The following is a 57,671-nucleotide window of genomic DNA, read 5'->3' as shown; positions in this document are numbered from 1 at the left end:
TGGTTCCGCGACACCCTCAAGCGTTCGCGCTGGTTGTACATCGACGCCATCGCTGCCAGTTTTCTGATCAACATCATCGCCATGGCCGCGCCGTTGTTCGTGATGAACGTCTACGACCGCGTCGTACCGAACCAGGCCGAAGCGACGCTGTGGGTGCTGGCACTCGGCATCACTGGCGCCTACCTCTTCGACCTGATCCTGAAAAGCCTGCGTAGCTTGTGCCTGGATCTGGCCGGCAAGAAAACCGACCTGATTATCTCGGCCACGCTGTTCGAGCGCATCGTCGGCATGGCCATGAAATACCGGCCGGCGCGGGTCGGCAGCTTTGCCCAGAACATCCATGAATTCCAGAGCCTGCGCGACTTCCTCGCCTCGTTGACCCTTACCAGCCTGATCGACCTGCCGTTCACTATCCTGATTTTCATCGTCATCGCGATCCTCGGCGGGCATCTGGTGTGGATACCGGTGCTGGCATTCCCGATTGCCCTGGCCATCGGCTATGCCTTGCAGAAACCCCTGGTGGCGACCATGGAGCGGACCATGGCGCTGGGGGCCGAGCGCCAGTCGAGCCTGATCGAAACCCTGGCCGGCCTGGATGCGGTGAAGGTCAACAACGCCGAAAGCGAACGCCAGTATCAGTGGGAACAGACCATCGGCACCCTCAGTCGCCTTGAGTTGCGGGTGAAAATGCTGTCCGGCCTGGCGATGAATATCACCTTGCTGATCCAGCAACTGGCCGGGGTGATCATGATCGTCTTCGGCGTGTACCAGATCATCGACGGTCACCTGAGCATGGGCGGCCTGATTGCCTGCTACATGCTCAGTGGCCGTGCGCTCAGCCCGCTGGCGTCGCTGTCCGGGCTGCTGACCCGTTATCAGCAGGCGCGGGTGACCATGACCTCGGTCGACCAGATGATGGAGCTGCCCCAGGAACGCAATTTCGAAGAGCGTCCGCTCAGCCGCAAGGTGCTGCAGGGCGCCATTGAGTGCCGTCAGCTCAACTTCACCTACCCGCAACAGCAGAATCTGGCGCTGAAGAACATCAACCTGTCGATTCGCCCCGGCGAGAAAGTCGGCATCATTGGCCGAAGCGGCTCGGGCAAGAGCTCGCTGGCGAAACTGCTGGTGGGGCTGTATCAGCCGGATGACGGCGCGTTGTTAGTCGATGGTGTGGATATCCGCCAGATCGACGTCAGCGAGTTGCGCTACAACATTGGCTACGTACCCCAGGACATTCAGTTGCTCGCCGGCACCTTGCGCGACAACCTGGTTTCCGGCGCGCGGTATGTCGAGGACGAATTGGTGCTGCAAGCGGCAGAGCTGGCCGGCGTCCACGAATATGCGCGCCTGCATCCGCAGGGTTATGAGCTGCAAGTCGGCGAGCGCGGGCAGAACCTCTCCGGCGGTCAACGGCAAAACGTCGCCCTGGCCCGTGCACTGTTGCTCAACCCGCCGATCCTGCTGCTCGACGAGCCGACCAGTGCCATGGATAACACCGGCGAAGAGCGCCTCAAACAGCGCCTGGCGGCGGTGATCGAAAACAAGACCATGGTATTGGTGACGCACCGGGCATCGCTGTTGTCGCTGGTGGATCGGCTGATCGTGATCGACCGCGGGCAGATTCTCGCCGACGGCCCGAAAGCCGCGGTGATGGAAGCGTTGAAGAAGGGGCAGATCAGTGTTGCTTAAGTCGGGTAAGGATTCGATCCGTCGCTACTTCAAAGGCACTGCATCGCTGCAGGGCCAGCCGCTGCCGGAGGTCAACAAGGCGCTGATCGAGGATGCGCCACGCGTGGTGCGGCTGACGATCTGGGCGATCATCGCTTTCTTCGTGTTCCTGATGCTCTGGGCCAACTTCGCGATCATCGACGAAGTGACCAAAGGCGACGGCAAGGCGATTCCATCGTCGAAGATTCAGAAAATCCAGAACCTTGAAGGCGGTATCGTTGCCGAGCTGTTCGTTAAGGAAGGCCAGATTGTCGAGGCCGGCGCACCGCTGATTCGCCTGGACGACACGCGATTTGCATCGAACGTCGGTGAAACCGAGGCCGATCGGTTGTCGATGCTGCTGCGGGTCGAACGCCTGAGCGCCGAGGTCGAAGATCGTCCACTGAACTTCCCCGAGGATGTGCTCAAAGCCGTGCCGGGGCAGGCCAAGAGTGAAGAGTCGCTCTATATCAGCCGTCGCCAGCAACTGCACGACGAGATTGGCGGCTTGCAGGAACAGTTGATCCAGCGTCAGCAAGAGCTGCGCGAATTCACTTCCAAGCAGGCGCAGTATCGCCAGCAATTAGGCTTCCAGCGTCAGGAAATCAACATGTCCGAGCCGTTGGTGGCCCAGGGCGCGGTATCGCCGGTGGAAGTCCTGCGCCTCAGGCGTGCCGAAGCGGAGACCCGTGGTCAGCTCGACGCCACCACGCTGGCGATCCCACGGGCCGAATCGGCGATCAAGGAAGTGCAGCGCAAGATCGACGAAACCCGCGGCAAGTTCCGTAGCGAAGCCCTGACCCAGCTCAATGAAGCACGTACCGACCTGAACAAGGCCCAGGCCACCGGCAAGGCCCTGGAAGACCGGGTCAGCCGTACGCTGGTCACTTCGCCGGTACGGGGTATCGTCAACAAATTGCTGGTCAACACCATCGGCGGGGTTATCCAGCCGGGCAGCGACCTGGTGGAAATCGTGCCGCTGGACGACACCTTGCTGGTTGAGGCGAAGATCCGCCCGCAGGACATCGCGTTCTTGCATCCGGGACAGGAAGCGACGGTGAAATTTACCGCCTATGACTACACCATCTACGGCGGGTTGAAGGCCAGGCTGGAGCAGATCGGCGCCGATACCATCACCGATGAAGACAAGAAAACCACCTACTACATCATCAAGCTGCGCACCGACCGCAGCCACTTGGGCACCGACGAAAAACCATTGCTGATTATTCCGGGGATGGTGGCTTCCGTGGACATCATCACCGGCAAGAAGACCGTCCTCAGCTACCTGCTCAAGCCGATCATCCGGGCGCGGGCCGAGGCGCTGCACGAGCGGTAGTACTTCATCGAGGCTGATGGACTCTTCGCGGGCAAGCCCGCTCCCACACTGGATTTCTGCCGGGCACAAAATAAGTGGTCGCTGAAGATCAAATGTGGGAGCGGGCTTGCTCGCGAAGGCGTCCGCTCAATCTATGCGTCTTCCGATCCGAAAATCCCAATCCACCAAAGAGTGACAAAAATGTCACCAGCCACCCGGTATCGGGCCTAAACAATTGCCATATCGTTATTCATTAACGGTATTTAAATTTCAATTCTTATATCTATAAAGTCAATCTCCTGCGTACCTGCCGACCAATCGGCGCGCCGCACGACACGAACCAACACGGAACCTCCGTGAGTTTCTGATCGACGCGCGCGCCTTTGAGCGTGCCGTGCGTGGGAGTGATTTATGTCTGCAGCTTCAGCTTCGCCAAGCATCGCGCCACAACGCTTCGAAATCCGCCCGTTCAGCGGTGCGGTGGGCGCCGAAATCATCGGCCTCGATTTGTCCCGCCCGATCAATGATCAGGACTTCGCCCGCATTCACCGCGCGCACCTGGATCATCACGTGGTGGTGTTCCGCGAGCAGCGCATAACCCCTGAACAGCACATCGATTTCAGCCGTCGTTTTGGCGTGTTGCAGATCCACGTGCTCAAGCAGTTCCTGCTGGCGAACCACCCGGAAATTCTCATCGTTTCCAACATCGTCGAGAACGGCCAGAACATTGGCCTGGGCGATGCCGGCAAGTTCTGGCACTCCGATCTTTCCTACAAAGAACTGCCGAGCCTGGGCTCGATGCTGCATGCCCAGGAGTTGCCGTCCGAGGGCGGCGACACGCTGTTCGCCGACATGCACAAAGCCTGGGACAACCTGCCCGAGGCACTGCGCAAAGCAGTAGAGGGGCGCTCGGCAGCGCATTCCTACACGGCGCGCTACAGCGAGACCAAATTCGAAGGCAACTGGCGCCCGACCCTGACTCCCGAGCAACTCGCCCAAGTGGCCGAAGTGGTGCATCCGGTGGTGCGTACCCATCCCGAAAACGGTCGCAAGGCGTTGTTCGTCAGCGAGGGTTTCACTACCCGCATCGTTGGCCTGCCGGAAGACGAGAGCCAGCAACTGCTGGCCGAACTCTACGCCCACAGTGTGTTGCCGCAAAACATCTACCGCCATCAATGGCAGCCCCATGACCTGGTGTTCTGGGACAACCGTTCACTGATCCACCTCGCCGCCGGATGCCCCAGCCATCTGCGCCGCAAGCTGTATCGCACCACCATCCAGGGCGACGCGCCTTTCTGATTTGTCGGAGATTTGATTATGTCCAAACGTCTTCCCTTTGCACCACTGGCCGCAGCTATCGGCCTGGGTTTCAGTCTGATCGCCGGCAGTCTGGTGGCGCCAACCGTAGCCCACGCCGAAGGTGAAATCCGCATCGCCGAACAGTTCGGCATCGTTTACCTGCTGCTCAACGTGGTGCGCGATCAAAACCTGATCGAGAAATACGGCAAGCAGGAAGGTATCGACATCAAGGTCGACTGGACCCAGCTCTCCGGTGGCGCGGCGGTCAATGATGCGCTGCTTTCCGGCTCCATCGATGTTGCCGGTGCCGGCGTCGGCCCGCTGTTGACCATCTGGGACCGCACCCATGGCAAGCAGAACGTCAAAGCCGTGGCCTCTCTGGGTAACTTCCCGTACTACCTGGTGAGCAACAATCCCAAGGTCAAAACCATTGCCGATTTCACCGAGAAGGACCGCATCGCGGTGCCGGCGGTGGGCGTGTCGGTGCAGTCGCGCTTCCTGCAATACGCGGCTGCCAAGCAGTGGGGCGACAAGGAATTCAACCGCCTCGACAAATACACCATCGCCGTTCCGCATCCCGACGCCACGGCGGCGCTGGTGGCTGGCGGCACGGAGCTGAGCGGGCACTTTTCCAACCCGCCATTTCAGGATCAGGAACTGGAAAATCCGAACGTGCACGTGGTGCTCAATTCCTATGACGTGCTCGGCCCGAACTCGCCGACGGTGTTGTTCGCCACCGAGAAATTCCGCAACGAGAACCCGAAAACCTACAAAGCCTTCATCGAAGCGCTGACCGAAGCCGCACAGTTTGCGCAGAACGACAAAGGCGCGGCAGCGGACACTTATATCCGCGTCACCAAGGCGAAAATCGACCGCGCCGCGTTGCTGAAAATCATCGACAACCCGCAGTTCGAATTCAGCATTACGCCGAAAAACACGTATCCACTGGCCGAGTTTCTCTACCGGGTCGGCGCGATCAAAAACAAACCGGATTCGTGGAAGGATTACTTCTTCCAGGACGCCAAACCGCTGCAAGGGAGCTGATCGCCATGAACGCCCCTTTGCAAGGCCACACGGTCAGCAAACCGATCGCGGCAGCCCAGGCGCTGCTGTCGGTCGATAACGTCAGCCTGGAATACCGCACGCCGCAAAGGGTGGTGCGGGCAACCCATCAAGTCAGTTTCGAGATCGATCCGGCGGACCGTTTTGTCCTGCTCGGCCCGTCCGGTTGCGGCAAGTCGACCTTGCTCAAGGCCGCCGCCGGATTCATCCAGCCAGTGGAAGGCGAGATCCGTCTGCAAGGCCAGCGCGTCGATGCGCCGGGGCCGGACCGCATCGTGGTGTTCCAGGAGTTCGATCAACTGCCACCGTGGAAAAGCGTCAAGCAGAACGTGATGTTTCCGCTGCTGGCCTCGAAAACCCTCAAGCGCAAAGAGGCTGAAGAGCGGGCGTTGCACTACCTGGAAAAGGTTGGGCTGGCGGCGTTCGCCGATGCTTATCCGCACACCCTGTCGGGCGGCATGAAGGCGCGAGTCGCCATTGCCCGGGCGTTGGCCATGCAGCCGAAAATCCTCTTGATGGATGAACCCTTCGCTGCCCTCGACGCCCTGACACGGCGCAAGATGCAGGAAGAGTTGCTGCTGCTCTGGGAAGAGGTGCGCTTCACGTTACTGTTCGTCACGCACTCCATCGAGGAGGCGCTGGTGGTGGGCAACCGCATTCTGCTGCTGTCGCCGCATCCGGGGCGCGTGCGGGCGGAAGTGCACAGCCATCAATACGATTTGCACAGCCTCGGCGGCGTGGCGTTTCAGGAATCGGCGCGGCGCATTCATCGGTTGCTGTTTGATGAAGGTCAGTCGGCGGAAACCGAGCGTGAGCTGGATTTCGCCGACATCTGCATCGCTTATTGATCCCGTTGAGAGGAGGGCCCGATGAGCCATTTATCATCCCCGCGTGAAGAGTTCGAAACCGTTTTGCCGCCACTGACCAGCGTGTCGCTGGAGCGTGAGCTGCCACTCGGCCAGCGCTTGTGGCAACAGGGTTGGCTGCGCAAAAGCCTGATCCTGATATTGCTCGCGGTGCTTTGGGAAGCCGTTGCGCGCTATCAGAACAACGACCTGTTGCTACCGGGTTTTGTGCAAACCGCTCACGCGCTGTACGACGGCCTGCTCAGCGGCGAATTGCTGGGCAAGGTGTGGATTTCCCTGGTGGTGCTGCTCAAGGGCTACCTGATTGGTATCGTCCTGGCATTCGCCCTGACTACGCTGGCGGTGTCGACGCAATTCGGTCGCGACTTGCTCAGTACCCTGACTTCGATGTTCAACCCGCTGCCGGCCATCGCCCTGCTGCCGCTGGCGCTGCTGTGGTTCGGCCTGGGGCAGAACAGCCTGATTTTCGTGCTGGTGCATTCGGTGTTGTGGGCCCTGGCGTTGAACACCTACGCCGGGTTCCTCGGCGTCTCGGAAACCCTGCGCATGGCCGGGCGCAACTACGGCCTCAAGGGCATACGCTTCGTGCTGTTCATCCTGATCCCGGCAGCGCTGCCCTCGATCCTCGCCGGCCTGAAAATCGGCTGGGCGTTTGCCTGGCGCACGTTGATCGCCGCTGAGTTGGTGTTTGGCGCCACCAGCGGCAAGGGCGGGTTGGGCTGGTACATCTTTCAGAACCGTAATGAGCTGTACACCGACAAGGTGTTTGCCGGGTTGGCGGTGGTGATTCTGATTGGGCTGCTGGTGGAGAATCTGGTGTTTGATTCGTTGGAGCGGGTGACGGTGAAGCGGTGGGGGATGCAGCGATAGGGTAATCAGTCACACCTCTAGCTCGAAGTGATTTGCCTACGAAAGGCATTTAAAAATGTAGTTCATCATCATTGCCTAATTTGCCGCGCAGCCCTCGTAGCTTCGTTGTAACTGGGCGGTGGAGGCGCTAGCTGAGATTGGTAGATGGGGAGAGATGCTTCCATTTTCATGGTTTGCGATTTCGACGTGCCAGAGTTTGAAGAATGAGCGGAGTTTGCACTTGAAGCGGAGCGTGAGCCACCGGCTTGACCACCCCGTGGTTGAGCGGCTGTAGGTGAGCGGCTCAGATTTGATGCTCGGGGAGAATCTGTAAGCATCGAATTACTAAAATTGTCTTTACCCCAACCTTGGATCGGCGAGTGATATGGTCCTATATCATGGGTGATTCTGATACTCTCCGTATTATTGTTACGTACTATTACATCAGCCGCGCCCAACATAGAACTAACCATACCATCGCTTTCGGGGTGGTATATGCCCCTGTTCATGCCATTGCTTGAAAAGTTTGCAAGGAATCGCGCGGTGGGTTTCAAAATTGACTTACGATCCATTGGGCGGGTGTTAGGCCATGTCACACCTAAGTCATCCAGTTTTTTTGCAACAATAAGTATTAGGTGTGAAAAAAAACCTATATGCCCCGTAGGATCCGCCCGATTGATCGGATCCCCCACGCAATACATATACGCATTCAACCCACCCCCACCAAACGGACTCCAACTGTCCGGGCTATGAAAACGCATCAATCGCGGGTTGTAGACGCGGTAACCGTTACCCAGCAAATACCAGCCGATATTCCCTTCGCGCAATTGACCGTTAAAGCCCAGTCGCGTCTCGACCTGCTTCTGTGCGGACCGTTCGCCGTAAGCGGAATAAGCGATTGCATTGGTCTTGCCATCGACGATTTCGCCAATGATTGACTGGCTGCTGTCGGTTGCCAGCAGGACAGTGCGGCGCGAGGCAGGATTCATGTCGAGACACCTTCACGAAGGATGGATACATGCCTTAGGTTTTACTCGCTGCCATCACGGCTTGTGAACTATCAGAACTGCTAGTTTTTTCGTGGGGTGCTAGTGGTTAAACGCTGGGGGGAGCGATAACGTCCTGATTTTGCAGGGTCTGGGCTGGCCCTTTCGCGGGCAAGCCCGCTCCTACAGGGTTCTGTGGTGAATACACAATCTGTAGTCACCACGTCACTTAAAAGATGTTTGCTAGCATTGCGTCTGAATCAATGCTGATCAGTCACGAGTGCTTACGATGCAACTACCCGACATGAACCTGCTGGTCGCCCTCGACGCGTTGCTCGATGAGGGCAGTGTGGTGGGCGCGGCGCGGCGGATGAACCTGAGTCCGGCGGCCATGAGCCGGACGTTGACGCGCATCCGCGAAGCCATTGGTGATCCAATCCTGGTGCGCGCCGGCCGTGGCCTGGTGCCGACCCCCAAGGCGCTGGAATTGCGCGAGCAGGTGCGCAGTGTGGTGGAGCAGGCCGGGTTGCTGTTTCGTTCGGCCGATGCGGTGGAGCTGAGTTCGCTGCGGCGGCGTTTCAGTATTCGGGCCAACGATTTCTTTGTCGGCGTCTACGGCGGCAAGCTGTTCGACACCCTTGACCGGCAGGCGCCGCACTGCGAATTGCGTTTCGTCCCGGAAGGCGATGGCGATGACGAGGCATTGCGCGAAGGGCGGATCGACCTGAGCATCAGCAACACCCGGCCGTTGACCCCGGAAGTGAAGGTTCAGAACCTGTTTTCCACGCACTTCGTCGGCCTGGTGCGCGAGGATCATCCGCTGCTGGACGAAGAGATCACGGCGGAGCGCTATGCGGGTTATTCCCATATCAGCATGTCCCGGCGTGGCATTGCCCGGGGGCCGATCGATACCGCGCTCAATGCCCTGGGTCTGGAGCGGCGGGTGGCGGTGATCGCGCCAAGCTTTCATGCGGCGATGTTTGCCTTGCCCGATTCCGACCTGATTCTGCCGGTGCCCAAGGAAGCACTGCTGAGCGTACGGCGGTTGGGATTGAAACTGCGCTCGTTCGACCTGCCGATTCCTTTGCCGACCCTGATGCTGACCCAGGCATGGCACCCGCGCTTCGACAAGGATCCGGCGCACCGCTGGCTGCGTGAAACGCTGAAAGCCTGCTGCGATGAAACGTGGCTGGCTGCGCAACCGGACTGAAGTCGAGCGCAATTTCCCCCTGTGGGAGCGGGCTTGCTCGCGAAGGCGTTGGGTCAGCCAGTATCAATGTTGAATGATAGATCGCATTCGCGAGCAAGCCCGCTCCCACACAAGGTTTTGTATTGTTGCGTTAAATGCACTTATAACCTGCCGATAAGTTGATTTTCGTCAGGCATCACGCTTCCTAGAATGCTTCGGTATTTCCACTCCGGAGCTTGCAGCACATGACTTCCCTTACGGTCACGGCACCTGTTGCCGCGGCCAGCACGGCAGCCGCGCCGCCGGTCTTCGGCCCGCGGATCATCATCGGCCTGGTGGGCGTGCTGCTGGCAGTGCTGGTGTCGGGCCTGAACGAGATGGTGACTAAAGTCGCCCTGGCCGACATTCGCGGCGGATTAGCCATCGGCTATGACGAGGGCACCTGGCTCGTCGCCAGTTACACCGCGACATCAGTGGCGGCCATGGCTTTCGCGCCCTGGTGTGCGGTGACGTTCTCGTTGCGACGTTTCACCCTGTGCGCCATCAGCCTGTTCACCGTGCTGGGTGTGTTGTGCCCCTTCGCCCCGAATTACGAAAGCCTGTTGTTGCTGCGTACGTTGCAAGGCCTGGCCGGCGGTGCATTGCCGCCCATGCTGATGACCGTGGCCCTGCGGTTTTTGCCCGCCAATGTGAAGTTGTATGGCCTGGCTGGTTATGCCCTGACGGCGACGTTCGGCCCGGGCCTGGGCACGCCATTGGCCGGGATGTGGACCGAGTATGTCGGCTGGCAATGGACCTTCTGGCAAATCATCGCGCCGTGCCTGATTGCCATGGCCGCAGTGGCTTATGGTTTGCCCCAGGACCCGCTGCGCCTGGAACGCTTCAAATCCTTCAACTGGCGCGGATTGCTGCTGGGTTTTCCCGCGATCTGCATGCTGGTGATCGGCATCTTGCAGGGCAATCGCCTGGACTGGTTCGAGTCGAACCTGATCTGCGGATTGCTCGGTGGCGGGCTGTTGCTGCTGGTGCTGTTTTTGACCGGCGAGTGGTCGCAGCCGATGCCGTTTTTCAAGATGCAGATGCTCGGCATCCGTAACCTGTCTTTCGCTCTGCTGACCCTGGCGGGCGTGCTGGTGGTGTTGCAGGCAGTGATCATTATTCCGTCCAGCTACCTGGCGCAGGTCCAGGGTTATCGCCCGGTGCAGACCGCGCCGATCATGCTACTGGCGGCGCTGCCGCAATTGATTGCGCTGCCGTTGGTGGCGGCGTTGTGCAACCTGCGTTGGGTCGATTGCCGATGGGTGCTGGGCATCGGCCTGAGCATGCTGGCGCTGTCGTGCGTCGGTGGCTCGCAACTGACGTCGGTGTGGATTCGCGACGATTTCTATGTGCTGCAATGGCTGCAGATTTTCGGTCAGCCCATGGCGGTGCTGCCGTTGTTGATGCTGTCCACCGGCAGCATCAACCCGATGGAAGGGCCGTTCGCATCGGCCTGGTTCAACACCGTCAAAGGTCTGTCGGCGGTCATCGCCACCGGGGTGATCGAGGCGCTGACCACCGCACGTTTGCATTTTCACTCGACCATGCTGGTCGACCGCCTCGGCAACTCGCCGCTGGCCGAGCGCGACAGCACAGGTCTCGCTCATCGTCTGCATGAGCAAGCGGTGGTGCTCACTTCCTCGGATCTTTACCTGTGCATGGCCGGTATCGCCGTGAGCTTGATCCTGCTGATTTTCTGGCTGCCGACGCGGATCTATCCGCCGCGCGCACCGACCTGAATGCTCTACTGAAACAGAAGGTTTTTATGAACACTCAAGCAAAGCAAAAAGTCGCGGTTGCCGTGGCCGCCGCAGTGGCCGTCGGCGTGTTGTTGTACCTGGCGATGCCCGGCCTGTTCGGCAAGCGTACCCAGCAGAACACCAACGATGCTTATGTCTCGGCGGATTTCACTCTGGTAGTGCCGCGAGTCGCCGGGTTTATCAAGCAAGTGCTGGTTGAGGACAACCAGCAGGTCAAGGCCGGGCAGTTGCTGGCACTGATCGATGACCGGGATCTACGCGCCGCCGCCGAGGCCGCCGACGCCGAAACGCTGGTGGCCAGGGCGCAACTGCAAAACGCCCGGGCGACCCTTGAGCGACAGGCGTCGGTGATTGCCCAGGCGCAATCCTCGGTAGTCTCGGCCAAGGCGGAAATGTCGTTTGCCGAGCATGAATTGAATCGCTACAACCACCTCGCGGGCGTGGGTGCCGGCACGGTGCAAAATGCACAACAGGCGCAAACGCGCATTGACCAGGCCAGCGCACGACTGGCCAACGCCACGGCGGTGCTGGCGGCGGAACGCAAGCAAGTGGACATCCTCACGGCCCAGCGCGATGCGGCCGAAGGTGGCCTCAAACGAGCGCAAGCGAAGCTGGAAATGGCCAGCTACGAGTTGTCTTACACGAGGATCGTCGCGCCTCAGGATGGCATGGTCGGCGAGCGCGCGGTACGGGTCGGCGCCTATGTCACACCAGGCAGCAAAATCCTCGCGGTGGTGCCGCTGGCGCAGGCTTACGTGATGGCCAATTTCCAGGAAACCCAACTGACGGATGTGCAGCCGGGACAGGCTGTGCAAGTGCGCGTCGACAGCCTGGGCGGCGCAGCACTGAACGGTCGTGTCGAAAGCATTGCACCGGCCACCGGGGTGACGTTCGCCGCGGTCAAACCGGATAACGCCACCGGTAACTTCACCAAGGTGGTGCAGCGGATACCGGTGAAAATTTTGCTGGAGCCGGGACAAGCGCTGACCGAGCGCTTGCGGGTGGGGATGTCGGTGGAGGCGAGTATTGATACGGCCACCGCCAAGGCGAAAGAGGTTGTTCAGCGATGAAGATTTTCGTTGATCGCGCTGGCGCCTTCGCGAGCAAGCCCGCTCCCACATTGAAACGCATTCCCCTGTGGGAGCGGGCTTGCTCGCGAAGAGGGCATCAGTCTCGCCTGACTTTTTCTGCCTTGCTTGTGCTGAGTCTGTCAGCCTGCACCGTCGGCCCGGACTTCCAGAAGCCTGATGCACAGCAGATCGCCGAATGGGTCAAACCATCAAAGGCAGCCGCCAGCCAGGCCGTCGCCGAAACGATGGACGAGCGCTGGTGGGAAGTGTTCAACGACCCGAAACTCTCGGCCCTGAGCCAGCGCGCCCTGACCGACAACCTCGACCTGAAACTGGCCAGCAGCCGCTTGCAGCAAAGTCGTGCGGTGCGTCAGGTCATCACCGCCGAGCGTTACCCCAATACGGCCGCCAGTGGCCGTTACGGACGCAACCGCAACAGTGGTGAAGGCCTGAGCGACCCGTCGGGACACAACGGCCAGTCCGCATTCAACCTGTGGGATGCCGGCTTTTCCGCCTCCTGGGAGCTGGACTTCTGGGGGCGCGTGCGTCGGGAAACCGAAGCGGCCGACGCCACCCTGGAAGTCGCCGAGAACGACCGGCGCGGTGTGCTGCTGTCGGTGTTGGCCGAAACCGCCCAGGACTACATTCAGCTGCGCGGTGTGCAAAACACCCGGGCCGTCACGGAGCAAAACCTCGGTGTCGCCCGTCATAGCCTGAAACTTTCGCAACTGCGCCTGGCCGACGGCGTCGCGACGGATCTGGATGTCGCCGAAGCCGCCGCGCAGGTGGCGGCCATCGAGTCGCGCCTGCCCGCACTGGAGCAGCGCCAGGCGCAACTGATCAACGCCTTGAGTCTGTTGATGGGCGAACCGCCCCAGGCTTTGGCGGCGCAGTTATCCACAGACGCACCGGTGCCACAAACGCCGCGTCAGGTCGCCATTGGCTTGCCCTCGCAACTGGCTGAACGTCGACCGGACATTCGCCAGGCCGAAGCACGGCTGCATGCCGCCACGGCCAGCATTGGCGTGGCCAAGGGTGATTTCTATCCGCGAATCACCCTGTCGGGGAACATCGGTTCCCAGGCCATGCAACTGAGCGATTTCGGCTCCTGGGGTTCGCGTTCGTTCGGGATCGGCCCGCAATTCAGCTTGCCGTTGTTCGACGGTGGCCGTTTGCGGGGCGTACTCGAGTTGCGTGAAGCGCAACAACAGGAAGCCGCTATCGCCTATCAGCAAACCGTGCTGCGCGCCTGGCATGAAATCGATGACCAACTGACCGCCTACAATGCCAGCCAGTTGCGCCGCGACAGCCTGGCCGAAGCCGCGCGCCAGAACCGCATTGCCCTGGACACCGCGCAACAGCAGTACGTTGAGGGCGTGGTGGATTTCGTCACCGTACTCACTGTGCAAGGGGCGTTGCTGGCCACGCAGGAGCAGTGGGTCGAGAGCTCGACCGGCGTGTCGCTGGCGGCCGTCGGGTTGTACAAGGCGTTGGGTGGCGGGTGGCAGTCGGTCTATCCAGTGGCAGAGACGGCGCAGCGCTGACGTTGCAGCCGCCGACTATCGCTCCATTAGTGGGCCAGCATCGACGTTGCCTGGCTTGAAGCGCTAAAGTGAAGCGCAAACAATCCGGCTGGTCACTGAACGTTGCAAGGGGAAGCAATGGAGGCGCGCAGAGAAACGCCGATGGGCGACACTCAGGGACCGCACGCCAATCCTGGTTTCGCCAGGGGCGCGCAACCGCTGATCCGCTGGGCGCGGGAGCATTGGCTGGTGCCGATTCTGGTATTGGCCGCGCTGGTGCGATTTTACGATCTGACCGCCGCCGCGATCTGGGGCGACGAGGGCTCCAGCCTGCTGCTGGCCCGTTATTCATTACCTGACATCTGGGTGCACGCCGCCTACGACGTGCACCCGCCGCTGTACTTCATGCTGCTGCATGGCTGGATCGCGATGTTTGGCGACGGCATATTGTCGATCCGCTGTCTCAGTGCCCTGCCGGGGATTGCCTCGGTCGGGCTCGGGGTGTGGCTGGTCGATCGGCTCGCCACCCGCCGTGCCGCGATATTGGCCGGTTTCCTGTTGGCCTTGCTCCCGACGGCGGTGCGCTATAGCCAGGAAGTGCGAATGTATTCGCTGCTGGGCCTGTGGTTGCTGGGGGCAACCATTGCGCTGGTGTACTGGATCCGCAAACCGCAGTGCCGGCGCTACCTGGTGATGTATGTCGTGCTGATGAGCGCGGCGTTTTATACACATTACTTCACGGCCCTGTGCGTACTCTGCCATTGGTTGTACCTGGGGATCATCCGAGTGCAGCCGGGCCATCGTCTGCGGCATATCCAGCGGGGTGACTGGTGGCTGGCCAATGTGGCAATCGTTGCGCTGTATCTGCCGTGGTTGCCGGGGTTTGTCGACCTGCTACGGCACGTGGATCAGCTCAAGGCCAATGGCGACGTTGGCTGGGAACTGCCCGTCAGTCTGGATTCCTTACCGTCGATGGTCTGGTCGTTACTGACCCAGGACGACGGTGAAACCCTGCCGCCCCTGGTATTTATTGCCTTGCCGCTGACCTTGCCGGTGTTGGCGTGGGTGGCGCTGGCGCGTGATCGAAGTGTGTTTCGCGGCAGTGTGTTGCTCGCGGTCTATACCTTTGTCCCGATGCTGCTGGTGTTTGCGGTGTCGTTTTTTTCGCCGATATTCATCGAGCGTTACCTCACTGCGTTTGCCCTTGGCCTGCCGCTGCTGGCGGCATTGGCGATCGACCGCTTGTACAACGGCTCCCGGGTGCTGGCCCTGACGGTGCTGGTGCTGTTTGTCGGTGTTGAACTGGTGGGCCTGAATAACAACGCGACGGTGGACGTCCATGATCAGGTCAATGTGCTGGTGGAAGACGTCAATCTGCATTTTCAGCCGGGGGACCGGATCGTCACCAGCGACATGCTCTGGTACTTGAGTTACGTCTACTACAACCGCACCGAGACTCAGCCTCTGCTGTACACCCCGCCACGGGTCGATGGCACTTCAAGCCGACCGAACGAATATGGTTTCGGTACGTTGACGACGCCAGGCGTGTATCTGGACCACTTGAGCGATCTGCCCAAGGGCACTGGACGAATCTGGTTGATCGGCACCGCCGACATACCGGACGAGTTCGCACCTTTGCCGGCGCAATGGCATATCGGTCGTCAGATGAAGGCGGGTGGTGCCGCTGCGAGGTTGTACTTGTCCGGCAATAACGGGCAATGAGGGACGACACCGCAACCTTCAGGATTTCGACGACAAGTCCGCCATGCCCTTGAGCAATTCGATCGGCAGCGGAAAGACGATGGTCGAGCTCTTGTCCCCGGCAATCGAACTCAGGGTCTGCATGTAGCGCAGCTGCATGGCCCCCGGTTGGCGGCCAAGCATTTCGGCGGCCTGCATGAGTTTTTCCGACGCCTGCAATTCGCCTTCGGCGTGGATCACCTTGGCTCGCCGTTCCCGTTCGGCTTCGGCCTGCTTGGCGATGGCGCGGATCATCGATTCGTTGAGGTCCACGTGTTTGATCTCGACGTTGGCGACCTTGATGCCCCAGGCGTCGGTCTGGGCGTCGAGCACTTGCTGGATGTCCAGGTTCAACCGTTCGCGTTCGGCGAGCAGTTCGTCCAGTTCGTGTTTACCCAGCACCGCCCGCAGCGTGGTTTGCGCCAGTTGGCTGGTAGCGGCGAGGAAATCTTCGACCTGGATGATGGCCTTCTGCGGATCGAGTACGCGGAAATACAGCACGGCGTTGACCTTGACCGACACGTTGTCGCGGGTGATCACGTCTTGCGGCGGGACGTCCAGCACCACGGTCCGCAAATCGACCCGGACCATTTGCTGGACCGCCGGAATCAGCAGAATCAGGCCAGGGCCCTTGACCTGCCAGAAGCGCCCGAGCTGGAATACCACTCCGCGCTCGTACTCGCGCAGGATGCGAAACGTCGACCCCGCCAGTGCGATGACCAGCAACAGCAGCGCGACAAGACCCAATTGCAAACCCATGACTATTCTCCGCCCGGCGCCGCGTCAGCCGCGGCCACTTGCAGCAGCAAGCCCTTGCGCCCCACCACCCGCACCCGTTGCCCGGGTTGCAGCGGCGTCGCGCTGAGCACTTGCCATCGTTCTCCTTGCAGATGAATCCAGCCGCCATAGGCGTTGCCGGCCTGCAATGATGTCACCGCCGTGATGCTGCCGAGCAGCCCGGCATCACCACTGACAGTGTGGCGCGGTCGGGTCTTCAGGGCGTGGATCACCAGGTAGATCAGCAACAGCGCGCTGACCAGTCCCAGGCCGATCATCAACGGCACGGGCACTTCGGTATTGGACAGGATCACCGCGCCGATCACGAACATCACGATGCCGCCCAGGCCGATCACGCCGTAATTGGGCAGGGCCGCTTCGGCGATCAGGAATGCGATGCCGAAGGTGATCAGCCAGATCCCGACGGGGTTGGGCACCAGCAACACAACCGTGTCGGCAGCGAAGGCCGATCCGCTCAACGCCAACAGCAACGCGACTGCACAGTAACGCATGTTCACTTGACCCTCCGGGAGAGTCGTGGAGTGGCTCTGTACACAGTTTAGTTGAGCCTCGGCCTGTATGAATTTTGCTCAATTGCCGCCAATGTCCGATGGGCGGATTTACCCGCCGGAACGCGCCGACGGGCCTAGACTTTTACTACTGAAGCAAAGCGTTAACCATCGTCCGCCGTCGGTCATGGCGGACACCGAGGTGCATCATGCGTATGGCAAGAACCGTGCAGCGAAGCCTGGAAAAGGCTCAATGCGAATATGACATCGTCAGCCACCCACACTCGGCCAGCAGCCTTGAAACGGCGCGGGTCGCCGGTATTCCTGCCGAACGGGTGGCCAAATCGGTGATCCTCGACGATCACCATGGGCATTACCTGATGGCCGTGCTGCCCGCCAGCCGTCACCTTGACCTGAGCAAAGTCCGCAGTAGCGGTGAATGGCAGGTTTCCCGCGAAAGCAACCTGGCGCACCTGTTCGATGATTGCGAACGCGGTGCCGTACCGGCGCTGGGTGAGGCCTATGGGTTGGAGGTGGTCATCGATCCTCTGCTGACCCGGCAGAAAGACATCTATCTGGAGGCCGGCAACCACGTCAACCTGGTGCGTATGGACATGCCCGAGTTTCTGAAAATGGTGCCGCATGCCGAGGTGCGGGAGTTGAGTCATTGAGTTTTGTTTCGTCAATGCTGACGTCATTCGCGGGCAAGCCCGCTCCCACAGGGACTGCGATTAACCTGTGGGAGCGGGCTTGCCCGCGAATGACCGCGCAGCGGTCCCTTGATAAGTTCACCGGAGTTCGTCATGGAAAGCCCAACCCACAACCTCCCTTCGCTGTTCAAACAACTCGGCCTGCCGGATGACGCCGAAAGCATCGATAAATTCATCGCTACCCATTCACCGCTCAAACCGGAGCTGCAATTGGCCGATGCGTTTTTCTGGAGCAAGTGCCAGGCGGATTTCCTGCGGGACGAGATTCTCGATGACGCGGATTGGGCTGAGGTGGTGGACCAGCTGGATGTGATGTTGAGGAAGGGGCGGGGAGCGTGAAGGGGCATCAATCTGGTGGCCACTGTCGGGATGTATGGACCAAGGCAAGTATCCAGATGGCGTCCGGTCCCTGCTCATAAACAATGCGGTAACTCTGATGTGGAATCAGCTCGCGAGTGCCGGAAATGATCCCGGCGGGGCCGCTTTCCGGGTATTGGGCAAGCCGGGATAGCGCATCGCTGAACCGGTTGTCCATGTCGATGGCTGCTTTTGGGTTAACGGCATGCAGGTAATCCCAAATGTCTGCACGGTCCTGTGCTGCTTCTTTCGTCCATATTATTTTCATTCCTGTAACTCGGCCCGCCTGCGCCTGGCAGCGAACTCTGCCTCAATTTCATCATTTGTCAGCCCGTCGCCGGCGCGCATCGAAGCGCGTGCGGTGTCGACCTTGCGCTGCAGGAACTCTTCGTACTCGCGAGCTTGCTGCTGGGATTGAACGAACTGGCGCATCATTTCCCGGACTATTTGCGAGGCAGGACGATGAGCAGCTTCTGCTTCGGCCATGAACTGTTCGCGCAATTCAGATTCAAGTTTCATCGTAAAAACGGCTTGTTTCGACATGGGAGCTTTCTCGGACTACGTACTGAAAAAGTATATACATCTTCCATACATTGGCTGACCAGTTGTCGCCGCCATCGCGACGGATGGCGGTCAATGTGTTTCAAAACTTGACGGAAAATCCCCTCCAATGCGATATTGATAGTTAGCAAACTAACAGTGTGTATTTTCCCTCGTGCCGAACAACCTCGACGTTCTCCAGATGAACATCAGCAGCGCCATGGTGGTGGCCGCCAGGCATTGGCGCAAAATCTGCCAGACCACGCTGGTCAACTATGGAATCTCCGAAGCCTGCGCCGTTCCGCTGTTGATGATCGGGCGTCTGGGCGAGGGCGTGCGCCAGGTGACGGTGGCCCAGGCAGCAGGGATGGAGAGTCCGTCGCTGGTACGCTTGCTCGATCAGTTGTGCCATGGCGGTTACGTCTGCCGCACCGAAGACACACAGGACCGCCGCGCCAAATGCCTGAGCCTGACCGAAACCGGCCGGGAACTGGTGCAGGCGGTCGAAGTGGAGTTGGTGCGCTTGCGCCACGACGTGCTTGAAGGCATTGACCAGAGTGATCTGGAAGCTACGCTGCGGGTACTGAGAGCTTTTGAAGCGGCCACGCCGCCATCGGTGGCCATTTCTTGAACGGATTTTTCTCTGGCATGCCACCGGCGCGGGACTGGTTCTACGGAGTCCGCACTTTCGCTGCATCGATGATCGCGCTGTACATCGCCCTGCTCATGCAAATGCCGCGTCCGTACTGGGCGATGGCCACGGTGTACATCGTTTCCAGTCCGTTCCTCGGCCCTACCAGTTCCAAGGCGTTGTACCGGGCGGTCGGCACCTTTATCGGCGCTGCGGCGGCGGTTTTGTTCGTGCCGATGTTCGTGCAGAGCCCTTACGTGCTGGTGGTGGTGATTGCCCTGTGGACCGGCACGTTGCTGTTTCTGTCCCTGCATTTGCGCACGGCCAACAACTACGCCCTGATGCTCGCCGGTTACACCTTGCCGTTGATCGCCCTGCCGGTAGTGAATAACCCGCTGGGGGTGTGGGACGTGGCCGAGGCGCGGACCGAAGAAATCTTTCTGGGCATTGCCGTGGCGGCGGTGGTCGGTGCCATGTTCTGGCCCCGGCGCCTGGCGCCGGTGTTCAATGATTCGGTGAGCAAATGGTTTACCGATGCATCGACCTACAGCCTGCGTTTCCTCAGCCGCAACGTGCAGCCTGAAGAAGTCAGCGCGTTGCGTGCATCGATGGTCGCCACGTTCAACTCCCTGGAGTTGATGATCGGTCAGTTGCCCCACGAAGGTTCGCGTCCGCAAACGGTGCGTAACACCAAGGAATTGCGCGGACGGATGATTCACCTGCTGCCAGTGATCGATGCCCTCGACGATGCGCTCTACGCCCTGGAACGGCGCACCCCCGAGCTTGTGGACAAGTTCACGCCGTTGTTGACCGCCACCACCGAATGGCTCGGGCACAAGGATGCCGATCTCGACCGCTGGCAAGCCCTGAAGGATCAACTGGAAGCCCTGCAACCCGCTCCCGAAGCGCTCGATGACCGCAAGCAATTGCTGTTCTCCAACGCCATTTACCGCCTCGGCGAGTGGGTCGATTTGTGGCAGGACTGCCGCAGCCTGCAATACGCCATCCAGTGCGAAAGCCAGGACAGCTGGCGCGCGGTGTATCGGCACTGGCGGCTGGGACGGCTGACGCCGTTTCTGGATCGCGGCCTGATGTTTTATTCGGCTGCGTCGACGGTCACGGCAATCATTGTCGCCTCGGTATTGTGGATTCTGCTCGGCTGGACCGATGGCGGCAGCGCAGTCATTCTGGCAGCGGTCGCGTGTAGTTTCTTCGCCTCAATGGACGACCCGGCGCCACAGATTTACCGGTTCTTTTTCTGGACGGCGATGTCGGTGGTGTTCGCCAGCCTTTATCTGTTTCTGGTGCTGCCCAATCTGCATGACTTTCCGATGCTGGTGCTGGCGTTTGCCGTGCCGTTCATTTGCGTCGGCACCCTGACCGTCAAGCCGCAGTTTTACCTGGGCATGCTGCTGACCCTGGTCAACACCTCGTCCTTCATCAGTATTCAGGGTGCTTACGACGCGGACTTCCTCAGTTTCGCCAACTCCAACCTGGCTGGTCCCATGGGGCTGCTGTTTGCGTTCATCTGGACCCTGATCGCCCGGCCGTTCGGTGCCGAACTGGCGGCCAAGCGCCTGACCCGTTTCAGCTGGCGTGACATTGTCGGTCTCTCTGAACCGGCCACGCTGTCTGAGCATCGGCTTCTGGGTATACGGATGCTCGATCGGCTGATGCAGCATCTGCCGCGCCTGGCCATGACCGGCCAGGACTCCGGCGTGGCGCTGCGGGAAGTGCGGGTGGCACTGAATCTGTTGGACCTGCTCGCTTATACGCCGCGGGTCCTCGGTGTGCCGCAGGTGCTGCTGCGCCAGGTGGTGGCCGAGGTCGGCGAGTACTTCAAGGCCTGTCTCAAGGCCGGTGAACGCTTGCAGGCTCCGAGCCCGTTGCTGATGACCCTCGACCGCACGCGTCGCGCCCTCAGCGGTGCCGGCGATGATGAAACCCGTCGGCATCTGCTGCACGCCCTGAGCGGTTTGCGCCTGGCACTGTTGCCCGGTGTGGAATTCGTCGGTTCCGCCGAGCTCGAAGAACCGCTTCCCCATGGCATTGATGGAGCGCCTTTATGATCGGTGACCTGGATCTCAGCGGGGTATTCCTGCCCACGCTGCTGGTGCTGATGGGCATTACGTATGTGTTGTACCTGTTGGTGCACGGGGTGCTGACGCGCCTGCACTTTTACCGTCTGGTCTGGCACCGGGCATTGTTCAACGTGGCCCTCTACGCCTTGCTGCTTGGCGCCGTGGATTCACTCAGTCGATACCTGATGACATGAAAAAACCGTTTCTAACCCTTGGTCGCGTGGTGTTGACCCTGCTGATCGTAAGCTTCGCCGTTGTCGTGGTCTGGCGCATGGTGATGTATTACATGTTCGCGCCCTGGACCCGCGACGGGCACATCCGTGCCGACATCGTGCAAATTGCGCCGGATGTCTCCGGGTTGATCCAGCAAGTGGAGGTGCGCGACAACCAGTTGGTCCAGCGCGGCCAGGTGTTGTTCAGCATCGATCCGGACCGCTTCAAGCTGGCCCTGCGCCAAGCGAAAGCGGCAGTCGCCGACCGCGAAGAAACCCTGGCCCAGGCCCAGCGCGAGGCCAAGCGAAACAAAGGTCTCGGCAATCTGGTGCCGGGTGAACAACTGGAAGAAAGCCAGTCGAAAGTCGCCCGCACTCAGGTGGCCTTGATGGAAGCCCAAGTGGCGGTGGACAGCGCACAGTTGAACCTCGATCGCTCGGTGATTCGCAGCCCGGTGGACGGCTACGTCAACGACCGCGCGCCACGGGCCCAGGAGTTTGTCAGCGCCGGGCGTCCGGTGTTGTCGGTGGTCGACAGCAATTCGTTCCACATCGACGGCTATTTCGAAGAAACCAAACTGAACGGCATCCATATTGGCCAAAGCGTCGATATCCGGGTGATCGGCGACAATGCGCGCCTGCGCGGGCATGTGGAAAGCATCGTCGCCGGTATCGAAGACCGCGACCGCACCAGTGGCAACAACCTGCTGCCCAACGTCAACCCGGCATTCAGCTGGGTGCGGCTGGCCCAGCGGATTCCGGTGCGGATCGCCTTCGATGACGTACCGGAAGATTTCCGCATGATCGCCGGGCGCACCGCCACGGTTTCGATCATCGACGATCAGAAACGGGAGCTGGCGCAATGAGCAAGGCCTCGAGTTTGGCGGTCGCCGGATTAGGCTTGCTGCTGTCGGCCTGCCAGATGGTCGGGCCGGATTATCATTTGCCCGAGGAGGCGGCTGTCCATCGGCCCGACTTCCAGGGCGATCTGGCGGTCGACGGCAAAACGGTGGTTTCCGCACCGGTGCCGGCCGATTGGTGGCGCTTGTATCAAGACCCGCGACTCGACCAATTGGTCCGGCAGGCCATGGCTTCCAACACCGATTTGCGCGTGGCGGCGGCCAGTCTGTTGCGGTCTCGCGCTCAGGTCGACGAGGCCGAAGCGGCGGGCGGCTGGAGCGGCGGCGTGAAGATGGGCGCCCAGCGCTTGCAGGAATCCGGTGAAGCATTTCTGATCCCGGAAAAAGTGCCGGTGGCCAACATCGGCGATATCGGCATCAGTGCCTCGTACCAGTTCGACCTGTTCGGCACCTTGCAGCGCGGCATCGAAGCGGCCAAGGCCAATGCCGATGCGACACAGGCCGCCGCCGATACTGCACGCATTACCGTAGTGGCCGACGTGGTTCGGGCCTACACCCAAGTGTGCGCGGCCAATGAAGAGCGAGAAATCGCCCAGCATTCCCTCGACCTGCAAGCCCAGAGCACCACGCTGATCCAGCGCTTGCGCGATGCCGGACGTGGCGACGAAACCCAGGTCACCCGCTCGCAAACCCAATTCAAATCCCTGCGCGCCGACATGCCGCGCTATGAGGCAGCACGTCAGGCCGGGCTGTACCGTTTGTCGATGTTGCTGGCCAAACCGGTAGATCAGCTACCGGCCGGCACTGCCACCTGCGACGAACTGCCAAAAATCGCGCAATTGATCCCGGTGGGCGATGGCGCCGCATTGCTCAAGCGTCGCCCGGATGTACGTCAGGCCGAACGTCGACTGGCGGCCGCCACTGCCGGTATCGGTGTCGCCACGGGTGAGCTGTACCCGAACATCAGTATCGGCGCGACTATTGGCACCGTCGGTATCCTGGAAAACCTCGGTGAACCGTCCACCAACCGCTGGGGCTTCGGGCCGTCGCTGACCTGGAACGTGCCGACCAACGGCGCACGGGCGCGCATCCGCGAGGCCGAAGCGGTGACCCAGGCGACGCTGGCGCATTTCGATGGGGTGGTGCTCAACGCGATTCGTGAAACCCAGACCGGCCTCGCCCAATACACGGCATTGCTGCAACGCCGCGACGCACTGGCCGATGCCGAGCAATCGGCAAAACTGGCGGCCGACCAGACCCACCGCTTCTTCCAGGCCGGCCGCGCCTCGTTTCTGGCGGACCTGCAGGCCACTCGCACCTACATCGACGTCACGGCGCAACTGGCGGCCGCGAACACCCAGGTTGCCGCGAGCCAGATCGATTTGTTCCTCGCGTTGGGCGGCGGTTGGGAAAGCGGACGAACGCAAGCGTCGAACTCCGGCAAACCCTGAGGTCGTTGCTATGCTTTGAAGTGTTGGAAGGGTGCTCGGTGCAAAGCGCCCTTTCTTCGCACAAGGCTCGCGCAGGTCAGGGGGAACCAATAATGAAAAACCCTTATGCTCTCGGCTTCTGGTGCGCCATCGTGGCATTGGTGCTGCTGTCGGCCACCTATTTCTACGGCATCATGCTGGGCCACCAGATCGACAAGGCTCTGGCGTTCCTCGACAGTGCCGTCGCGCTGATTGCCGTGATGTCCGTTGCGGTGGTGGCCTGGGCTTCGGTCCAGAATCAACGCATCAAAAAAAGACAACTCGAACAAGGCAAGACCCTGGTCCTGATCTGGGATACCAAGGTGGCGTTGCGTCGTGTCGAAACGGTGTTCGACCGCTATTTTTGGGGCAGTTACTGGCAACCGGGGCGCACATTCCAGGAAGTCATGGGCGAACTGACCGGCACGCCGCTGGAAAAAAGCCTCGAAACCCTGAAAAAACAATGCCTGGCGCTGGACCGGCAGGTGGCTGACGACGGTCGGCACTGGCTCAGCAATGCCCGCGAACTGGCCGATGTCGCCACGGCCATGGCCCGCGAACGCTATCAACTGGATGTCTGCGACCCGCGCGCGGAAGTGACGGGCGGGGCGGTGATCAACCGCGACTTCGAAGTGCTGGTGTACACCTGGACTGCGCGGCTCAAAAGCTTTGATCATCAACTCGATGAGATTGAAGTCCAGTATTCCTGATGTTGTGTTGACTGTTCTGACGCCTTCGCTGGCAAGCCAGCTCCTACAAGGAACACTCGGTACCTGTAGGAGCTGGCTTGCCAGCGAAGGCGATTGAATGCACAGCGAAAATGTCGAACCCTGCGAACACCCCCCAAGACACTCTTTCACCTTTAATCATTGAACCGTTCGTCGTGCCTGATGCTAATCTGCATTCCACTTTCAGCGCAGTCGAGCCGCAACCCGTCAAGGGTTCAGGGAAGACGACCTCTCTTTCAGCAACGGACATTGAACGGGTCATACATGAATAAATCAGCAGGCGTGCTACTGGGAATTGTTGTCGCAATCGGTGCCATCAGCGCAGGTGGAGCCTGGTTCACCGGCACCCGACTCGAAGGTGTGTTGAACACCTCGATTGCCAATGCCAACAAGGAACTGCAAGCAGCCATGGTCGGTTCCAACGGCACCGCGTCGCTGGAACTGCTGTCGCTGGAGCGTCATGTATTCAGCAGCACCGCGCACTATCGCCTCAAGGGCGAAGGCGAAATGTTCGGCGAAACGCCGGTCGAGTTGCTGTTTGTCGATCACATCGAACACGGCCCGTTGCCGTTCTCGCGGCTGATGTCGCTCAAGTGGCTGCCGGTCTTGGCAACCAGTCACTACGAATTGGAAAAGACCCCGTCCACCGAGAAGTGGTTTGCCGCCGCCAAGGACAAATCCCCGCTGACCGGCGTGGTCAACATCGGCTATGACAACGCCACCAATGGCACCCTCGAATTGCAGCCGCTGGAGATGGCACTGGATGACAAGTCGAGCATGAAGTTCTCCGGCCTGAGCATCGACGTCGCCGCCAGTGCCCAGGCGCAGAAGGTCAAGGCCAACGGCTACATGGACAGCTTGAAGGTCACCACCGTTTCCGAAGACCAGGCACCGGTGCAGGTTGAATTGAACGGCCTGACCCTGGCCAGCAACCTGACAAAAAGTACCTACGGTTTCTACACCGGCGAAAACGTCCTTGAACTGGCCAGCGGCAAATCGACTTTCGGCGTCAAGCAGTCGGTGCTGGACTTCAAGAAGTTCGAGATGAAAAACCTGACTGAAGAAAAGGGCAGCAGCGCCTCCGGGCGTGCCGATTACAAGGTCGGCGAAGTGTCCCTGAACGGCAAAGCCATTGGTTCCGGTGCGCTGGCCATGAGCCTGAAGAACCTCGACATTCCGGCCACGATGTCGTTAATGCAGGTCTACCAGAGCAAACTGCAGCCGTATGAGCGTGCGGCGGCCGAAGCGACGGCGGCGGGCCTGCCGGCACCGGAGCTGAAACTCACCGAAGCCGAAGAAGCACTACTCAAATCCAGCCTGGAAAAACTGCTGGCGGCCGGTCCGCGGGTGGCCCTGGAAAACCTCTCGTTCAACACCGCCAACGGTGAGAGCCGCGCCAATATGGTGCTCGACCTGACCAAGCCACAAGCCATCGATCTGCCGACTGATCAGTTGGTCAGACAGCTGATCGCACTGCTGGACTTCAAGCTGCAAGTGTCCAAGTCCATGCTGGTCGATGTGCTTACCGTGCAATCGCAAATCGACGGTCAGACCGATGCCAAGCTGATTGCCGATCAGGCCACTGCCACCGCAGACATGTTCAGCAGCATGGCGGTCGGCAGCCAGCTGGCAACACTGGACGGCAATAACATCGTCACCAACTTGCACTACGCCAATAATCAGGTGGACTTCAACGGCCAGAAAATGACCGTTGAAGAGTTTGCCGGTTTTGTCATGAGCAAGTTTTCGGGTACTGGCGCCACCGAATAACGGCGGCTGTTAACTCTGCAACGCCCGGCCTCTGCATCGCGCAGACGCCGGGCGTTTTGCTGTCCTCTCTAGGGAATGTCACGGATCAGGCGCCATGCCTCTTCCCATGGCAACGGTAGTTTCATCCGCTCAGCGAGCATCGCCATTGCCCGGTCCATCTCGCAGGCTACCGCCGCCGACACCACGCCGTTTTTTCCAAACAGGCCTATGAAAGGCGGATCGTAAGGGTCGCCCTTGAACTCGACTTCGTCCCAGGCCTCGGCGTGCCCGATGTATTCGTAGGTTTTACCGAAATGCCAGGTCCAGAAAAACGGTACGTCGAGGTAATGCTCGTCACCACCCAGCATGTTGGCCGCAGCGATCCGCGCCTGCTGTTGGGCCAGTCGCCAGTGTTCGATGCGCAAGTGTTGGTTGTTCAGCGGGAATGTGGCGATATCGCCTGCCGCCCAGAGGCCGTCGGCCACGCGCATTCCACCGTCGACACGCAGCGAGTGATCCTGCTCTTTCGGCAACCCGGTGAAGGCAGCAGTGGCTGGTGTGACGCCAATGCCGACCAGCACCAGATCGGCCGCCAGGCGTTGGCCGTTGTCCAGGCGCACGGCTTCGACCTTGTCCGTTCCTTCGATCTGCACCGCATTGCCTTGGGTATGAAACACGACGCCATGGGCTTCGTGCCGCGCGCGAATGGCCTTGCCGACCGTGTCACCGAACTGTCTGGCAAACGGCACTTCGTGGCGGGCCAGCACGGTTACATTCAGGCCAAGCTGGCGCAGGGACGACGCGGACTCCATGGCAATAAAACTGTCACCGATGATCACGACTCGCTGGCCGGCGCTGGCGCTGTCCAGAATCTGTTGTGCGTGGGTTTTGGAGCGTAAAACGAACACCTGCGGCAGGTCGGCGCCGGGCAGCGTCAGCGGCTTGGGTACGCCGCCGGTGGCCAGCAGGGCGGCGTCGTATTTCTGTGATTGGCCGTCAGTCAGGCGCATCGTCCTGTTTGGCGCATCCAGGCTTGCCACTTCGCCTCGCAGGCGCTCGATCCGCTGCTCACGATAAAAGTCCTCGTCGCGCAGCGGCGGGACTTCGTGCAGCGGCATCTCCCCGGCGATCACGTATTTGCTCAGCGCAGTGCGGTCATATCCGGCGTCGGCTTCGCGGTCGATCAACAGTACCCGGCCGCCGAAACCTTTCTCGCGCAACGCCGCTGCGGCTGCCGTGCCTGCCGCGCCAGCGCCGATAATTATGAAGGTTCGTGGATCGTCGGCCGGCGGCGTGTGGGCGTCCGACAACGGCTGGTCGCCGACCCAGATGTCGCCGTCACGGACTTCGAGGGGATAGCGTCTGAGGCTGTCCAGGGCTGGCGGTTCACACAGCCCGCCATCCCCGATCCGAAACTGCGCCTTGTGCCACGGACAGGTCAGGCGTCCGTTGCATACCGCACCGTCAGCCAGCGGGGCGCCGGCATGCGGGCATTCGGCCTGATAAGCGCGCAGTTGCTCACCGGCCCGCAACAGCAGAATCTTGCTGCCCTGGACCTGCACTTCCAGACCCCGGTCTTCGGGCACATTGGCGACACGCGCAACGCGATGCAGAGTCATGATTGCTCTCCAGACAGACGTTTCACTTATGAGTCTGGTGCTTATCGCGAGGTTCAGCCAATTTCCCCCCTGCCACGGCGCGTACGGTCCGGCTATAGTTTGCACGCCGACGACGGCCCAACACGCACAAGGTGCTACGGTATGACCCGATTGACCTCAATCAACTCTTGGCTCGCAGCCGCAGCTGTCGCCCTTTGCGTGCAGTTCCCGGCGCAGGCCCAGGAACGCTTCACCCTGAACATTCCCGGAGTCTCCGATGACCGTTTGTTCACTTCGGCCGCTGCGAGCGATTCCGCGGGTTGCGGCGGACATAACATTTCCCCGGCATTGAACTGGAACGCCGGCCCCGCAGCCACCCAAAGCTACGCCATCGTCATGCACGACCCTGACGGCCAGAAGGGCCAGGGCGTCGACCAGTGGGTGCATTACGGCATCAAGGCCAGTACCCACCAGATCCCGGCCGGCGCCGGGAGCAAACCCGGTCTTGAGGGCGTTGGCGGTACCAACAGCAAGACAACCACCGGTTACGTCGGCCCTTGCCCGCCCGTTGGCGACAGCGCGCACCACTACATCATCCAGATCTACGCCCTGGACCTGGCCCCGGAAGCCTTGCCCGCCGGCCTGACCCGTGCGCAGCTGCTGGAAAAAATCAAAGGCCACGTCCTCAGAAACAGCAGCGTGGTGCGGCGCTATCACCGCTAAAGGCTGATCGCCCCAGCGGATTTGCAGAGAACTGAAGTGCGTAGCATCCGGGGATTTGGCATCCACCCCCGAAAGCGCGCACTATCAGGCCATAGCCGATGCGTTGGAGGATGCCGTGGCAAAAAAAATCGACCGCATCGCCCAAATGCTCAACTGCCCGCAAAAGGGCGAGGAACTGCGGCGAGCGATTACCGAGAGTCGCAAGGATTTTCTGCTGAATCAGCCGGAAGAAGACGTTGTTGAAGACGACGACCTTGAAGAGGAATTCTTTGAGGACGACGAGGATGACGACGACGAATATGACGAGTTTGACTGGACGACAGAATGAAAAAACCGCTTCGGCGGTTTTTTTGTGCGCCAACACAGCACTGGTCGGAGACTCGTTGACCCCCATGCAGAGAATGGCACACTATCAGGTACTTTTTTACGTACCTTTGGAGCCGCCATGGAGCAGCTACTTGCAAGCCGTTCGGTCAGCATTACCGAGCTCAAGCGCAGCCCGAGCACGGTAATCGAGCAAGCTGGTTCCGAGCCTGTTGCCGTGCTCAACCACAATCGCCCAGCCGCCTATCTTTTACCGCACGCGGCCTATCAACAGCTGCTGGATCGGCTGCATGCTGCCGAACTTCGTGAAGCCATTGCGACCAGCCGCAATGATCCGCGTCCGGCCATTGCTGCCGATGCAGTATTTGCCGAGCTTGATGCACTGATCGATGAGGTAGCAGCCGAGCAAAACCGTCCATGAGGCAATTGATTTTCTCTGCACTGGCACGGGACGATCTGTTGCAAGTCGCTCGTTTTATCGCCCGAGACAATCCTGAACGGGCACGGACGTTTGTGGGCGAGCTACGCAGGCAGTGCACACGATTGGTCGAACAACCGAGTCTGGGTGCTTCAAGGGACGATTGCGCCAAGGGATTGCGAATGCTTCACCATGGCTGATATCTGATTTTCTACTGTTTGATGGACGACGGGATCAAGGTCGAACGCGTACTGCACAGTGCTAGAGACTGGCTCTGCTATGCCCGTACACCGATGAATAGCTCCAACTCCTTCGGTAGTGACTGTTGGATCGCAATTTCTAACTGTTGGACCTGCCCGCCGGTTAGTGGAAGCTCGCCATTAGCCTCTGCCGCTAAGCTGTCCCAACCCAATATGTCCATAACCGCTTGCTCAAATTCAGGACTAACGTCGAGTTCAAATTTGATCGAATCGTCTTCGTTGTCGCCTGCAAGAAAGCCCGTAATCTCTAAAAACATTATTGCTCTCCGATATCACTTTGATGTGGTTCGCCCTGGTTCAGCATCCTTTGTACGTTCTCCCGTTTCGGGGTTGAACTCTCCCAAGTGCTTACCTTGCTTGTCGTAGAGTTCAACTCTGCCGTTCTCATAATCCCATTCATAAATTCTGCCCTTGCGATCTTTCCAACGACTTCGTTTTTTGCCTCCGCCCTGGACGCTCGACATTTGTTTTGCACGTGTGGCGTCTGGGAACGCCGTCAGTGTTTTGGGGGCGGGATGGTAGCTGTAGTCGCCGCCAATAGGCCGAGCAAACACCACATACAGCGACTTCAAGCCTGTATCTACCGGGAACACCAGAATACAGTCGTCCGTGGTGATGTCTTCGCCGGGAAGTCCTTCTATCTGGCTGTCGGTGTTGTCCGGTATCGGGTGTACCAGAATAGTGCCGAGTTGTTCCCCGCTGCCGTCGGGGTAGATCAGCGGGGGCATCTGACCTAGTGGCCCGCGCTGGGGCGTCCACAGAATAGTGATGCCATTGAGCTTGGCCTCCAAGGCGGTTTTATTGGCGTTCCACGTGGCTCGCACCGTGCGTACCGTGTCGTCGCCTGATGCGGTGGTATGGATGCCGTAGACCTGTAGTGCGCCCTCGGCATCGCGACGAAACTGAAAACGCACACGGGTAGGTGCGTGGGTCATGCTGCGCAACTGTGTGTCGGTATGAAGCGTCCCGTCGCCCATCTTGCTCGGAAGCATGCCCAGTATGAAAACACTGGCAGGCCCGCCCGCGCCGCGAATCGCCCAATTGAGACGCTGCTGCAGGATGCCGCCACCGGCCATGCGACCTAGTGCCAGGTCGGCGCCGAGTGCCGTCGCTACGGCGGTACCAGCCGACGGAAAAAGCATGGCGCCTGCGACCATTACCTTGCCGAAATTCGAAGCGGGCTCCAAAGCGGCGCCGGCGTCGGTGCGACACCAGTTTTCAGGGATGCAGGATTTGGCAAAGACCTGATCGTCGCGAGGCTTGGTTTGTGGCCATGGTTCATTTGGGGGGATGTAGACCGGTTCAGGCGCTGGTGCTGACCTAGCCATGAAGCCGCCGCCTGAGCTGGCAAAGCGTTCCTTTATCAACAGCAAATCACCCTTGCGGACGGCCTCGACAATTTCGCTGTCGCTGCTGATGCGGAAATGGCTCCCAAAATTGGCGAGTCCGTCGATGTTGTGGCGACCTCGCATCAGCGCGTCGTTCACCAATCGGGCAGCAGTGCTGGGACTTTCGGTTTGTTCAAAGCCCTTGTCGGCATTCCTTATCAAGCGCATGAATTTCCCTTTGGTAAAGTCCTCGGGGAGGCATTCTGGAGAGCGTGAAGCGCGCCGGGCAAAAAATAGTTTTGCGGCATTTGTCCGAATCGGTCGATTGATTCAGGACGAGACAACGACCACAAAAAAGCCCCAGGCCTATAAGGCCTGAGGCTTTCTCGCTACAACGTATGGTGCACCAGGCGGGATTCGAACCCACGACCCCTGCCTTCGGAGTCCTAAAAGTCGACGTTTAGAATCAATACGTTAGCGCGGTTTAGCTGGGAAATCAAAGGGCTGTGGCAGCTGGGGTTAGCGGGTTTTCGCCCCGGTTAGCGGGGCGAGTGTGGCAAATTTGTGGCATTCAGATTGGTCTGGAGGTTATTAGTGTCAATAGAGGGACGCGGGACCTTCTGGTTGATGCTTGGGTAGGCTCCTTTGCCCATCAACCCAATCATTTGCGAGACACACTGTTTGCTTCGCATTATGGGCAGCAAATAGGCTAGAAGAAGCAGTTGTCAACCGCACTGAACCGGGCGTTGAAGGTGTCCCTGCAGTGGCAGGAGATTCCCGCCTTCATTGTCCTTTGTTGTGCCATTCACTTGCGTATCCTTTCTGGTGCCTATCGGTCAAAGGGCCGATATCGATAGGGGTAGGGTGATAGGAAGCGGTTGATAAGCCTCAGTACGTTAAACGAATCAATTACTTATATGGCACATGGCGAATCCGCCTGGTCGATAGAGTCGCCGCGAATAGGGATAATGGCCGCCCAATTGGCAACATGGGGCGGTCGCGCTATTGGCGACTAGCAGCTGATTCTTGATCGACGATGATTATCAGACACTGATACAATTGTAGGTCAACGCTTCATTGGACCAAAAATCATGAAACGCTGCATCGTCGGTGTCCGGCAGCCGCATGGCTTGCCTCTGCGCGGGAGCGAGATCCCCAGCATTTGGTTCCCATCCTTAGCATCGCTGGCCGCCGTGCTCTCAGACGACAACCGCCGGTTGCTGCGTCTGATCTATGAGAAGCAACCCAAGTCACTGACCGAACTGGCCGAACTCAGCGGCCGCAAGGTACCGAACCTGTCGCGCACCCTGCGTCTGATGGCGGATTACGGACTAGTCTCATTGCAACGAAATGTTCGGGATGTCCAGCCGAAGGCGTTGGCGACCGAATTCTTGGTCGTGCTGGACTGATGGCCATAGATATGAGTTAGGAACACTTGCGTCTGGAGGAAGTGCGAAGTGGCACACGCTCCATCTTCCGTAACTTGGCTCAGACCCTTGCTTATCCACCCAGTCTGAACCAAAGATTTGCGCCAAAGTACCCGATACTCCAGAAACTGCTTGTCGAACAAGGTTTTTCTTTTTTGCCCGCTTTGCATATGCGTGCCAAGCGACGGAGTCAAAACTGGCTGTGAGCATTGTGTGCCAGCAGGCTTCTAACCGCAGAGAGCGGACAGGCAAATCCAGAACGGAGACCTCGACGCATGTCGCGCTGCCGCATCAATTAAGTGAGTGATAAATGACAACTCAAAAGAATATCCTCAGCCATGGCATCCGCGACAACCACACACGTGGAAACGTGGCCGACTTCCTGTCCGAAAAGATGGCTATGGGGAGTCAGCTCTCCGTCGTATCGGCCTACTTCACCATCTATGCCTATGAAGCCTTATCTGGGCAACTCGATCAGATTGACCATCTGAACTTCCTCTTCGGTGAGCCCCGCTTTATTGCCTCGCTCGATCCGGAAAAAACCGATAAGAAGGTATTCAAGATCGAGGACGAGGGTCTGGCGCTTGCCAACCGGCTACAGCAAAAGGAGATTGCCCGTCGCTGTGCACAATGGCTACGTAAAAAGGTCGATATCCGTTCTATTCGTCAGGCCAACCTACTGCACGGCAAGCTCTATCATATCGACGATGGCCGGCGCGAACATGCCTTGTTGGGCAGCTCGAACTTCACCCAGCGTGGTTTGGGATTGTCCAGCACGCCCAACATCGAACTGAATCTCATCGTCGATGGCGACCGGGACAGGGCAGACCTCAAGCAGTGGTTCGATGAAATATGGAATGACGAAAAGCTGGTAGCCGACGTCAAAAAAGAAGTTCTGCAATACCTGGAGCAGCTCTATGTCGATCATGCGCCGGAGTTCGTTTATTTCAAGACGCTTTATCACGTCTTCGAGCGTTTCCTGTCCGGGCAGGAGGCCGATGCCGCACTCTTCGACCAAACCGCCATCATCGACACCGAAATTTGGAAAGCGCTATTCGACTTCCAGAAAGATGGTGTCAAAGGCGCTATCCACAAAATAAACGAACACAACGGTTGCATCTTGGCAGACAGCGTAGGCCTGGGCAAAACTTACTCTGCGCTTGCCGTCATCAAGTACTACGAATTGCGCAACCATCGTGTTCTGGTGCTTTGCCCCAAAAAACTCCGTGACAACTGGACGGTGTTTCTAGCCCAAAACAACAGCGATCTGAATCCATTTCTTAAGGATCGCTTTGGCTATACCGTGCTGTCGCATACGGATCTTTCCCGTGACAGTGGGCGTGTGGATGGTATTGATCTGGCCACGCTCAACTGGGGTAACTTCGACCTGATCGTCATCGACGAATCGCACAACTTCCGCAACAACACCAAAGGCAAGCAGGACGAAGACGGCAACATCATCCGAAAAAGCCGCTACCAGCGGCTGATGGAGGACATCATTCAGTCCGGCGTAAAAACTAAGGTGCTCCTGCTCTCCGCTACTCCGGTAAACAACGACCTTGGAGATTTGCGCAACCAACTCTATTTCGTCACGGAAGGGAGAGACACCTCGTTTTCGCAAAGCTTTGGCATCTCGAGCATCAAGGACACCCTCACCACTGCGCAAAAGACCTTCACCGAATGGGCAAAGCGTACCGGTGATAAGGACGCACGCGACTTAATGGAACGTCTGCCAGCGGGCTTCTTCACGCTGTTGGACGAACTGACCATCGCCCGCTCACGCAAGCACATCAAGAAGTACTACCGTGACTCGCTGGAACAGATCGGCCAGTTCCCCAAGCGGAAAAAGCCGGAATCGGTATTCTCGGAAATCGACCTCAAGGGTCGCTTCCTCTCCTACGACCGGCTTAACGATGAGATCGACAACTACCAACTTTCCCTGTTCAAACCCTCTCAATACGTGCTGGATCAGTTCAAGGATCAATACGAGGATCGCAGCGTCCTGAACTTCAGTCAGGCGAATCGCGAGACATTCCTGATCGGCATGATGAAGGTGAATTTCCTCAAGCGGCTGGAAAGTTCCGTGCACTCCTTCGCTATCACGATGGAACGCACCGTGGTCAAGATTGAAGACTTGGAGGCCCGGCTCAAGCAATTCCAGCAACACCAGGCCAATGCGGCTGACGATGTGCAGACCGAGCTTTTTGCAGACCCACAGGAAGAAGACGAGGAACTGACTCAGGCCTTTCAGGTGGGTACCAAGCTCAAATACCGCATGGAACATCTGGACGTAGCCGCATGGCTCCATGATCTGAGCAAAGACAAACAGCAGCTTTCACGGCTGGCCAACGATGCCCAGGCGGTCGATGCCTCCCGCGATGCCAAGCTCGCCGAACTCAAGCGACTCATCGAACACAAGGTGCGGCACCCCAGCACCAACACGAAGGGCGAAGAGAACCGCAAGCTCATCGTCTTCTGCGCTTTTGCTGATACCGCCTCCTACCTGTACGAAAAACTGGAAGGCTGGGCGCACAAAACGCTGGGAGTTCACATTGCCCTGGTTTCCGGTGGCGCACGTCCCAACCGCAGCACCTTCGGTCAGGCCGAGTTCACCCGTATCCTCACCAACTTCGCCCCCCGTGCCAAACAGCGGGCCAAGATGAAGTCCATGCCGCAGGCGGGCGAGATCGACATCCTCATCGCCACCGATTGCATTTCCGAAGGCCAGAACTTGCAAGACTGCGACTACCTCATCAATTACGACATCCACTGGAACCCGGTACGCATCATCCAGCGTTTTGGTCGCATCGACCGTATCGGCAGCCTCAATCAGGCAATCCAGCTCGTCAACTTCTGGCCCACACCTGACCTTAACAAGTACATCAACCTGAAGAACCGAGTCGAAGCACGTATGGCCTTGGTGGATATCGCCGCCACAGCGGAGGACAACGTCCTTCAGGCCGAAGACCTGCAAGACCTTATCAAGGAAGACATGCGCTACCGCGACAAACAGCTCATGCGCCTGAAGGATGAAGTGCTCGATCTCGAAGACTTCAACGAATCCGTTGCTTTCAACGAATTCACGCTGGATGACTTCCGCATGGAGCTGGCCGCCTATATCGAGGCCAACCGGGAAAAACTCGAAGAAGCCCCATTCGGCCTCTACGCCTTGGTGCCACCGCACACGGAATATCAGGTTATCAAGCCTGGCGTCATTTATTGCTTGAAGCAGCGCCTCGACGCAGCAGGCAATGAGGCGGTGAATCCACTGCAACCCTACTTCCTTGTTTACATCCGCGATGACGGTGAGGTGCGCTACAACTTCACTGCCCCCAAGCAGGTGCTGGAAATCTTCCGTGCCCTATGCCAAGGGAAAGCAGAGCCCTACAGCAAACTGTGCGAGCTGTTCGACGTTGAATCCAATAATGGCGGGGATATGAGCCGCTACAGCACCCTGCTCGACGGAGCTGTTGCATCCATCGCGGCGCAGTTCGGGCGAAAAAATGCAGGAAACCTATTTGCTGGGCGTGGTGGAAAACTTATCAGCGCCCAGAGTGTCGTGAAAACCACTACCGACTTTGACCTAATTACCTGGCTGGTGATCAAGAATGAGCAATGATACAGAGTTCAAACAGGCAATCTGCCAAAGCATTAAGAAATTCCACGACCAGCCATTACGTAAGGCGTCACTGGAGCTGTTCGCAACGCTGGGTTACGAATCGGATAGAACTGTCGAAACCCGTTCGGTCCAGGACTTCCGCGACCAGTTCGATCCCGAGACCAAGCTCGACCACCCTGCCGCACTGGTTACATACTGGCAGTCGGCTGATCTACTGTTCCAGCTTACGGACGAGGAGCTATCCAATACGACAGCATTGTTCAAGGATGAATCAGTACGTACCTCACTGCTGCAATCCTATGTATTCATTGCTATTGAATTAAGTCCAGGCGATTACTCGCGCGGAAAACTTACAGGAATAGCTCGCCAAATTAACCGGATCTTCCCAATGCCTGTCATGGTGCTTATCAAGCACTTTTCGGCCGAAAAACCTGTGCTATCCATTGCCGTCATCAACCGCCGCCAGCATAAGCGCGACGCTCAAAAAGATGTTCTTGGAAAAGTCACCATTATTCGAGAAATTTCCCTTTTTGAGCCTCATCGCGGCCACTTGGACATCTTGGCGTCATTTGCATTGCCAAACCTAGTCCATCCACAGCGATTGCCGATCAACAATTTCGACACGCTCCACGCCACCTGGGAAGAAATTTTCAATGTTGAGTTGCTCAACAAAAACTTCTACAGAGAACTTTCCAACTGGTTTTTTTGGGCCAAACAGCACTGCCGCTTTCCCTTCTATGATGCCAAAGCCGACAAATACGACCTCTTCCACGATTCGGAAAAAGTCAAAGAGCATGAAGCGAAGAACCTTATTCGCCTTCTCACGCGCACCCTCTTTGTTTGGTTCATCAAACAACGCGGCCTTGTTCCTGATGCACTTTTTAACCCCGTCGAGCTTCAACGCTCCATTCTGAAATCCTTCGACCCTGAATCCAAAGAAACCCGCTACTACAAGGCCGTCCTTCAGAACCTGTTCTTTGCCACCCTCAACCAGACCCACGGCCAGCGTGAGTTCCGAAAGGAAGGCCAGCATCAGAACATCACCAACCTCCTGCGTTACGAAGACCAACTCCGTTCGCCCCAAGACTTCATTGCCTTACTTGAAGCCCACACGCCCTTCCTCAACGGCGGACTCTTCGAGAGCCTTGACCATCCGCATCCGACTAAAACCGGTCCCCAAGGCGGGCCTGTCATCATCTATGAAGACGGCTTCTCCGACCGTAAAGACAGCTTGCTCGCCCTTCCGGATTTCCTCTTTTTCGGCGCATCCCGGCGCGTCGATCTTTCCGGCGACGATGCCTTCGGGCTTACTAATAAAAGGAATGAGGAAGTCCGTGGTCTTATCCACATCTTGGAGCGTTATAAATTCACAATCGTTGAAAACACGCCTATTGACCAGGAAATCGCTCTCGATCCCGAACTCCTGGGCCAGGTGTTCGAGAACCTCCTTGCGGCTTACAACCCCGAGACCAAAACCACAGCCCGCAAGCAGACAGGTTCTTTCTACACCCCTCGCTCTATTGTCGATTACATGGTGGATGAGTCGCTGAAAGCCCATCTTACTGGCGCACTGGTGGAAAAAGCTTCTATGTCCGAAGCCGATGCCAAGACCGGGCTGGATCTCCTTTTTACCTACACAGAAAAAGAGCATCCTTTTAATTCTAGTGAAGTATCTGTTCTCATCGCGACCATCGATACATGCAAAATTCTCGATCCAGCCTGTGGCTCCGGAGCCTTTCCAATGGGGGGGCTGCAAAAGCTCGTTTATATTCTCTCCAAGCTCGACCCGGAAAACCGCCTCTGGAAACAGGCTCAACTCGACAAGCTCGATTCCGCCCCAATGCGCGAATCCCTTGAGCGGGATTTTGCTGATAACGACGATGACTACGGTCGAAAACTCTACCTAATCGAAAACTGTCTATACGGTGTAGATATCCAGTCTATCGCCATCCAGGTGAGTAAACTTCGCTTTTTCATCTCCCTTATCGTCGATCAAAACGTCAACCGCGATCGTGAAAATTTTGGCGTCCGTCCGCTGCCCAACCTCGAAACAAAGTTCGTCACTGCTGATACATTAATTAGCAGCGAAGGGCCAAGCGTGCAAATTGAGCTTTATGAGTCTGAGAACTTAGTAAGGCTAAAGGAGAACTTAAAAAAAGTTCGACGCGCCCTTTTTAGTGCTAAAACGCCACGTACAAAAAGCAAGTATAGAGAAGAAGATAGGAAACTTCGCGAAGATATTTCCGCTGAATTAAAAAGCAACGGCTGGCCTGATTCGGATGCTGATGCACTAGCCACCTGGGACCCCTACGATCAAAACGCCAGTGCTTCTTATTTTGATCCGGAATGGATGTTTGGCGAAACCGGGTTTGATATTGTTATTGGCAACCCACCTTACATTCAGATTCAGAAGTTTCCAAAGGCTCAGAAGGACATTTGGATAAAGCAGGGTTATCAGACCTACTCCGCCACGGCTGATATCTATTGCCTCTTCTACGAACGAGGCGCGAAACTCCTACGCGCCGGCGGCCAGCTTTGTTATATCACCTCAAACAAGTGGATGCGTGCCGGTTACGGTGACAAGCTGCGTGGCTTTCTTGCATCCAAGGTTAATACCAGAGCTGTGCTGGACTTTGGCATGGCCCAAAATTTTGGCGCAGCTACTACCTACACTTGTATTGTCCAGTTTGATAAACAACCGTCTATCCACCAAACGCTATCCTGCTATGCTACTGACGACCGCACCGCAATGGCCGATCCGGCAGGTTACTTCTTACAGAATAGTGTGTTGCAACACCACCTCAGTGAGGCTCCCTGGGTCGTTGTTTCCAAAGACCGTCAGCGCATCAAGGATATGGTTGAAGCCCAAGGAATACCGCTTGAAAGCTGGAATGTTGAGATTAACTATGGCATCAAGACTGGCTTCAACGATGCTTTCTACATTACACAAGAGCAGCGCGATGCCTTTATGTCCGAAGATCCGCGCTGTGCCGAATTGCTTGTGCCGCTCCTTCGCGGACGAAATATTGAACGCTATGTCACCAAGTGGGACGGGACGTGGATGATTAATGTCCACAATGGAGTGCGGGAGGCTGGGATTCCACCGGTTAACGTACAGCGAGACTACCCCGTTTTATGGAATTACTTACTCCAGTGGGAGGGTGCACTTAAAAAACGTCAGGATAAAGGTGATCATTGGAGCAATCTTCGAAGCTGCGCCTATCTTGGGGGGTTCTCTAAGCCAAAAATTATTCTTCAAGAAATAGCAGTAACTTTACCCTTTTATTATGATCAGTCTTGCAAGATGTTCATGGATACTACCTGCTTCATGATTACATCCGAGACTGAGCAAATTGGATCGCTTTGTGCAATTCTTAACTCATCGGTGTTCAGGTGCTGTTTTAGGGATAACTTTCCAGAATATTCTGGAAACGCCTATCGGATAAAGAAAATTTTCTTGGGAAAGATCCCTCTTAAGAGGCCTACAGCTCAGCAGTCGGCTCTGTTTGAAAAACTGGTTCCCTTAGTCCAGTTTTCCAAGCGTGTCGGCGCTGATGCTACCGCTCAATTCCTCGAAGAGCTTATCGATACCTGCGTGATGGAATGTTACTTCCGAGAGCATATGGTAGAGCGTGATCTGCTCTTTTTCGATGATATTGCACCACATCTTACAACCTACGATCCCGGCGCAAGTGAGGTCGGTCAGCGAAACTTCCTCGACAGCCTGTACCGTACCCTCAACGCACCTGACTCCAAAATACGCAACCGCCTGTTGCGTCTAACAGCGGACAGTCCTGATCTCCTGGCTATTATCAAAGAGGAAGGCAAGGTATGAAAAGCCGCCTGCACCAGATCACCATTACCAACTTCAAGGCTTTTCGCAATTTCTCGCTGAAACTCGAAGGCCAGCATCTGCTGGTGTATGGCGCCAACGGCGCAGGCAAATCATCACTCTACTGGGCGCTCTACACCTTCCTTCAAAGCGCCCGCAAGCCAAGCAACGGTATTGTCAAATACTTTGATCCGGCTGATCCTCAGAATCTGCTCAACCTTTATGAGCAAAGTGAGGCCGAGCCTCGCTCCGGCGAAATTGCCCTGACGCTGCGCGACACTGCTACCCGCAACGACACCACCTACCGGATCAGCCAAACTGACCACGGCACCTTAAATCAGCCTGCGATACTGAAAGGCGATCTGGCCAGTGATTTCATCACCTATCGTTTTTTCTTCGGCTTCTCACACTTCCGAAACTCCGAGCGCTTCAACATTTGGCCTCTTTTCGAGAAGGAAATCCTTCCGTTTTGTGTGAGTACCAGCGGGCAGATACCCTATGACATGTGGCGGAAGATCGAAGCAGGCGCGCCCAACCCTACGGGGGCTCGCGGGCGAGGGGGTAAGATCGCTTATGATAAGTTTGCTGTAGATACCCAAGCTTTTGCAGCGGTTCTCTCAGGGATCGTCGATGACATCAGCACAGAAGCCCAGAATTTCTACGACAAGCACTTCGCGGATGATGATCCCGCTAAGATCACGCTGAAGTTAATGGTGACCACGTCCCCGTCGTTTACCGGCACCAAGCAAAGTGACAGCCAGTTTGTGCTACCGGAGATTGAGTTCGGCATCCAGATCGATGGTCAGGAGATCAAACGCCCTCAAAGCTTTCTGAATGAAGCGAAGCTGACCCAGTTGGCGTTGTCCGTGCGCTTTGCTGCTTCGTTAGTCAATTTGCACGAATCTGATCTCAAACTATTGGTTTTGGATGATCTGCTTGTCAGCTTGGACATGAGCAATCGAATGAAGGTGGTTGATATTCTTCTGTCTGATACCTTTGCCAACTACCAGAAAATCATTCTCACCCATGAGCTTGGCTTCTTCCGGGAGTGCCGCCGTCGTATCAATACTCGCCATACTCATTGGCGCTTTGTAAGCTTGCAGGGTAGCGCAGCCCTGAATATAAAAGTCAGAAGCGAAAAGAGCGACCTGGAAAAGGCAGAAGACTATCTCAATGGTCACGACATTGAGGAGGCTGCTATGTTCCTCCGCAAGGCCGCAGAAGACACGGCTAAGCGTTACCGCGAATGGGCCGAGGGAAAGCAATTGCCTCCGGGAGAGTTTTTCTCGTTGACCGACAACCTGCGTGCCGCACGTAATAAATTGCTGGCGGATGTTCCGGCTTTGCTTTACGAAAAAGTGTTGAAAGGCACTCCCAAGGAACACCGTGCACTATTGTTGTCGCTCGATAACGCAGATTTGGATGGCAATGCAGCCCTCCAACCCAAAGATATAGGCATCCTAAAGTCCAAACGCAACGGTCTCCACCAAGTATTGGTTAACGACGGCTGGGCCAGAATGGAAGCTATAGAAGCAGTTAATCATGTTTTAGAGATGACTGAGCGTGTATTGAACCCAGCATCTCATGGCAATGTTGCGCCACTTTATGAAGAAGAAGTTCGCCGTGCTAAACGGATGATTGATCGGCTTGAGCAGGTATTGAAGGCGCAATAGTGAAATGTGGGCCATGGGTTGCGTTCCTGTGGCGTTAATCGCTCTTCGAGCTGTAGAGCTTTCGGGGTAACGACGTCAAAGGGTTCATAAGATATGACATAGCTCCTATCGGGTTCGAGCACATAGGAGCCCTCATGTCACCTGAACATTAGCTGGGAAATCAAAGGGTTGTCGTCGCTGAGGTTGGCGGGTTTTCGCCCCATTTAGTGGGGCGAGTGTGGCAAATTTGTGGCAAGAAAGGGGGGGCGTTGTGCAAAGCCTAACCAGGAGGTTCAGATGCCGTTGAGTGGCTACAATATTTTTACAAAAAAAGAAATTAAGAAAAAATGCATCTAACACCAATGATATGTTCTGAAGCGCTCACATCGTGAGTGATGCGATCCTCAATTCCAGTTACTCGCCAAACCCCCAGCTCAGGGTGAGTAAGACACTGGACTAAGCATAGGAAAAAAAAGATTTTTGGTCCAAAAGGTAATAGAACCGGATTAGATTTCCTAATCAGAGAGCTTATGACTAGCTCAATTTGGCCATAAGTGATTTCTGGGTCTGCCACGTCATATTCAATTGTTCTATCGACATCTGTTTTTCTAATTAGATTTTCATTGTTCTTATGAACTTGCCCTAGAAATTCTGGAATGGGTGAGCTTGGAATGAATATCCATTGATCGGATGGCTCAAAGTACTCCGATGCTCCTTCAGCCTTGTTTGGCTCATAACCAAGACCAAGAATTAGACTTGTAGGTTTTGTTTCAGGGCTTGACCAGCCCGCAAAGTCCCTATGTACAGGTTCGATGCTTTCGTTTGCTAGTGATGATGTGCGCGGAAAAGTGAACTCAGCCAAAGAATAGAGAACAATCACTTCGATGTTATGTTCGCTCTCTATGTTTGAAATAATGGACAAAATTTCTGCCATTATAGTGCGAGGCAAGCAGGATATGTCGAGTATTACTTTGTACGGTTTTTCGATGTTGCACAATTCATCCTTAATTGCGTTTTGGTAGCTGGATCTATCTAGAGTTTTATACTCTGCGTGAGTGGGTGCCGATAATATGGCAGGCAAATTTTCAGTGTCTTCGATTATGAATAATTTAGACTCGCTGAATGGTAGCGTTTTAAGCACATTTGAGGATCTAGATTCTAGGCAGCTATATATAATAAGTAAGTCACAAGAATTTTCTTGGTCGTTTGATATGTAGTGGTTTTCGAGTTTTTGAAGTTTCATAGGGATCCTAAAATAGCTTTAATTGACTTTGCTTGTCTAAGACCGGAATGCTTGCGACGATATTTTTTCGTTGTGGTGGCTTAGGGACAGTAGGAGCAGGAGCAGCAGCGGGGGCTTTGCTCAATGCACTATGCATTTTAACGTCCCTGCCTGCTCTAAGTGGTAGGAAGAATTCCGGGGCTAGTCTATGGCATATCCGTACTTGCCTACCCTCAAGTCCAGCTGTTCCTGGTATAAAAGCCGACTCTTTTGATGCGTCAGAGTCAACAAGAACTAATGCGCCAAGATGAATGCAAATAGATATGAAGTCACCATATTCTTCTGCGGACGACTTGTCGATCAAGAAGGATAAAGCTGGGTCTTGAGAAAACTCATTGTAAAAAATTTTTTCTCGAATGTGATCGGCAAGAATTTCCAGAAAGCTGAAAGGGGTCATTGTGCCGTTGTTTTGGTTCTTCCCAACTGGATAAACTTTAAGCATGGAGATAAAACGATCTTTAAACGAAGCGATCGCATCAGTTTGAACGCTTTGGGCTTTGAGATTCTGAGCCTTAGACTTTGCTTGAAGTGCGAGGTTTTCAGCTAGGTTTAATATCCAGCGGGGATTGCCTTCGGTTAAGTCAAGGATATTAGGGAAACGCTGATATGGTTGGAAGCTTTTCTTTGAACGAAGAACATGTTTTCCAGCGGACCAACGGTGTAACACGTGGTTTCTCAGGTAAACCAATGGCGTAATTTTTCGTACGAGAGTCCCGTTAGTGGTTTTGTCGGAGGTCGTAAGTTTGTCTATATCTATTTTTTTTGATTTTAAAAAGGCTTCAAATGATTCGTCTTTTGATGCTAGTTCTGAGAATATTTTTTTTCGCTGGCTAAGAGATATCCTGCCGGAATCAATATCTTCTGTAGGTACTATTTTTTCTTCTGCAGCTCCTGAGATACCAAGAATTTCGGATATGTCTGCATCTGGAGCAATGAGTCCCCTACTGCTTAATGCATGAATTAGCAGTTGACTTGAAAAACTCCGTACTTCCTCTTTTTTGGTGTTCCAAAGGCTAAGGGTGGAGAAGTCATTTCCTTGCGTAGGGTCACTTTCCTCATGACTCGCGAGAATATTGGAACCTGCACCTGTCGGACTAAGGGCATATTTAAAAATTAGGTTTCCTGACGTAGAGCGCAGCGGAGATAGGATTCGAGCAAGTAATTCTGGCGGGATGATTTCTAGCTCGTCGACCAATAATGCCCACTTTTGATTTTCGATCTGAAGGTGGTCGTTAATAGTTTCAATAGCCAATGTTAGTGAATTTAGCCAGCTAAGTCCTATGAAAGGAAATTTTTCTTGTATCTCTTCTATGTTTTTTGTTGTTGATAATGCAGTCGATATTCTTGGGATTTCCGCCTGCTGAACTCGTAATGCATGCTTCAGTGCAGAAAAAGTAGGGGTCGACTGTGTTTGCCATATGTCAGAAAGTTTTCTAGATAATTCAGACTCTTTGTTTCTGTCAAAAGGTTCTTGAGAGTCCTGATAAGGATTAATTACCTTTAGATGGATTGATTTTTCTAACGACTCTATGAGTGCCAAGCTTACGAAGTTGCTAAAGGCACACTCGTGAATTGTTGTTCTTTGATTTTCAATCTCGATATCTTTAGTTACTAGCTCTAATTGCTTGGCCCACCTAACGTCTGCGGCAACAAATACGCCAACAAACTTAATTGTTTGTTGCATTGTGGCTTCTTTTGCTCTATTCCAGCTCAATAGTGCCGGCGCCTGAAGCATTTTTAATAGTGTGGTCTTTCCACTTCCGCGAGGTCCTACTAGGATACAGTTATTGAATCCCAATAGCTCACCGAATTGAGGGGGGGGAATGAAGTCCTTTGCGACCTCTAAAGCGGATTTATGCCGGGCGTTGAAAGTATCGTTAGATGAAGATGAAAAATCATTCATTGGTCAACCCATAGTTCTTGCGGAAACCACGTGTCTTGATTTGGTGTTCTTGATACACCAATCGCATCAAGCCTATTTTGTAGGTTCTCGATATCTTTAGGCATCAAGTATTTAAGGGCGTCTATTTTATCTCGAAGTTCTGCCCATGTAAGAACGGTGGGAGAGCTTGCTTCGATAGCCTCTTTTATTTGTCTAGCAAGGGGAGAGGCTCTAACTGGATTGGATTGATCAAATCCGCAGCCATGAGGGAGTCCATGTGATATCTCACTGCATGTACTCCAAGAGCTTCCATCCCAGTATATTGATTCTATAGTGCCTCTTAAACGAGGCTTTTCATCCTCAAGAGTCATGCTTAGTTCAATGATGTAAAATTGGTTTTTTGTTTTATTAGCCATTTCCCCGGTCAAAAGAGCACCAAAGCTAGCTGCGCCCAGTACGATGGGAGAATATTCAGATCCGTTTGATTTTGTTAGCCTAAATAAATGCTTGTGCCCATGAATAACTAACCAGTCTTCACCAGTGTTCTCGATTTCTTGCAAAAGCAAATTGCCATTGTACATTGGAGTACGACCCAGGCTAACGTCTAAGTCTTCATGTTCTAATGGGGGGTGATGGAGAACGATTATTTTATAGTGATACTTGCTTGATAGACTTTTTAAATGGTCGCTTAACTCTGCGAGCGCCGCGTCTCCAATTCTTCCGCGCTCATACTCGTTAGGCAGGAGTGAGTTATGATAATGGCAGGTATTTATAGTGACAATTACCCAATTGTCACCATGTAGCGATTCATATCCTCTTCCCCAGTAAACCCATTTTTGCTCCGGGCTATTAAATTTTGCAGGATAGTCAGACGTGGTTAGAAGATGTTCGAATGGCGCGATCGCAATTTCAGCATTCCCTGGTGTGGCATGGTCTTCCTTGGTTCTTGAACTTATCTCATGATTTCCCGTGGCAGCAATAAGATGTTCAGCTTTTAGTGCTGTTTTGAGATTTTTTAAATCGTTCCAACCATGATTGAATGACTTTATGCACGCTCTGGTAGTTATGTCGCCAGGGCAAATAAGTATGTCTGCATTAACTTCTGAAGGTAACTCTTGGTTGTTTATATGACTGATCAGAGCGACCATCGGATCGATTTTTGAACCCTGGATACAGACTTGCGTTGATATTTTTCCTGAAATATCAGCTATGTAATGAAGATCCGTAGCAATTGCAATTCGTATAGGATCGGGTAAGTCCATTTTAGGGCGCGCTTCAGTAGTTCGTTATTATTACTTCAGGGACCTTTTTTCTGCCCCGTGCGAAGCCTGAAATACTACGTTCGACTGAGATTTCTCGAATATTCCACTCGGAAAACTCGTTCTTTATTGGTTCAATGCTGGCATAAGATAATAGTATCTTTGCTCCTTTTTTAGAGGCGCATTTCAATGTGGTGCTTAGCCTAGATATATCTAACTCTTTGAAAGAATTTAAGCCATATTCTCCGCGGTCACGGGATTCGGTACCCGCATATGGAGGGTCCAAATAGATAAAATCATTTTTCTTGGCTGATAAAATAGTTGTTTCGAAGTCGCCGCAAAAAAATTCTGTAGAAGCTATCTTTTTTGAGAAATACATTATTTCTTCGTGGCTAGGTATTTCTGTTAGCTTGCTGCCGAAAGGTACGTTGAATGCACCTTTCTTGTTTGTCCTGTAAACGCCATTAAAGCAGTGTCTATTCAGGAAAAAAAATCTGATTGCTTTCTGCAAATCGGTAAGGTTCGATGTGTCTAAGCTTCGAATTTTGTAGTATTCTTCTTTGCTTCTCGGAATTTTGTGAATAGCTTCAGAAATTTCTTCAGGTTTTTCTTTTACTTGTATATAAAAATTAATAAGCTCTGAGTTTATATCCCCCATAAATGATTTTTCTGGAGATATACGCAGAAATAAACTCATCGAGCCACAGAACGGCTCAATATATCTTTTGTAGCTTGTTGGACTGTGCTCGGTCAAAAGATGTAAAATTCTAGTTTTACTTCCAGCCCAACGTATAAGTGGTCTATTTTTAATGGTCACTTATTTTTACTTTATCCGAGTGAGTGCGTCTTTTTTTAAAATATCGTATGTCCACGCTGTCCAATTCCATTGGCTAATACCACAGGTGTCGACAAAAATTAAGGATATCAATTTTTTGATTGAAAGCATGATACGGCTTAGGGAAACGTCTTCCAATACCGTTTTTTACAAACCGCTGGCCCGGCACCTCCGCGGCCACACAACGCCGACGATTGTAAACAGACCTGCCACGAACGGTTTTTGACGGAGTTGGGGCCGGGCGGCCGTGGAGCAGCTTGCTGCGTTGGTTGGGAACGCATTCAATTACTGCAAAATGGCCTCCATAAGCGGCCCCGCCATGGAAGCCCCCCTAAGAAATCAAGACTGTGCGCCTGACACTGAGCGCACGATTCTCGAAGACCTCACCATCATGAGTATTCATTATAAGGAAAAGCATCAACTAGTAGCAGGCGCCAACACAGCTCACCGTTCAATCAGTGCTTCTTCATAAGCCTTGCAAAAACTCGTGAGGTCCGTGCCCAAAACAAGACACAAATCGCGAAGCTGTACGGTGTCGAGCCTTCTCACACCCCGTTCCACATCACTCATAAATGACTGCGGTCGACCTAAGGCGGCAGAGCATTGGGTTTGAGTCAGGCCAGACTCGACACGGAGACGTTTTAGCAGTTGAAGAAAAATCTTGTGCTCACGTCGATAGATAGCTTTGGTCATAGCCGCGTTTTTTTGAGGGGCGGCTTGCTAAGCTATATCTGCTTTTGGGATATCTGATTTTCAGGTATTTTCACCCCGAACCTTCGGTGCGAGGAAAAGGGGTGAGACTGCTGTGGGAGTTTTTGCGGGTGGCATGGGCCGTCGGGTTTCTGCCCGTTGGTGCATTGCTGCTGGTTGTGGTGGTTTTGTGTAGCTTCAATCTACCGTTCTTTTTGGGGTTTACCGGTGGTGCTGATCCGGCCGTTCGATGGTTGTTCTGGGCTCTGGTCTTCTACTTTGTTGGAGGGGGGGGGGATCTCGCGCGTTAATCGACACTATGCCGAGAAACTGAAGCAGCAGGTCGCTAGCTTCCAGGTCACAGGTTTTCAACCGCATCTCGAAGTATTCGCAAAGATGAACGATGCCTACTTGGGTATCGATGGCTCGACATGCAGACTGCTAGCTTATCCAGTCCACGGTGCAGAGCAATTCTTCCGATTCGATGAGGTTCATTCTTGGCGGATAGTGCTGGTCGGGAAGCGAAACCACAGATTGGAGTTGCTGACCCGCAACTGTGATGTTCCTGCATTCAGCCTAGTGCTGAGGCCGACAGAGGTGCTTAGTACTGAGGCTCGACTCCGTACCTTGTTTAGTAATTAGGACTTGCTATGGGAGATGCATATGCTCGGTAAGAGCACGCCGCTATCGATTGCTGCCCATGTCCTAGCGAGCAGCACCATTGAATCCATCCTCCGCTCGCCGTCCTACCACGCTCGCGGCTGGCAAATACTCGATCGATGGTCGTTCAACTCTCCAGTGCGGCTTCGTAATCTGGAAGCGGACGGAGAGGTTATTTTATTGGGTAGGCTATTTGAGCAGCAGGAAATCGAACACCAAGTGCTGAGCTCGGCTGCAGGGTTGAAACAGCTCAGCCGTGGTCTAACTGAACCTGAAGTACTTGCATTGCATGAAATAGCCACGGAACTGTGAGCCACCGACGTATGAACGAGGGGCCTCAACTCCCGATACGCTTGATGGCTTCGGTTATCTCAATCAATACATTTGCATACTCCTTGGAAAGCACACCGCTGCCCTCTGCGAAAAGGTGCTTCTGAAGGCCACCTAGACGCCGCAGCTCGTTAATAACGTGGGAGTCAATTCGGCTTCTCGTCTGCCGCTTCAAGGCGGCGGCCAGCATGAATTGTCCGACACTCATTCCACTGTCATACGCCTTCTCGCGTACCAATGCTTCTTCTTCCTCGAAACAACGAATTGCCGGCAACCATCCCGTGCGTCGGCGTTGTTCACTACGACTCATTATTTTTCCTTTTCCAGGTGTTTAGGTCTCGGGGCTTGCCCTGAGCAGGGAAGGTAGGCAAAGCAGAGGGAGTGGAACGACTGGTGCGCGCCGGTTGTGATTTGCTAGGTACTGGCGGTATCACAAACCCTACCTTGTCCCGTTGCGTTGCTCCTTCGCGGTTGCAGTTCCGTTGATCAATCGGTTGATCAATCCGAGGACAACGAGTTGTGAACCGGGTAGACGTGCATTTACGGTTTTCGGACATCGGAGTGAAGGGATGAAAGGCAATATTGAGAAAGCGAGGGAGACGAAAATTAGTACTCCGCTAATATGCTATTTAAACGTAAAGAAACCGCGCAGGTGAGGGCGGATAGCAAGCGTTGTGGCAGTGCTTGGTGACGCGGTTGAGGACCCATTTGGCGACGATGCAGAGTCAAAAATGTTACGCGTTGACGGTCGCCTTGATTGACCAGATGTATCCTCATCGGTTGACGTTTTTGGGGATGACCAGCAGGCTTGAGCCGGCGATCTTTCTTTGAACGATTTAATGACATCTGCGAAGCCTCGCTGTTGATGTCTGAAGTACGTGTTAGTGTTCATCCGAGATACCTCCGCGAGGATACGAATATGCACCCGCCTATACAGTCCGACAGAAGCTTTGCCGAGATCATGGAAAGCAAACGGCTCAATCGCGAGAATCTGACTCGTGCGATCCAAGAGGCTTCGCCGGAAGAGTTGGAGGCGTCTGCTAAGCGTATTAAGGATGTGCTACGCAAACCCGAAGGTGTCGATCAGTGCCGGAAGCGTATTGCCCCGCCTGCGTTCTATAAGCCGGCTGAATAGAGCTCATTTTTTGATGGCAAGGCTTTGCATTGGCAGCAAAAAAGAGCAGAAACAGATTCTGGATCGGTTACATAGCGGACGGTTGGTTGAGCTCTCGAAGACAGTTATTTGCGGGCCTCAACCTGCGATTTTTTGGTGGGGCGCCCAGTTAGCCGAATAGGCATTTCCTCGGTGGCTGCGTGAGCAGAGACCAATCCACCAGCGGGGCCAGATCGCATCCACTGCCTCAGATCGCCCAGACGCCAGCGCAGACGTGACAGGCCAGGTACAGGCTCAAGCCCTGGCAGTTTTCTCTGTCTTACTGTCAGGACGCTAAAGCCGGTCAGAGCGGCCACCTCGGCGACACCGACCAAAACGTCATCGCCAAGCTTCTGAATTTTTTGTACGGTTTCGTAATCGATGCTCATGTTTGTTATCGCCTGGGTGCATTGGAATGCGTCCAGTTTTCACCAGAAGATATCTAGTAATCTAGGACAGGTTTTTAACAGGCACCGACGTTAGCTGAAGAATTCCAGCATGCAGAAAATAGAATCAGAAAGCCTGGGTGTCGAAGAGTATGAGGCCTTCGAACTTGTCGCTCGTGAGCTCCAAATTCACTTCGCCAGTGGCCGGAAAAACTTCGCTGCGCGGGCACCCCTCAATTTGGTGAACTACCTCTTCACCGGCGTTTTGCAGAAGTCACGGCTGCCAAAAATTCAGCTGGAAGATTTGATATCAGGACAGGAACTCGTCCCCGAGGCGAGGACATTACGGCGGTATATCAGCAGTCAAGCCCGGATGACGTGGCCGACCTTCCAGAGACTGGTTTTCTGGGCGATGTCGCAGCAGTGGATAAGCGACTGGATGTGCCGCGATCTAATATCGAAAGCCCATCTTTGCGAGGTTGCCCAGCTCAGTGCTCGCGGGCTTCTAAACGACCGCAAGCGGCTGGTTTTCCCAGGTGAAATACGCAGAGAAGAGTTGATTGGACGTTTCTATGAAAACCTCGCACAGAAGGATCTTGAGCGAGAGGGAAAGGTGATCAAGCTTGCCCGCTGGCACAACGAAATCAGGGAGCTCGCCGGCTCCCTGGGTTTAGAGATATCTGATTGACTCTCAGGCCAGCTTCGCCGCCAGTTCTTCTGCGGTGATGTTGTAGTAACGTTTCAGCATGTTCACTTCGCGGTGTCCCGTCACGCTGGCAAGCTCGATCAAATTGGGAAGTTTGGTGGCCAGCCGGCAGGTGGCCTCGTGGCGTAGGTCGTGGAAGCGCAGGTCGAGCAGAAAGTCTTCCTGGGGTGTTACCAGAGCGCGTTCGCAATCTCCTAAGTATTTCGTCCTTGCTCGCTCCAAGCCGCGTGTGAAGGCCTTCTTGAGGGCGTCTGCGGTGGTGGGGAAGACTCTGCCGCAAAGTGAGCGTGGCAAATCCTTTAGCAGCTGAATAGCTCGCGGGGAGAGTGGGACGGTTCTTGGTAGCCCGTTCTTGGTCGCTGGAAGATGAGCGGTTTTGCGATCCAGATTCACATGCTTCCAGCGCAACTCGAATAGCTCGCCACGGCGCATGGCTGTCTCAATTGCGAGTTGCACGATGGACCGTATCCAAGGGTTGTGCGAGGCGTCCGCATAGGTTCCATCGGCACGGCGCTCCCGAAGCTCCAAGGCGCTGAGTATGTATTGTTCTTCAATCGGGTCCAGGCGTCGCGAGCGTTCGTCGTTATAGCTAGGGCGACTGACCATCCGCACCGGATTCTCGGCAAAATGGATTCCCCATTCGCGGCGAGCAACCTCAATCACGCATTGAAACAATGCCAGCTCACGCTTGACTGTATTGCCCTTGCGGATCTTCAGACGCTCGTCACGGTAGCGGGCGAAGTCGGAGGAGGTGAGGGTGGCGACGATACGTGTTGCCAGCGGATGGCGCTTGAGCGCTTCCAGGCGTTTGATTTCCGAATAGGCGCCTTTGTGCTTCGGAGCGATCTCCGAGATATAGCGATCTATGAGTTGATGAAAGGCGGTGCGTTCAGCCTCGACGCGAGAGACAAAAATGCCTCGGTCGATTTCGCTTTCGATCATGCGCGCCCAGGCTTGGGCATCTGCTTTGGTTTCGAAGGTTTTTCTTTGAGCTGGATAGCCCTTACGACGGATTTGCGCTTCCCACTGGTACTCGCCGCGATTCCTGATTGTTGCCATTTCGACCATTCCCGCCACGTTCAAGTGTGGCAAATTTGTGGCAAAAACGACTTTCAGGACTAGGACAGGTTTCTGTCAGGAGCGCTATCCCCTTGTAATACAAGGGAAAGAAGATGGTGCACCAGGCGGGATTCGAACCCACGACCCCTGCCTTCGGAGGGCAGTACTCTATCCAGCTGAGCTACTGGTGCAATGCGGGCGCCATGATACTCATATGCGCTGCGGGCGTCCATGCTGCTGAATCGCCTACGTTTATTACAAGCGTAACGGGCGTTTGCTACGTTGATCAGAAAATATGGGCAAAAGCGTCGTTTTCGTTCTTTTTTTCGAACAGGCTATTGTCCTTTACCCCCTTTGATCCTAGGATTCGTTTGAGATTTCAAACGCTCTTGTCTGGGTGCTGAACCGCACGAGTTCAATCAGTGCGCTATTTATGTGCTTCAGCCCGGTGAATGATTTCCCTGACGGCAGCCTATTGAGGCGCCTTTCTACAATCATAATTTGCTCCGCATTCGTTGCGGTGCTGTTAAGGAAAGCCGACATGCAGCTTAAAGACACCCAGTTGTTCCGCCAGCAAGCCTTCATCGATGGCGCGTGGGTTGATGCGGACAATGGTCAGACGATCAAGGTCAACAACCCGGCAACGGGCGAAATTCTGGGCACCGTGCCGAAAATGGGCGCTGCCGAAACCCGCCGTGCAATCGAAGCTGCTGACAAAGCGCTGCCGGCCTGGCGTGCACTGACCGCCAAAGAACGTGCGAACAAGCTGCGTCGCTGGTTCGAGCTGATCATCGAGAACCAGGACGACCTGGCTCGTCTGATGACCCTGGAGCAAGGCAAGCCATTGGCCGAAGCCAAGGGCGAAATCGTTTACGCCGCGTCCTTCATCGAATGGTTCGCCGAAGAAGCCAAGCGCATCTACGGTGACGTGATTCCGGGCCACCAGCCAGACAAGCGCCTGATCGTGATCAAGCAGCCAATCGGCGTGACCGCTGCCATCACCCCGTGGAACTTCCCGGCTGCGATGATCACCCGTAAAGCCGGCCCGGCCCTGGCCGCCGGTTGCACCATGGTGCTCAAGCCTGCTTCGCAAACTCCGTTCTCCGCCTTCGCCCTGGCTGAACTGGCCCAGCGTGCCGGCATCCCGGCTGGCGTGTTCAGCGTGGTTTCCGGCAGCGCCGGCGACATCGGCAGCGAGCTGACCAGCAACCCGATCGTGCGCAAGCTGTCCTTCACCGGTTCGACCGAAATCGGTCGTCAACTGATGTCGGAATGCGCCAAGGACATCAAGAAAGTGTCCCTGGAACTGGGCGGCAACGCACCGTTCATCGTGTTCGACGACGCGGACCTGGATAAGGCCGTCGAAGGCGCGATCATCTCCAAATACCGCAACAACGGCCAGACCTGCGTCTGCGCCAACCGCCTGTACATTCAGGATTCGGTCTACGACGCGTTCGCCGAGAAGCTCAAGGCTGCTGTGGCCAAGCTCAAGATCGGTAACGGTCTGGAAGCAGGCACCACCACTGGCCCGCTGATCGACGAAAAAGCCGTCGCCAAGGTGCAAGAGCACATTGCTGACGCCGTTTCCAAAGGCGCCACCGTGCTGTCCGGCGGCAAGTCGATGGAAGGCAACTTCTTCGAGCCGACCATTCTGACCAACGTGCCGAATAATGCTGCCGTGGCCAAGGAAGAAACCTTCGGTCCATTGGCTCCGCTGTTCCGCTTCAAAGACGAAGCCGACGTGATCGCGATGTCCAACGACACCGAATTCGGTCTGGCCTCGTACTTCTATGCTCGCGACCTGGGTCGTGTGTTCCGTGTGGCTGAAGCCCTGGAATACGGCATGGTCGGCGTCAACACCGGGTTGATCTCCAACGAAGTCGCGCCGTTCGGCGGCATCAAGGCCTCGGGCCTGGGCCGTGAAGGCTCCAAGTACGGCATCGAAGATTACCTGGAAATCAAATACCTCTGCCTGGGCATCTAACCCCGGAAGAGCATTGCTTCAAGCGCAAAGGGCACGAGAGCGCTGTCCCTTTGCGCCGCTTCAAACCGGAATATTCTCGGTGACCGGGAACGCTGTGGCAGTCGATCATCGCATGCTGCCGCCGTTGCTCCCCGTCGCTTTATCCTTGAACCACGCCGCCCGATGAGCGGTGAATGAGGAATGTATGAGCAAGACTAACGCTTCTTTGATGGCCCGCCGTACCAATGCAGTTCCACGTGGTGTTGGCCAGATTCACCCGATCTTCGCCGAGTCCGCGAAGAACGCGACCGTGACCGACGTTGAAGGTCGTGAGTTCATCGACTTCGCCGGCGGTATCGCTGTGCTGAACACCGGCCACGTGCACCCGAAAATCATCGCGGCCGTGACCGAACAGTTGAACAAGCTGACCCACACCTGCTTCCAGGTTCTGGCCTATGAGCCGTACGTGGAAGTGTGCGAAAAAATCAACGCCAAGGTGCCGGGTGATTTCGCCAAGAAAACCCTGCTGGTGACCACCGGCTCCGAAGCTGTGGAAAACTCGATCAAGATTGCCCGTGCCGCCACTGGCCGTGCCGGCGTGATCGCGTTCACCGGCGCTTACCACGGTCGCACCATGATGACCCTGGGCCTGACCGGTAAAGTCGTGCCTTACTCGGCCGGCATGGGCCTGATGCCAGGCGGCATCTTCCGCGCGCTGTACCCGAACGAACTGCACGGTGTGAGCATCGACGATTCGATCGCCAGCATCGAACGCATCTTCAAGAACGACGCCGAGCCGAAAGACATCGCCGCGATCATCATCGAGCCGGTTCAGGGCGAAGGTGGTTTCTACGTCGCTCCGAAAGAATTCATGAAGCGCTTGCGTGCCCTGTGCGACCAGCACGGCATCCTGCTGATCGCTGACGAAGTACAGACTGGCGCTGGCCGTACCGGTACTTTCTTCGCCATGGAACAGATGGGCGTTGCTGCCGACCTGACCACTTTCGCCAAATCCATCGCTGGCGGCTTCCCGCTGGCCGGTGTGTGCGGCAAGGCCGAATACATGGACGCCATCGCTCCAGGCGGCCTGGGCGGCACCTACGCCGGTAGCCCGATCGCTTGCGCCGCGGCCCTGGCCGTAATGGAAGTGTTTGAAGAAGAGCACCTGCTGGATCGTTGCAAGGCTGTTGGCGAGCGTCTGGTGACTGGCCTGAAGGCCATCCAGGCCAAGTACCCGGTGATCGGCGAAGTCCGTGCCCTGGGCGCGATGATCGCTGTCGAGCTGTTCGAAAACGGCGACAGCCACAAGCCAAACGCTGCCGCTGTGGCATCGGTTGTGGCCAAGGCTCGCGACAAGGGTCTGATCCTGCTGTCCTGCGGCACCTACGGCAACGTTCTGCGCGTCCTGGTACCGCTGACTTCGCCGGACGAGCAACTGGACAAAGGCCTGGCGATCATCGAAGAGTGCTTCTCCGAACTCTGATCACTCGGGGGCGTTCTCAGTCAGTTTCCACATCGGCGGGGAAACTGATTGAGAACGCCCCCTGATGTGACCTGATCCACAAAAAACCCGCTTCGGCGGGTTTTTTTACGCCCCTTGAAACACATCCCGCGCATTAGCGCTGTATCGAATGGCCGGTATTGGCTAAGGTTCCGGCATTGCCAGGGAGAGCTGTATGACAACTGTCATTTTACCCGCGGTTCCGAGAGTACTGATCGCCGAGGCCGACCCCTGGTCCCGGGATCTGCTCAAGGAAGTGTTGTTGAACGTACGCTGCGATGCGCGGCTGGACCTGTGCGCCGATGGTCAGCAAGCGCTGGAGCTGTTGGCCGCCAACCCTTATGACCTGGTGATCGCCGACTGGGAGTTGCCGGGCGTCGATGGCCTGAATGTCCTGCGCAGTATTCGCCAGCGCAAACGCAATCCGCCGCTGCCCTTTATCCTCATGAGCAGTCGCAACGACAGTGCCAGTGTGCGCGAAGCCTTGCCGCTGGCGCCGGCCGCGTACCTGACAAAGCCCCTGAACATGGAAAGCCTGACCCATCGGTTGCAAGGGCTGCTGCTGAACGCCGGTGAAGAGGTTTCGTGCGAAGTGCCGTCACTGGCGCCGGGCATGACGTTATCGGTGTATCTGGAACGTCGACGGGAATTGGCCGATGGCGCGCCGCTGATGACCGACGTGCAGGTGGCGGTCAAGCGCAGCCTCAACCCCAATGGCCTTGATCTGACGGTACTGGAAGACGAAATCCGCACCGATCCGCAGGTCACGGCCGTGCTGATCGCAGCTGCCAACAGCGCGGCCCAGCACCACGGTGCCGCTGTGCAAACCCTGTCCCAGGCGCTGCATCGCCTGGGTACCGGGCAGAGCATGAACCTGATTCTCGGGTTGGCGCTCAAGCGCAGTGCCCGGCTCAGCGATCCGCAATTGGCCGACTATGCCGAGCGTTACTGGGATCTGTCGCTGCACACCGCCGAATACGCCCGGACGCTGGCGCGCCTGCTCGATCTGGATCAGGAGCGTTGCTATTGCGCGGGTATGTTGCATCGTCTCGGCGATCTGGCGTTGTTGCGCTGTTTGCAGGAATGGAAGCAGGCCGGTGGCGAACTGGATGAGTTGGAGGAAGTGGGCGAAGCGCTGGCCGAGTTTGGCGCGGCCTATGGTTCAGCCCTGCGCACGCGTTGGCGCCTGCCGCTGGAGTTGCGGGAGCTGATTGCCGCGGCCTACCAGCTCGGTGGCGGGGTTTACTCCCGCGAAGCGTTGGTGATGAACATGGCGGCGCAGATGGCGCGCCTGACTGAGCATGAGGGCATCGAAGAGCTGGCAAAGAGCCGGACGGCGCGGTTGCTCAAGATCGGCTTGCCGGAGTTGATGCGCCTGCGCAGGAAATGAGGGCGAACGCGATTCCCTGTGGGAGCGGGCTTGCTCGCGAAAGCGGAGTGTCAGTCGACATAAAAGGTGACTGATGCGGCCCCTTCGCGAGCAAGCCCGCTCCCACATGGGGTCTGTGGTGGCCTGTCAGGCAGTGACAATCCTGTTCTTGCCCTCACGCTTGGCTTGATACATCGCTGCATCCGCCCGGGAAAACAGGTTCTCCACGTTTTCGTCCCTGGCGGTCAGGCTGGTCAGGCCCTGGCTGACGGTGATGCCGAACGACTGGCCTTCATGGTTGAAACTCAATTGCTGAATCTGCCGTTGCAAGCGTTCAGCCACTTGCAGGGCCATCTGTGGTGTACAGCCGGGAAACACCGCTGCGAACTCCTCGCCACCAATGCGCCCGAACAGGTCGCGACGGCGCAACGCTGCGCGGCCGCTTTCGGCAATGCGTTGCAACACGTTGTCGCCTTCCTGGTGGCCGTAGGTGTCGTTGATCGTTTTGAAGTTATCGATGTCCAGCATCAGGAACGACAGCGGCTCACCCTGTTGCCGGGCGTGTTCGAACGCGCGGTGAGCACATTCGAAGAAATGACGACGATTGCTGCTCTGGGTCAGCGCGTCGGTGGTGGCCAGGCGATGCAGCTCGGTTTCCATCTGCTTCTTATCGGTGATGTCCTCGGCGATGCCGACGATGATCACCGGTTGACCCGGCTCGGCCTGGCGATTGATGAAACATTTGTCGCGGAGCCAGCGCACCTGGCCGTCAGCGGCAATGATTCGATACTCGCGGTCTTCCACGGCGCCTTTGTCCAGCACTTCGGCCAGGCTGCGTTCGGCATATTCCAGGTCGTCAGGGTAAATGCTGTCGCGCCATTGATTGCAGTCGGCCAGCAGCAGATCGGCCGAACGGCCGAAGATCCGTTCATAGGCGGGGCTGACGTAAAGCACCCGACGGGTTTCCCAATCGAGTGCCCACAGCACCGCGTTGACGCTCCCCAGCAAGGTGTTGAACAACTGTTCGCGTTCGCTCAGGCGTGCCAATTCGCCTTGGGCGTGCATCAGCGCCAGCAGGGTTTGCGCGGCCTCGGGCAAATGGGATGGAGATGGGTCTTGCAGGTTTTTTTGGGCCATCGACACAACTCTCAAAGGGCATGCCGCGAGTTCGATAGCGGCCAACACCAAGCCCACCGGGATGGCGAAGTGTCTTTGAGATAGGGGTTTTCAGATGAAGTTCCCGCCGTTTGTGGCGAGGGAGGCAGCTCCCGCCGGGCGGTACTGATGGCGCGATTTTTCGGCCAGGCCACAAACCAATGTGGGAGCGGGCTTGCTCGCGAAGGGGTCGTGTCAGTCACCTTTTATGTCGACTGACACGACCCCTTCG

General features: G+C 56.2%; 50 protein-coding genes and 1 tRNA gene (1 of these 51 running past the window's edge). 33 read left to right on the top strand and 18 right to left on the bottom strand.

Annotated elements, in window-relative coordinates; genetic code table 11:
• The 6 genes from AC07XF_RS19630 to AC07XF_RS19605 form a co-directional block, all read left to right on the top strand.
• Nucleotides 1-1,689, top strand: partial view of a type I secretion system permease/ATPase gene (locus AC07XF_RS19630; protein ID WP_495027767.1) — the 3' portion only. The gene continues 468 nt to the left of window position 1, outside the view; 1,689 of the gene's 2,157 nt are visible here — the last part of the coding sequence; the start codon falls outside the window, past its left edge; the stop codon is at nt 1,687-1,689.
• Nucleotides 1,679-3,043 carry an HlyD family type I secretion periplasmic adaptor subunit gene (locus AC07XF_RS19625; RefSeq protein ID WP_495027766.1) on the top strand — a complete coding sequence of 455 codons (1,365 nt, stop codon included), beginning with the start codon at nt 1,679-1,681 and terminating at the stop codon, nt 3,041-3,043. The genes AC07XF_RS19630 and AC07XF_RS19625 overlap by 11 nt, the downstream gene beginning before the upstream one ends.
• A 390-nt stretch (nt 3,044-3,433) precedes the next feature.
• A complete protein-coding gene (locus AC07XF_RS19620) occupies nt 3,434-4,321 on the top strand; it encodes a TauD/TfdA dioxygenase family protein (protein WP_495027765.1) in 888 nt (295 codons plus the stop codon).
• Nucleotides 4,322-4,339: 18 nt separating this feature from the next.
• A complete protein-coding gene (locus tag AC07XF_RS19615; protein ID WP_495027764.1) occupies nt 4,340-5,365 on the top strand; it encodes an ABC transporter substrate-binding protein in 1,026 nt (341 codons plus the stop codon).
• Between the two features lie 5 nt (nt 5,366-5,370).
• Complete coding sequence (locus tag AC07XF_RS19610; RefSeq protein ID WP_495027763.1) at nt 5,371-6,231, top strand: ABC transporter ATP-binding protein; 861 nt, start codon at nt 5,371-5,373, stop codon at nt 6,229-6,231.
• Nucleotides 6,232-6,252: 21 nt separating this feature from the next.
• Nucleotides 6,253-7,119 carry an ABC transporter permease gene (locus AC07XF_RS19605; RefSeq protein WP_495027762.1) on the top strand — a complete coding sequence of 289 codons (867 nt, stop codon included), beginning with the start codon at nt 6,253-6,255 and terminating at the stop codon, nt 7,117-7,119.
• A 68-nt stretch (nt 7,120-7,187) separates the two neighbouring features.
• Here the strand turns inward: AC07XF_RS19605 and AC07XF_RS19600 are convergent, their stop codons facing one another.
• Nucleotides 7,188-8,087: an RHS repeat-associated core domain-containing protein gene (locus AC07XF_RS19600; RefSeq protein WP_495027761.1), complete on the bottom strand. Its 900-nt coding sequence runs from the start codon at nt 8,085-8,087 to the stop codon at nt 7,188-7,190.
• Between the two features lie 286 nt (nt 8,088-8,373).
• On the opposite strand from AC07XF_RS19600, the gene AC07XF_RS19595 reads away from it, so the two are divergent.
• The 5 genes from AC07XF_RS19595 to AC07XF_RS19575 all read left to right on the top strand — a co-directional run bounded on the left by AC07XF_RS19595 (nt 8,374) and on the right by AC07XF_RS19575 (nt 15,387).
• The gene (locus AC07XF_RS19595) at nt 8,374-9,294 is read left to right on the top strand and encodes a LysR family transcriptional regulator (RefSeq protein ID WP_218429521.1); all 921 of its coding nucleotides are present in this window, start codon (nt 8,374-8,376) and stop codon (nt 9,292-9,294) included.
• A 224-nt stretch (nt 9,295-9,518) separates the two neighbouring features.
• A complete protein-coding gene (locus AC07XF_RS19590) occupies nt 9,519-11,051 on the top strand; it encodes an MFS transporter (RefSeq protein ID WP_495027760.1) in 1,533 nt (510 codons plus the stop codon).
• Nucleotides 11,052-11,077: 26 nt separating this feature from the next.
• Nucleotides 11,078-12,142 (top strand): HlyD family secretion protein, encoded by a 1,065-nt coding sequence (locus tag AC07XF_RS19585; RefSeq protein ID WP_495027759.1) that lies wholly within the window; start codon nt 11,078-11,080, stop codon nt 12,140-12,142.
• Entirely contained in the window at nt 12,139-13,686 is a 1,548-nt protein-coding gene (locus tag AC07XF_RS19580; protein ID WP_495027758.1) for an efflux transporter outer membrane subunit, read from the top strand. The genes AC07XF_RS19585 and AC07XF_RS19580 overlap by 4 nt, the downstream gene beginning before the upstream one ends.
• A 117-nt stretch (nt 13,687-13,803) precedes the next feature.
• Entirely contained in the window at nt 13,804-15,387 is a 1,584-nt protein-coding gene (locus tag AC07XF_RS19575) for a glycosyltransferase family 39 protein (protein WP_495027757.1), read from the top strand.
• Nucleotides 15,388-15,405: 18 nt separating this feature from the next.
• Here AC07XF_RS19575 and AC07XF_RS19570 read toward each other — a convergent pair whose 3' ends face one another.
• Complete coding sequence (locus AC07XF_RS19570) at nt 15,406-16,164, bottom strand: slipin family protein (protein WP_495027756.1); 759 nt, start codon at nt 16,162-16,164, stop codon at nt 15,406-15,408.
• 2 nt (nt 16,165-16,166) lie between these two features.
• Nucleotides 16,167-16,700 carry an NfeD family protein gene (locus tag AC07XF_RS19565; protein WP_495027755.1) on the bottom strand — a complete coding sequence of 178 codons (534 nt, stop codon included), beginning with the start codon at nt 16,698-16,700 and terminating at the stop codon, nt 16,167-16,169.
• 200 nt (nt 16,701-16,900) lie between these two features.
• Between AC07XF_RS19565 and AC07XF_RS19560 the strand changes: the two genes are divergently transcribed.
• Nucleotides 16,901-17,362, top strand: coding sequence for an aminoacyl-tRNA deacylase (locus tag AC07XF_RS19560; protein ID WP_495027754.1), 462 nt, complete (start codon nt 16,901-16,903; stop codon nt 17,360-17,362).
• 132 nt (nt 17,363-17,494) lie between these two features.
• Nucleotides 17,495-17,740 (top strand): DUF2789 domain-containing protein, encoded by a 246-nt coding sequence (locus tag AC07XF_RS19555; RefSeq protein WP_495027753.1) that lies wholly within the window; start codon nt 17,495-17,497, stop codon nt 17,738-17,740.
• Nucleotides 17,741-17,747: 7 nt separating this feature from the next.
• Here AC07XF_RS19555 and AC07XF_RS19550 read toward each other — a convergent pair whose 3' ends face one another.
• Both AC07XF_RS19550 and AC07XF_RS19545 read right to left on the bottom strand, forming a co-directional pair.
• Entirely contained in the window at nt 17,748-18,026 is a 279-nt protein-coding gene (locus tag AC07XF_RS19550) for a type II toxin-antitoxin system RelE/ParE family toxin (RefSeq protein ID WP_495027752.1), read from the bottom strand.
• Complete coding sequence (locus AC07XF_RS19545; protein ID WP_495027751.1) at nt 18,023-18,301, bottom strand: antitoxin of toxin-antitoxin stability system; 279 nt, start codon at nt 18,299-18,301, stop codon at nt 18,023-18,025. Before AC07XF_RS19545 ends, AC07XF_RS19550 begins: the two co-directional genes overlap by 4 nt.
• 199 nt (nt 18,302-18,500) lie before the next feature.
• Here AC07XF_RS19545 and AC07XF_RS19540 point away from each other — a divergent pair, with 199 nt between their 5' ends.
• From AC07XF_RS19540 to AC07XF_RS19510, 7 genes are all read left to right on the top strand, one after another.
• Nucleotides 18,501-18,929, top strand: a complete 429-nt coding sequence (locus AC07XF_RS19540; RefSeq protein ID WP_495027750.1) for a MarR family winged helix-turn-helix transcriptional regulator — start codon at nt 18,501-18,503, stop codon at nt 18,927-18,929.
• Complete coding sequence (locus AC07XF_RS19535; protein ID WP_495027749.1) at nt 18,926-20,998, top strand: FUSC family protein; 2,073 nt, start codon at nt 18,926-18,928, stop codon at nt 20,996-20,998. Before AC07XF_RS19540 ends, AC07XF_RS19535 begins: the two co-directional genes overlap by 4 nt.
• Nucleotides 20,995-21,204 (top strand): DUF1656 domain-containing protein, encoded by a 210-nt coding sequence (locus tag AC07XF_RS19530; protein ID WP_007987399.1) that lies wholly within the window; start codon nt 20,995-20,997, stop codon nt 21,202-21,204. The genes AC07XF_RS19535 and AC07XF_RS19530 overlap by 4 nt, the downstream gene beginning before the upstream one ends.
• The gene (locus tag AC07XF_RS19525) at nt 21,201-22,088 is read left to right on the top strand and encodes an efflux RND transporter periplasmic adaptor subunit (protein ID WP_495027748.1); all 888 of its coding nucleotides are present in this window, start codon (nt 21,201-21,203) and stop codon (nt 22,086-22,088) included. Before AC07XF_RS19530 ends, AC07XF_RS19525 begins: the two co-directional genes overlap by 4 nt.
• Nucleotides 22,085-23,533: an efflux transporter outer membrane subunit gene (locus AC07XF_RS19520; RefSeq protein ID WP_495027747.1), complete on the top strand. Its 1,449-nt coding sequence runs from the start codon at nt 22,085-22,087 to the stop codon at nt 23,531-23,533. The genes AC07XF_RS19525 and AC07XF_RS19520 overlap by 4 nt, the downstream gene beginning before the upstream one ends.
• Nucleotides 23,534-23,625: 92 nt before the next feature.
• A complete protein-coding gene (locus AC07XF_RS19515) occupies nt 23,626-24,261 on the top strand; it encodes an NADH:ubiquinone oxidoreductase subunit N (RefSeq protein ID WP_495027746.1) in 636 nt (211 codons plus the stop codon).
• A 282-nt stretch (nt 24,262-24,543) separates the two neighbouring features.
• Complete coding sequence (locus tag AC07XF_RS19510) at nt 24,544-26,049, top strand: YdgA family protein (RefSeq protein WP_495027745.1); 1,506 nt, start codon at nt 24,544-24,546, stop codon at nt 26,047-26,049.
• Nucleotides 26,050-26,117: 68 nt separating this feature from the next.
• Here AC07XF_RS19510 and AC07XF_RS19505 read toward each other — a convergent pair whose 3' ends face one another.
• Entirely contained in the window at nt 26,118-27,647 is a 1,530-nt protein-coding gene (locus tag AC07XF_RS19505) for an FAD-dependent oxidoreductase (protein WP_495027744.1), read from the bottom strand.
• 141 nt (nt 27,648-27,788) lie between these two features.
• Here AC07XF_RS19505 and AC07XF_RS19500 point away from each other — a divergent pair, with 141 nt between their 5' ends.
• From AC07XF_RS19500 to AC07XF_RS19485, 4 genes are all read left to right on the top strand, one after another.
• Nucleotides 27,789-28,349 (top strand): YbhB/YbcL family Raf kinase inhibitor-like protein, encoded by a 561-nt coding sequence (locus tag AC07XF_RS19500; protein WP_495027743.1) that lies wholly within the window; start codon nt 27,789-27,791, stop codon nt 28,347-28,349.
• Nucleotides 28,350-28,404: 55 nt separating this feature from the next.
• Nucleotides 28,405-28,677, top strand: coding sequence for a hypothetical protein (locus tag AC07XF_RS19495; protein WP_033052005.1), 273 nt, complete (start codon nt 28,405-28,407; stop codon nt 28,675-28,677).
• Nucleotides 28,678-28,794: 117 nt separating this feature from the next.
• The gene (locus AC07XF_RS19490) at nt 28,795-29,094 is read left to right on the top strand and encodes a type II toxin-antitoxin system Phd/YefM family antitoxin (protein ID WP_495027742.1); all 300 of its coding nucleotides are present in this window, start codon (nt 28,795-28,797) and stop codon (nt 29,092-29,094) included.
• Nucleotides 29,091-29,291 (top strand): type II toxin-antitoxin system RelE/ParE family toxin, encoded by a 201-nt coding sequence (locus tag AC07XF_RS19485; protein ID WP_495027741.1) that lies wholly within the window; start codon nt 29,091-29,093, stop codon nt 29,289-29,291. Before AC07XF_RS19490 ends, AC07XF_RS19485 begins: the two co-directional genes overlap by 4 nt.
• Before the next feature lie 77 nt (nt 29,292-29,368).
• On the opposite strand, the gene AC07XF_RS19480 is transcribed toward AC07XF_RS19485, so the two are convergent.
• Both AC07XF_RS19480 and AC07XF_RS19475 read right to left on the bottom strand, forming a co-directional pair.
• Nucleotides 29,369-29,608, bottom strand: a complete 240-nt coding sequence (locus AC07XF_RS19480; protein WP_495027740.1) for a pyocin S6 family toxin immunity protein — start codon at nt 29,606-29,608, stop codon at nt 29,369-29,371.
• 15 nt (nt 29,609-29,623) lie between these two features.
• Entirely contained in the window at nt 29,624-30,907 is a 1,284-nt protein-coding gene (locus AC07XF_RS19475) for an S-type pyocin domain-containing protein (protein WP_495027739.1), read from the bottom strand.
• An 863-nt stretch (nt 30,908-31,770) separates the two neighbouring features.
• On the opposite strand from AC07XF_RS19475, the gene AC07XF_RS19470 reads away from it, so the two are divergent.
• The 4 genes from AC07XF_RS19470 to AC07XF_RS19455 all read left to right on the top strand — a co-directional run bounded on the left by AC07XF_RS19470 (nt 31,771) and on the right by AC07XF_RS19455 (nt 41,230).
• Nucleotides 31,771-32,088 carry an HVO_A0114 family putative DNA-binding protein gene (locus tag AC07XF_RS19470; protein ID WP_495027738.1) on the top strand — a complete coding sequence of 106 codons (318 nt, stop codon included), beginning with the start codon at nt 31,771-31,773 and terminating at the stop codon, nt 32,086-32,088.
• A gap of 328 nt (nt 32,089-32,416) precedes the next feature.
• A complete protein-coding gene (locus AC07XF_RS19465; protein WP_495027737.1) occupies nt 32,417-35,725 on the top strand; it encodes a helicase-related protein in 3,309 nt (1,102 codons plus the stop codon).
• Nucleotides 35,715-39,560, top strand: a complete 3,846-nt coding sequence (locus AC07XF_RS19460) for an Eco57I restriction-modification methylase domain-containing protein (RefSeq protein ID WP_495027736.1) — start codon at nt 35,715-35,717, stop codon at nt 39,558-39,560. Before AC07XF_RS19465 ends, AC07XF_RS19460 begins: the two co-directional genes overlap by 11 nt.
• Nucleotides 39,557-41,230 carry an AAA family ATPase gene (locus tag AC07XF_RS19455; protein WP_495027735.1) on the top strand — a complete coding sequence of 558 codons (1,674 nt, stop codon included), beginning with the start codon at nt 39,557-39,559 and terminating at the stop codon, nt 41,228-41,230. The genes AC07XF_RS19460 and AC07XF_RS19455 overlap by 4 nt, the downstream gene beginning before the upstream one ends.
• 316 nt (nt 41,231-41,546) lie before the next feature.
• On the opposite strand, the gene AC07XF_RS19450 is transcribed toward AC07XF_RS19455, so the two are convergent.
• From AC07XF_RS19450 to AC07XF_RS19430, 5 genes are all read right to left on the bottom strand, one after another.
• Nucleotides 41,547-42,452, bottom strand: a complete 906-nt coding sequence (locus tag AC07XF_RS19450) for a hypothetical protein (RefSeq protein ID WP_495027734.1) — start codon at nt 42,450-42,452, stop codon at nt 41,547-41,549.
• 7 nt (nt 42,453-42,459) lie between these two features.
• Nucleotides 42,460-44,394: an ORC-CDC6 family AAA ATPase gene (locus tag AC07XF_RS19445; RefSeq protein WP_495027733.1), complete on the bottom strand. Its 1,935-nt coding sequence runs from the start codon at nt 44,392-44,394 to the stop codon at nt 42,460-42,462.
• The gene (locus AC07XF_RS19440; RefSeq protein WP_495027732.1) at nt 44,391-45,635 is read right to left on the bottom strand and encodes a metallophosphoesterase family protein; all 1,245 of its coding nucleotides are present in this window, start codon (nt 45,633-45,635) and stop codon (nt 44,391-44,393) included. The genes AC07XF_RS19445 and AC07XF_RS19440 overlap by 4 nt, the downstream gene beginning before the upstream one ends.
• Nucleotides 45,636-45,648: 13 nt before the next feature.
• Entirely contained in the window at nt 45,649-46,449 is an 801-nt protein-coding gene (locus AC07XF_RS19435) for a DNA adenine methylase (RefSeq protein WP_495027731.1), read from the bottom strand.
• A 462-nt stretch (nt 46,450-46,911) separates the two neighbouring features.
• On the bottom strand, nt 46,912-47,160 hold the full coding sequence (locus AC07XF_RS19430) for a helix-turn-helix domain-containing protein (protein ID WP_495027730.1): 249 nt from the start codon (nt 47,158-47,160) through the stop codon (nt 46,912-46,914).
• Between the two features lie 660 nt (nt 47,161-47,820).
• Between AC07XF_RS19430 and AC07XF_RS19425 the strand changes: the two genes are divergently transcribed.
• Entirely contained in the window at nt 47,821-48,129 is a 309-nt protein-coding gene (locus AC07XF_RS19425) for a hypothetical protein (protein ID WP_495027729.1), read from the top strand.
• Between the two features lie 25 nt (nt 48,130-48,154).
• Here the strand turns inward: AC07XF_RS19425 and mobA are convergent, their stop codons facing one another.
• Together mobA and AC07XF_RS19415 are read right to left on the bottom strand one after the other, a co-directional pair.
• On the bottom strand, nt 48,155-48,457 hold the full coding sequence (mobA, locus tag AC07XF_RS19420; RefSeq protein ID WP_495027728.1) for a plasmid mobilization protein MobA: 303 nt from the start codon (nt 48,455-48,457) through the stop codon (nt 48,155-48,157).
• Between the two features lie 929 nt (nt 48,458-49,386).
• Complete coding sequence (locus AC07XF_RS19415) at nt 49,387-49,689, bottom strand: helix-turn-helix transcriptional regulator (protein ID WP_495027727.1); 303 nt, start codon at nt 49,687-49,689, stop codon at nt 49,387-49,389.
• A gap of 109 nt (nt 49,690-49,798) precedes the next feature.
• On the opposite strand from AC07XF_RS19415, the gene AC07XF_RS19410 reads away from it, so the two are divergent.
• On the top strand, nt 49,799-50,374 hold the full coding sequence (locus AC07XF_RS19410; protein ID WP_495027726.1) for a hypothetical protein: 576 nt from the start codon (nt 49,799-49,801) through the stop codon (nt 50,372-50,374).
• Between the two features lie 3 nt (nt 50,375-50,377).
• On the opposite strand, the gene AC07XF_RS19405 is transcribed toward AC07XF_RS19410, so the two are convergent.
• Both AC07XF_RS19405 and AC07XF_RS19400 read right to left on the bottom strand, forming a co-directional pair.
• On the bottom strand, nt 50,378-51,460 hold the full coding sequence (locus AC07XF_RS19405) for a site-specific integrase (protein WP_495027725.1): 1,083 nt from the start codon (nt 51,458-51,460) through the stop codon (nt 50,378-50,380).
• 105 nt (nt 51,461-51,565) lie between these two features.
• Nucleotides 51,566-51,642 (bottom strand) — tRNA-Arg (locus AC07XF_RS19400).
• Between the two features lie 350 nt (nt 51,643-51,992).
• On the opposite strand from AC07XF_RS19400, the gene gabD reads away from it, so the two are divergent.
• From gabD to AC07XF_RS19385, 3 genes are all read left to right on the top strand, one after another.
• Complete coding sequence (gabD, locus tag AC07XF_RS19395; protein WP_495027724.1) at nt 51,993-53,435, top strand: NADP-dependent succinate-semialdehyde dehydrogenase; 1,443 nt, start codon at nt 51,993-51,995, stop codon at nt 53,433-53,435.
• 184 nt (nt 53,436-53,619) lie between these two features.
• On the top strand, nt 53,620-54,897 hold the full coding sequence (gabT, locus tag AC07XF_RS19390; RefSeq protein ID WP_495027723.1) for a 4-aminobutyrate--2-oxoglutarate transaminase: 1,278 nt from the start codon (nt 53,620-53,622) through the stop codon (nt 54,895-54,897).
• 193 nt (nt 54,898-55,090) lie between these two features.
• Complete coding sequence (locus tag AC07XF_RS19385) at nt 55,091-56,305, top strand: HDOD domain-containing protein (RefSeq protein ID WP_495027722.1); 1,215 nt, start codon at nt 55,091-55,093, stop codon at nt 56,303-56,305.
• A gap of 126 nt (nt 56,306-56,431) precedes the next feature.
• On the opposite strand, the gene AC07XF_RS19380 is transcribed toward AC07XF_RS19385, so the two are convergent.
• A complete protein-coding gene (locus tag AC07XF_RS19380; protein ID WP_495027721.1) occupies nt 56,432-57,421 on the bottom strand; it encodes a GGDEF domain-containing protein in 990 nt (329 codons plus the stop codon).
• Between the last annotated feature and the right edge of the window lie 250 nt (nt 57,422-57,671).

The sequence above is a fragment of the Pseudomonas sp. GW821-FHT01C01 genome (assembly GCF_059422645.1).
The sequence above is the reverse complement of the archived record's forward strand: the minus strand, read 5'-3'. Positions and strand labels throughout refer to the sequence as shown.

Coding starts and splice junctions, on each gene's coding strand:
- AC07XF_RS19620 (WP_495027765.1), top strand. CDS start 3,434: ATGTCTGCAGCTTCAGCTTCGCCAAGCATCGCGCCACAACGCTTCGAA.
- AC07XF_RS19615 (WP_495027764.1), top strand. CDS start 4,340: ATGTCCAAACGTCTTCCCTTTGCACCACTGGCCGCAGCTATCGGCCTG.
- AC07XF_RS19610 (WP_495027763.1), top strand. CDS start 5,371: ATGAACGCCCCTTTGCAAGGCCACACGGTCAGCAAACCGATCGCGGCA.
- AC07XF_RS19605 (WP_495027762.1), top strand. CDS start 6,253: ATGAGCCATTTATCATCCCCGCGTGAAGAGTTCGAAACCGTTTTGCCG.
- AC07XF_RS19600 (WP_495027761.1), bottom strand. CDS start 8,087: ATGAATCCTGCCTCGCGCCGCACTGTCCTGCTGGCAACCGACAGCAGC.
- AC07XF_RS19595 (WP_218429521.1), top strand. CDS start 8,374: ATGCAACTACCCGACATGAACCTGCTGGTCGCCCTCGACGCGTTGCTC.
- AC07XF_RS19590 (WP_495027760.1), top strand. CDS start 9,519: ATGACTTCCCTTACGGTCACGGCACCTGTTGCCGCGGCCAGCACGGCA.
- AC07XF_RS19585 (WP_495027759.1), top strand. CDS start 11,078: ATGAACACTCAAGCAAAGCAAAAAGTCGCGGTTGCCGTGGCCGCCGCA.
- AC07XF_RS19580 (WP_495027758.1), top strand. CDS start 12,139: ATGAAGATTTTCGTTGATCGCGCTGGCGCCTTCGCGAGCAAGCCCGCT.
- AC07XF_RS19575 (WP_495027757.1), top strand. CDS start 13,804: ATGGAGGCGCGCAGAGAAACGCCGATGGGCGACACTCAGGGACCGCAC.
- AC07XF_RS19570 (WP_495027756.1), bottom strand. CDS start 16,164: ATGGGTTTGCAATTGGGTCTTGTCGCGCTGCTGTTGCTGGTCATCGCA.
- AC07XF_RS19560 (WP_495027754.1), top strand. CDS start 16,901: ATGCGTATGGCAAGAACCGTGCAGCGAAGCCTGGAAAAGGCTCAATGC.
- AC07XF_RS19555 (WP_495027753.1), top strand. CDS start 17,495: ATGGAAAGCCCAACCCACAACCTCCCTTCGCTGTTCAAACAACTCGGC.
- AC07XF_RS19550 (WP_495027752.1), bottom strand. CDS start 18,026: ATGAAAATAATATGGACGAAAGAAGCAGCACAGGACCGTGCAGACATT.
- AC07XF_RS19545 (WP_495027751.1), bottom strand. CDS start 18,301: ATGTCGAAACAAGCCGTTTTTACGATGAAACTTGAATCTGAATTGCGC.
- AC07XF_RS19540 (WP_495027750.1), top strand. CDS start 18,501: ATGAACATCAGCAGCGCCATGGTGGTGGCCGCCAGGCATTGGCGCAAA.
- AC07XF_RS19530 (WP_007987399.1), top strand. CDS start 20,995: ATGATCGGTGACCTGGATCTCAGCGGGGTATTCCTGCCCACGCTGCTG.
- AC07XF_RS19525 (WP_495027748.1), top strand. CDS start 21,201: ATGAAAAAACCGTTTCTAACCCTTGGTCGCGTGGTGTTGACCCTGCTG.
- AC07XF_RS19520 (WP_495027747.1), top strand. CDS start 22,085: ATGAGCAAGGCCTCGAGTTTGGCGGTCGCCGGATTAGGCTTGCTGCTG.
- AC07XF_RS19515 (WP_495027746.1), top strand. CDS start 23,626: ATGAAAAACCCTTATGCTCTCGGCTTCTGGTGCGCCATCGTGGCATTG.
- AC07XF_RS19510 (WP_495027745.1), top strand. CDS start 24,544: ATGAATAAATCAGCAGGCGTGCTACTGGGAATTGTTGTCGCAATCGGT.
- AC07XF_RS19505 (WP_495027744.1), bottom strand. CDS start 27,647: ATGACTCTGCATCGCGTTGCGCGTGTCGCCAATGTGCCCGAAGACCGG.
- AC07XF_RS19500 (WP_495027743.1), top strand. CDS start 27,789: ATGACCCGATTGACCTCAATCAACTCTTGGCTCGCAGCCGCAGCTGTC.
- AC07XF_RS19490 (WP_495027742.1), top strand. CDS start 28,795: ATGGAGCAGCTACTTGCAAGCCGTTCGGTCAGCATTACCGAGCTCAAG.
- AC07XF_RS19485 (WP_495027741.1), top strand. CDS start 29,091: ATGAGGCAATTGATTTTCTCTGCACTGGCACGGGACGATCTGTTGCAA.
- AC07XF_RS19480 (WP_495027740.1), bottom strand. CDS start 29,608: ATGTTTTTAGAGATTACGGGCTTTCTTGCAGGCGACAACGAAGACGAT.
- AC07XF_RS19475 (WP_495027739.1), bottom strand. CDS start 30,907: ATGCGCTTGATAAGGAATGCCGACAAGGGCTTTGAACAAACCGAAAGT.
- AC07XF_RS19470 (WP_495027738.1), top strand. CDS start 31,771: ATGAAACGCTGCATCGTCGGTGTCCGGCAGCCGCATGGCTTGCCTCTG.
- AC07XF_RS19465 (WP_495027737.1), top strand. CDS start 32,417: ATGACAACTCAAAAGAATATCCTCAGCCATGGCATCCGCGACAACCAC.
- AC07XF_RS19460 (WP_495027736.1), top strand. CDS start 35,715: ATGAGCAATGATACAGAGTTCAAACAGGCAATCTGCCAAAGCATTAAG.
- AC07XF_RS19455 (WP_495027735.1), top strand. CDS start 39,557: ATGAAAAGCCGCCTGCACCAGATCACCATTACCAACTTCAAGGCTTTT.
- AC07XF_RS19450 (WP_495027734.1), bottom strand. CDS start 42,452: ATGAAACTTCAAAAACTCGAAAACCACTACATATCAAACGACCAAGAA.
- AC07XF_RS19445 (WP_495027733.1), bottom strand. CDS start 44,394: ATGAATGATTTTTCATCTTCATCTAACGATACTTTCAACGCCCGGCAT.
- AC07XF_RS19440 (WP_495027732.1), bottom strand. CDS start 45,635: ATGGACTTACCCGATCCTATACGAATTGCAATTGCTACGGATCTTCAT.
- AC07XF_RS19430 (WP_495027730.1), bottom strand. CDS start 47,160: ATGACCAAAGCTATCTATCGACGTGAGCACAAGATTTTTCTTCAACTG.
- AC07XF_RS19425 (WP_495027729.1), top strand. CDS start 47,821: ATGCTCGGTAAGAGCACGCCGCTATCGATTGCTGCCCATGTCCTAGCG.
- mobA (WP_495027728.1), bottom strand. CDS start 48,457: ATGAGTCGTAGTGAACAACGCCGACGCACGGGATGGTTGCCGGCAATT.
- AC07XF_RS19415 (WP_495027727.1), bottom strand. CDS start 49,689: ATGAGCATCGATTACGAAACCGTACAAAAAATTCAGAAGCTTGGCGAT.
- AC07XF_RS19410 (WP_495027726.1), top strand. CDS start 49,799: ATGCAGAAAATAGAATCAGAAAGCCTGGGTGTCGAAGAGTATGAGGCC.
- AC07XF_RS19405 (WP_495027725.1), bottom strand. CDS start 51,460: ATGGTCGAAATGGCAACAATCAGGAATCGCGGCGAGTACCAGTGGGAA.
- gabD (WP_495027724.1), top strand. CDS start 51,993: ATGCAGCTTAAAGACACCCAGTTGTTCCGCCAGCAAGCCTTCATCGAT.
- gabT (WP_495027723.1), top strand. CDS start 53,620: ATGAGCAAGACTAACGCTTCTTTGATGGCCCGCCGTACCAATGCAGTT.
- AC07XF_RS19385 (WP_495027722.1), top strand. CDS start 55,091: ATGACAACTGTCATTTTACCCGCGGTTCCGAGAGTACTGATCGCCGAG.
- AC07XF_RS19380 (WP_495027721.1), bottom strand. CDS start 57,421: ATGGCCCAAAAAAACCTGCAAGACCCATCTCCATCCCATTTGCCCGAG.